Genomic DNA, 43,105 nt, shown 5'->3' with positions numbered 1-43,105 from the left:
GGTGGTTTCTGCCGTGTCAAACCGGTGTTTCCCGGTTTGTCGTGCATCACCCTTTTACCGGGCACCCCGATCCGACCGACTCCCGCCGGTCGTTCCGAGGAATTCGGCAGGCCGGCCGCCCGTGGTTTCCCACTGGCTCGTCCGCATCCCTGCCGGTCGACTACCTTACCCGGTCGGTTCCGCCTCGCCAAATCCGCCTCCCGGCGAATCCGGGGCACCACCCGGTTCTCAGGTCCTGCGCTCCGGCCTTCAGGTCTTTCGCCCTGTTTCGTCCGTTCCGCGCTGGCAGAGAGAAAGTTACGCGCCCAGCGGAGTAATCGTCAAATCCGCTGGGCGCGTCCCGCGTCACACAGTCGACAGGCGGCTATCCGCGCAGTTCGACGCCGGCGAACGAGCGCTTCCCCCGGCGCAGGACGAGGTACCGGCCGTGGAGCAGGTCGTCAACGGAAACGGTGGCGTCCACAGCGGAGATCCGGGTGTTGTTGACGTACGCTCCGCCCTCGGCGATCACCCGTCGGGCCTCCTTCATGCTCGGCACCAGGCCCGACTCCTTGAGCAGGCCGGCCACGTCCGGCAACTCGTCGAGGTGCACCAGGCCGGCCTCGGTCAGCGCGGCGCGCAGCGTCTCCGGGGACAGCTCGTCGAGCGAACCCCGCCCGAAGAGCGCCTGGCTCGCGGCGACCGCCTGCGCCATCTCCCGCTCGCCGTGCACGAGCGTGGTCAGCTCCTCGGCCAGCGCCCGCTGGGCCAGGCGCGCCTGCGGGCGCTCCGCTGTGGCCTTCTCCAGCTCCTCCAGCTCCTCGCGGGAGCGGAAGCTGAAGTACCGCAGGTAGCGGCTGACGTCCCGGTCGTCGGCGTTGACCCAGAACTGGTAGAACGCGTACGGGCTGGTCATCTGCGGGTCGAGCCAGACCGTGCCGGTCTCGCTCTTGCCGAACTTGGTGCCGTCGGCCTTGGTCACCAGCGGCGTCGTGAACGCCTCGACCGGCCCCGCGCCGCGCCGCCGGATGTAGTCCACCCCGGCGGTGATGTTGCCCCACTGGTCGGAGCCGCCGTACTGGAGCCGGCAGCCGTGCCGGCGGTGCAGCTCGAAGTAGTCGTTGGCCTGGAGCAGCTGGTAGCTGAACTCGGTGTAGCTGATGCCCGTCTCCAGCCGCGCCTTGACCACCTCGCGGGCGAGCATCTTGTTCACCGGGAAGTGCTTGCCGACGTCCCGGAGGAACTCGACCACCGACATCTCGCCGGTCCAGTCCAGGTTGTTGACCAGTTGCGCCGCGTTCTCCCCGGAGTACGTGACGAACGGCGAGAGCTGCTCGCGGATGCGCTCCACCCAGCCGGCGATCACCTCGGGCGGGTTCAGCGTCCGCTCCGCGCTCTCCTTCGGGTCGCCGATCTGCCCGGTGGCGCCACCGACCAGCAGCAGCGGCCGGTGCCCGGCCTGCTGGAGCCGGCGGGCCATGACGACCTGCATCAGGTTGCCGATGTGCAGGCTCGGCGCGGTGGGGTCGAAGCCCACGTAGAAGGTGGTGCTCCCGCCGTCGAGCAGCTCGCGCAGTTCGTCGAGGCCGGTCGAGTCCTGGATCAGGCCCCGCCACAGCAGGTCGTCGGTCAGGGAGTCCCGCCCCTGCGGGAGGTTGCTGTCGGTCACGGTCACCGATTCTCCCCCATTCCCACCCCCGGCCCGTACCGGGTTTGCCGACGTGGCGGCGACTAGGCTGGCGGCGCCGTCGAACGCGAGGAGGAACCGCGGTGGACATGCCGAACCTGACCGGTGGCTTCGTGGCCCTGCTGGGCCTGACGTTCGACGAGGTCAGCGGGGACCGGGTGGTGATCCGCTGGAAGGTGCGCCCGGAGCTGCACCAGCCGTACGGGATCCAGCACGGCGGCGTCTACTGCTCGGTGGTGGAGACGGCTGCGAGCATCGGCGGCGCGCTCTGGCTGGGCGACAAGGGCAACGTCGTCGGGGTGTCGAACCAGACCGACTTCCTGCGCGCGGTGCGTGACGGCGAGCTGACCGCTGTCGGCACGCCGGTGCACCGGGGCCGCAGCCAGCAGCTCTGGCTCGTGGAGATCACCGACGCCGACGGCCGGCTGGTGGCCCGAGGTCAGGTACGGCTGCAGAACCTCACCGCCGCCTGACGCATTCGCCCGAAACCGGGCACTGACGCCGATATCGTCGCCTCGGTGAGGACGTCCGCTCCCGGCCCGACGTGAGGAAGCTGTTCGCCGCCACGCTCGGCGTGCTGTCGGCGGTCGGCGGCTTCGTCGACATCGGCGACCTGGTGGCGGCCAGTCAGGCCGGCGCGCTGTTCGGCATGGCCCACACCTGGGTGCTGCTGGTCGGGGTGGTCGGCATCTGCGCGTACGCGGAGATGGCCGGCCGGATCGCGGCGGTGAGCGGACGGGCGGTGTTCGACCTGGTCCGGGAGCGGCTCGGGCCGCGGGTGGCGCTGCTCAACCTGGCCGCGTCGTGGCTGGTCACGGTGGTCACGCTCGCCGCGGAGCTGGGCGGGGTGGCGCTGGCGCTGCAACTGGCGACCCGGCTGAGCCACCTGTTCTGGGTGCCGCTCGCGGCGCTGGCCGTCTGGCTGGTGCTGTGGCGGCTGCGGTTCGAACTGATGGAGCGGATCTTCGGCCTGGCCGGGCTGGCGCTGCTGGTGTTCGCGGTCGCGCTGGTGGCGCTGCCGACCGACTGGCCGGCACTCGGGCAGGGCATGTGGCAGGTCGGCGCGTCCGGGCACGGCTGGCCGCTGTACTGGTTCGTGGCGGTGGCGCTGTTCGCCTCGACCGTCAGCCCGTACGAGGTGTTCTTCTTCTCCTCCGGCGGCGTGGAGGAACGGTGGAGCGCGGCGGACCTGGCGCGGGCCCGTTCGAACGTGCTGATCGGTTTTCCGGTGGGCGGGTTCCTGGCGTTGTCGCTGATCGCCGTGGCGACGGTGGCCTACCACCCGTCCGGGGCGTCGCTGAGCACGCTGGACGAGGTGGCGCGGCCGGTGGCGAATGCGCTCGGTGGCGCCGGCCTGGCCGCCGCGGTGCTGGCGTTCTTCGCGGTGACGTTCGGCGCGGCGCTGGAGACCGGGCTGTCGGCGGCGTACGCGGCGGCGCAGTACTTCGGGTGGCAGTGGGGCAAACGGGTCCGCCCCCGGGAGGCGGCCCGGTTCCACAGCGTGCTGCTCGTCGGCCTGCTGCTCGGTGTGGTGATGCTGATGACGACTGTGGACCCGGTGCGGCTGACCGAGTACATGCTGGTGCTGAGCGCGGTGGTGCTGCCGCTGACGTACCTGCCGATCCTGGTGGTCGCCAACGACCGCGGGTATCTCGGCGACCGGGTCAACGGGCGGTGGATGAACCTGCTCGGCGCGGTGTTCCTGGTGCTCATCGTCGCGGCCTCGGTGGCGGCGATCCCACTGGCGGTCATGACGGGGATGGGGCGATGAGGGTTCAGCTCGCCAAGCGGCTGCTCGACCGGCAGATCGTCGACGTGGACGGGCTGCTCGTCGGGCGCGTCGACGACATCGCGTTCGCTGTCGACGACGAGGGTTTCCCGTACGTGGACTGCCTGCTCACCGGGCAGGGCGCGCTCGGGGAGCGGATCGGCGGGCGGGTCGGGCGGCTGCTGGTGGCGGTGGCGGACCGGTTCACCGACGACCCTCCGGTGCCGCCGTTGCGCGTACCGCTGTCCCAGGTCGCCCGGGTGGACAGCGCGGTACGGCTGCGCTGCCCGGCGGCGGACCTGCCGCCGTCGCCGGTGGAGGCGTGGCTGCGCCGGCACCTGATCGAGCGGATCCCGGGGTCCGGCCGTGCGAGCGGGTGAGCTGCTCGGCCGCACCGCGTACGACCTGCGCGGGCGGCGGCTGGGCCGGGTGGTGGACGTGGTGGTGCGCGGCGGGTGGCCGCCGGACCGGCTGCGGATCACCGACGTGATCGTCGCCGGGCACTGGTGGACCCGGGTGATCAGTCGGCTGATCGGTCCCGAGCTGCATCCCTCCGGGCCGTGGCTGCTGCGGGTGATCGCCCGGCTGGTCGGGCGGAGCACCCGCCAGCTGCCCGCCGACGCGGTGCAACTGCTCCCGCCGGTGCCCGGTTTCCCGTTCGGCCCGCCGGCCGGGCGCCGCTGAGCCGGGCGGCGGCGCACCAGCCAGTCCCGGCCACCCGGTGAAGCGAGCGCCCGGCGCCGGTCAGCGGCGTGCCTCGTCGAGTTCGGGGGCGTCGGCCGGGTCGGCGGCGTCGTCGGTGGTGTCGCCCTGCGGGGAGCCGTCGTGGCGGCCTCGACGGCGGACGTGCACCTCGGTGATGGCCCGCTGGTCGACGCCGGCCACCGACAGCTCCCAGCCGTCCACCGTCACCTGCTCCCCCGCCACCGTCGGGATGTGCCCGAGGCAGATCAGCACCAGCCCGGCGACAGTGGTGTAGTCGCCCGCCGGCCGGTTCGGCAGCTCCACGCCGAGGTCGGTCAGGTCGTGCACCGGGAACGTGCCGGGCAGCACCAGCGTGCCGTCGGCCTCGGTGCGCACGGCGCGCAGGTCCCGGTCGGTCTCGTCGTAGATCTCGCCGACGATCTCCTCCAGGATGTCCTCCAGCGTCACGATCCCGTCGACCGCGCCGCGCTCGTCGACCACGAGCGCGATGTGCTGGCGTTCGGCTTTGAACTGGCGCAGCGCGTCGACCACCGGCAGCGAGTCCGGCAGCAGCATCGGCGGGCGGGCGATCTCGTCGACCGGCCGGTCGTCGGAGACACCGACCAGGTCCCGCAGGTGGATGACGCCCACCGCCTCGTCCAGGCCGCCGTGGCGGACCACCGGCGCACGGGAGTGGCCGGTCGCCGCCAGGACGAGCCGCGCGGCCTCCGCGGTGGTGCCGCTGTCGAGCGTGAAGACCTGCAACCGGGGTACGAGCACCGCGCGCAACTGCCGGTCGGCGATCTCCACCGCACCGGCGATGATCGTGCGCTGTTCCTTGGTGAAGCCGTGGTTGCCGGCCACGATGTCGCGCAGCTCGTCCGGGCCGATCTCGTCCGGTTCGGCCTTCGGGTCCAGGCCGAACAGGCGTACCACCAGGTCGGTGGTGGCGCCCAGCAGCCAGACGGCGGGCCGGGTGATGCTGGAGAGCACGTCCAGCGGGCGGGCCACCAGCAGCGCCCACCGCTCGGCCGACTGCATGGCGATCCGCTTCGGGGCCAGCTCGCCGAAGACGAGCGTGACGAACGTGAGCACCAGGGTGACCGCGACGATGGCGACGGTCTCGGCGGCGTTGCCGAAGACGCTCAGCAGCGGGACGAGCGGCTTGGCCAGGGACACCGCGGCGGCGGCGGAGGCGAGGAACCCGGCGAGCGTGATGCCGATCTGGATCGTGGCCAGGAACCGGTTCGGATCCTTCGCGAGACGGGCGAGTGTCCGTCCGCCCCGGCTGCTGCGCTCCAGCCGCTGCACCTGACTGTCACGCAGGGACACCAGGGCCATCTCGCTGCCGGCGAACGCCGCGTTGAGGATCACCAGCACACCGACCAGGGCAAGCTGGCTCCAGTAGCTCTGCACGACCGGTTATCTCCCTCGGCCCGATCCGGGTCGGCCGACAGCCGACTCGCCGGCCGGCAGATCCGGTCGGCGTGGCCCTCTGTTGCCCCGCCGGTCCGCGCCTGAATCCTGTGCGATCGCTGAGCGGCGCTCGCCGGGCGCCCGGTTCACCCGCTCGTGGTGGGGACCGGCAGGTCGAGCACGTACGCGCCGCCCTCGGGGCGGAACCCGAGCCGGTGGTAGTAGGGGGCGATCATGCCGGGCGGGCTGACCACCCGGCGGAAGCCCCGGTCGGTGAACAGCCGGCTGCGCCGGTAGACGAACTCCCCCGGGGTGAAGTCACGGAACGGCGGGGTCACGTAGTCCAGGTCGACCTGGGCCACCCCGCCCGGTTCGGCGTGCGAGAGCATCACGCCGACCACCTCGTCGGCGCGTACCACGAGGAACGCCGAGCGGTCGGCGGCGGCCGGATCCCAGTGGAAGCCCGGGTTGAACCGGGCGATGTCGGCGGCGTGCACCCGCAGCGTGTGCGCCAGGAACGCGTCGCCGGTGCCCACCTCGACCACCTGGTAGGTCTGTTCGTCGTGCCGGGTCGCCAGCAGCTTGCGCAGGTACCACACGTTGATCACGGCGAGGACCACGTTCAGCCCGACCATCGGCCAGACCTGCACGGCGGTGTTGTAGCCGATCAGGATGAGGCAGCCGACCAGGTTGAGCGCGCGCAACCGCAGGATCCGGGTCTGCAGCAGGGACCAGACCAGCAGCGCGGAGCCGGCCCAGCCGGCGATTTCCAGCCAGTTCACCCGGGGAGACTAGCGGTCTGCCTGGTCAGGCCCCTCGGCGGGCAGCTCCAGCAGGTACTCCTCGACCTCGGTGCCGCGTGCCGGAGCGTACCCGGAGTCCTCGCCGACCACGACGAAGCCGCACTTGCGCAGCACCGCGAGCGAGGCGGCGTTGTCCTTGGCGGCGCGGGCGCGCAGCGGCCGGTGCGGCACCTCGCGCAGCAGCGCGCGCAGCGCCGCGGTGGCGTGGCCGCGCCCCCAGTGCGCCGCGTCGATCCAGTAGCTGACCTCGGTGTGCTCGCCGACCGGGAACGCGGCGACCCGGCCGACCAGCTCGCCGTCGACGGTGACGGCCCGGTTGACGATGCGCGCGTCGGCGCGGATGCGCGCCCAGTGCGCGTCGAACGCGGCCCGGTCGGACGGGTCCGTCGGGCCGAACGCGGCCATCCAGTTCGCCTGCGGATCCTGCTCGTGGGCGAAGAAGGCGGGCAGGTCGTCGTCGCGCACCGGGCGGAGCAGCACCTCGTTGGTCACGGCCGGAACCATACGTGGCCCCACCGACACGCTCGGGACCTCCGGCCCGGTGTGTGTCCCGTCCGGCCCTGCCGCGCGGCCGGCCGGCCCGGTTACCAAGGAGGTGGAACGACGCAGTCGAGGAGGCCGGACCATGCCGAAGTACGTCTACGACTTCATCGAGGGTGACCGCAGCCGGGCCGGCCTGCTCGGCGGCAAGGGCGCGAACCTCGCCGAGATGACCCGGCTCGGGTTGCCGGTGCCGCCCGGGTTCACCGTCACCACCGACGCCTGCCGGGCGTACCTGGCCACCGGCGCGCCGCCGGACGGCCTGTACGAGGAGATAGGCGCGCATCTGCGGGAGGTGGAGGCGCGGCTGGACCGGTGGCTGGGCGACCCGGGTGACCCGCTGCTGCTGGCGGTGCGTTCCGGCGGGCGGTACTCGATGCCGGGGATGATGGAGACGATCCTCGACATCGGGCTCAACGACACCACGGTGGCCGGGCTGGCCGAGCGCACCGGTGACGAACGGTTCGCCTGGGACTCGTACCGGCGGCTGATCCAGATGTTCGGCCGGACCGTGCACGGCATCCCGGCCGAGGAGTTCGAGCACGAGCTGGCCGCGCTGCGGGCCACCGCCGGGCCGGACGGGCCGGACGCCGGGCAGTTGCGCGACCTGGTCGAGACGTACAAGAAGATCTTCGTCCGGCACGTCGGGCACGACTTCCCGCAGGCCCCGCACGAGCAGCTGTTCCTGGCCGTGCGCGCGGTGTTCGAGTCCTGGCACTCGGAGCGGGCCCGGATCTACCGGCGGCAGGAGCGCATCCCGGACGACCTGGGCACCGCCGTCAACGTGATGGCGATGGTGTTCGGCAATCTCGGCCCGGACTCCGGCACCGGGGTGGCGTTCACCCGCGACCCGGCCACCGGCGCCCCCGGCGTGTACGGCGACTACCTGACCGACGCGCAGGGCGAGGACGTGGTGGCGGGCATCCGCAACACGGTGCCGCTGACCGAGCTGGAGCGGTTGGACCCGGCGAGCTTCCACCGGCTGCGGGAGATCATGGCGACGCTGGAGCGGCACTACCGCGACCTGTGCGACGTCGAGTTCACCATCGAGCGCGGCCGGCTGTGGATGCTCCAGACGCGGGTCGGCAAGCGCACCGCGGCGGCGGCGTTCGTGATCGCCGCGCAGCTGGCCGAGGAGGGCGTGATCACGGCCGACGAGGCGCTGACCCGGGTCAGCGGGGAGCAGCTCGCCCAGCTGATGTTCCCGGCCTTCGACGCCGCCGACGCGCCCGAGCCGCTCGCGGTCGGCGTCGGCGCCTCGCCCGGCGCCGCGGTCGGGCGGGTGGTGTTCGACTCGGCCGCCGCGGCGGCGGCCGACGGACCGGTGATCCTGGTCCGGCCGGAGACCAACCCGGACGACCTGCCCGGCATGATCGCCGCGGCCGGGGTGCTCACCTCGCGCGGCGGGAAGACCTCGCACGCCGCCGTGGTGGCCCGGGGCATGGGCCGGACCTGCGTGTGCGGCGCCGAGGCGCTGGTCATCGACGTCGAGCGCGGCGAGTTCACGGTGGGCGAGCAGGTGGTGCGCGCCGGCGAGGTGATCTCGATCGACGGCACCAACGGGCGGATCTGGCTCGGCGAGGTGCCGGTGCAGCCGTCGCCGGTGGCCCGGTACCTGACCGGTGAGCTGCGGCCGGAGGCCGACCCGCTGGTCGCCGCCGTGCACCGGCTGCTCGGCCACGCCGACGCGGTGCGCACGCTCGGCGTCCGCGCCAACGCGGACACGCCGGACGACGCCCGCCGGGCCCGCGAGCTCGGCGCCGCCGGGATCGGGCTGTGCCGCACCGAGCACATGTTCCTCGGCGAGCGCCGGGAACTGGTCGAGCGGCTGATCCTGGCCGACGGCCCGGCCGAGGTCGGCGCGGCGCTGGACGAGCTGCTGCCGTTGCAGCGGGCCGACTTCCTCGGGCTGCTCACCGCGATGGACGGGCTGCCCGTCACCGTCCGGCTGCTCGACCCGCCGCTGCACGAGTTCCTGCCTCCGCTGGCCGAGCTGACCGCGCGGGTGGCGGGCGCGCAGGCGCGCGGCGAGGAACCGGGCCACGACGGCGTGCTGCTGGCGGCGGTGCGCCGGATGCACGAGACGAACCCGATGCTGGGGCTGCGGGGCGTACGGCTCGGACTGGTGGTGCCGGGCCTGTTCGCGATGCAGGTGCGGGCGCTGGCCGAGGCCGCCGCGCAGCGGATCCGGGCCGGCGGTGACCCGTGCCCGGAGATCATGGTGCCGCTGGTCGGGGACGTCCGGGAACTCGCCGCGGTGGCGGACGAGGCACGGCGGGTGCTGGCCGAGGTGCCTGACGCACCGGACATCCCGGTCGGCACCATGATCGAGACGCCCCGGGCGGCGCTGACCGCCGGCGATATCGCCGCCGAGGCGCACTTCTTCTCCTTCGGCACCAACGACCTGACGCAGATGACCTGGGCGTTCTCCCGGGACGACGTGGAGGGGGCGTTCTTCTCCGCGTACCTGGCCCGGGGGATCTTCCCGGTGTCGCCGTTCGAGAGCATCGACGCCACCGGCGTGGGCCGGCTGGTCCGCCTCGCCGTCGCCGAGGGACGGGCGGCCCGGCCGGACCTGACCGTCGGGGTCTGCGGTGAGCACGGCGGCGACCCGGACTCGATCGGGTTCTTCGCCGCCGCCGGGCTCGACTACGTCTCCTGCTCGCCGTACCGGGTGCCGGTGGCGCGGCTGGCCGCCGGCCGGGCCGCTGTCGAGGCCCGCACCGAGAAGTCCGACTCCCGCTAGGAGGGCAGCGCCATGACCGCCGTCTTCAACCCGACCGGACCGGCTGTCACGCCGGTCCCCCGGCCCGCGCCGCCGCCCGCGACGCCCGTCCCCACCCCGGCCGGGCCGGTCGGCCCGGTGCTGGAGCTGCCGGGGGACGCCGCGCTGGTGCCGGTGACCCGCGACGGCCGCCCGGTCGGCGTGTTCGTCGCGGCCGGCGGCCGGGTCCGCTACCGGCGCGTGGTCGAACCCGACCAGCTCGTCGCCGCCGCCACCGGCGCGTTCGCGGTGGCCGCGCTCACCGCCGCCGTGGCGGTGTGGTCGCGGCGCCGCCCGCCGTCGGTCGGCACCGTCACCATGGGGCCCGGCGGATGGGTCAGCCTGCGCGGCGTGCCGGCGCCGCGGCTGCGCCCGGACGACCGGCCCTGGTGGGCGCGCCTGCTGCGGGCTCGCCGCCTGGTCGTCGACCGCTGACCACCCAGGGGGTACGGCCGCCGGTACGTCACCGGCGGCCGTACCGCCGTTCCCCCACCCGCCCCGGAGGGGGCCGTTGGTCCCGGGTCACCGCGGTCCTGCGCCCCTGCCCGGCAGCGCCCGGGAGGACGAGGCTGACAGTGAGAACGAGACCGAGGGAGGCCCCCGATGCGCGCCAGTGTCGTCACCGCGTTCGACCGTCCGATGGAGATCGCCGAGCGTCCCGTGCCGGAGGCCGGTCCCGGCGAGATCCTGGTCCGCATCGAAGCCAGCGGACTCTGCCACACCGACATCCACGCCGCCCGCGGCGAGTGGCCGGTGAAGCCCACACCGCCGTTCGTGCCCGGCCACGAGGGTGTCGGCCTGGTCGAGAAGGTCGGCCCCGGTGTCACCGAGCACGCCGTCGGCGACCGGGTCGCGCTGCCCTGGCTCGGCTGGGCCTGCGGCACCTGCGCGTACTGCGTGACCGGCTGGGAGACGCTGTGCGAGTCGCAGCGCAACACCGGCTACGGCATCGACGGCGCGCACGCCGAGTACGCGGTGGCCGCCGCCCGCTACGCGGTCCGCGTCCCCGACGGCGTGGACCCGTTCGAGGCCGCGCCGCTGACCTGTGCGGGCGTCACCACGTACAAGGCCGTCAAGGTCGCCGGGGTGCGGCCGGGCGAGCGGGTCGCGATCTTCGGCATCGGCGGGCTGGGCCACCTCGCCCAGCAGTACGCGCAGATCTTCGGCGCCGAGACGGTGGCGGTGGACGTGACCGCCGAGAAGCTGGAGCTGGCCACGTCGCTGGGCGCCGCCCACACGGTCGACGCCGCCACCACCGACCCGGTCGAGCGGATCACCGCCCTGGGCGGCGTGGACGTGGCGATCGTGCTCGCCGCGAGCCCCCGGGTGATCGAGCAGGCGCACCGCTCGTTGCGCCGCGGCGGCCGGCTGGTGCTGGTGTCGCTGCCCGCCGACAACGCGATCACCCTGCCCGTCTTCGAGACGGTGCTCAAGGGCATCACGGTGCTCGGCTCGATCGTCGGCACCCGCGCCGACCTGGCCGAGGTCTTCGCGCTGCACGCCGCCGGCCGCACCCAGGTCGTCTACGAGACCCGCAAGCTGGACGACATCAACGACGCGGTGGACGACGTCCTCGCCGGCCGGGTCGCCGCCCGGCTCGTGCTCCAGCCCTGACCCCCGCCCCCGGTCCCCGCACCCCGCGTGGACCGGGGCCCGCCGACGTCCGGAGAGGGACCGACATGACCGCCACCGAACCCCTGGCCCCCTGGCGCGGATTCCACGCCGGAGCGTGGCAGGAGACAGTCGACGTGGCCGACTTCGTCCGCCACAACCACGAGCCGTACACCGGGGACGCGTCGTTCCTCGCCGGGCCGACGCCGCGCACGCTCGCCGTGTGGGACCGGCTGCGGGAGATGTTCGGCGAGGAGCGGCGGCGCGGCGTGTACGACGTCGACGCGGCCACCCCGTCGGCGATCACCTCGCACGCACCCGGCTACATCGACCGGGAGCGGGAGCTGATCGTCGGGTTGCAGACCGACGCGCCGCTGCGGCGGGCGATCATGCCGGCCGGCGGGCTGCGGATGGTGGAGACGGCGTTGCGCGCGTACGGGCGTGAGCCGGACCCGCGTGTGCACGAGATCTTCACCCGGTATCGCCGCACCCACAACGACGCGGTGTTCGACGCGTACCCGGAGAGCGTGCTCGCGGCACGGCGGTCGCACGTCATCACCGGTCTGCCCGACGCGTACGGGCGCGGGCGGATCATCGGCGACTACCGCCGGGTGGCGCTGTACGGCGTGGACCGGCTGGTCGAGGAGCGCCGGACGCTCAAGGCCGCGCTCGACGACCGGCGCAGCACCGACGACGTGATCCGCGACCGGGAGGAACTGGCCGAGCAGATCCGCGCGCTCGGTGAGCTGAAGGAGATGGCAGCCTCGTACGGCTTCGACATCTCCCGCCCGGCCGCGACCGGCGCGCAGGCGATCCAGTGGCTCTACTTCGCCTACCTGGCCGCCACCAAGGAGCAGAACGGCGCCGCGATGTCGCTGGGCCGCACCGCCGGGTTCGTCGACGCCTACCTGCGGCGGGACGTCGCCGAGGGGCGGCTGGACGAGAGCGGCGCGCAGGAGCTGATCGACGACTTCGTGATCAAGCTGCGGATCATCCGCTTCCTGCGCACCCCCGAGTACGACCAGCTGTTCTCCGGCGACCCGACCTGGGTCACCGAGTCGCTCGGCGGGATGGGCGCGGACGGCCGCCCGCTGGTCACCCGCACCACGTTCCGCTACCTCCAGACGCTCTACAACCTCGGCCCGGCGCCGGAGCCGAACCTCACAGTGCTCTGGTCGCCCCGCCTGCCGGAGGGGTTCAAGCGGTTCTGCGCCCAGGTGTCGCTGGACACCAGCGCCATCCAGTACGAGAACGACGAGCTGATCCGTCCGGCGTACGACGACGACACCGCGATCGCCTGCTGCGTGTCGGCCATGCGGGTCGGCCGGGACATGCAGTTCTTCGGTGCCCGGGTGAACCTCGCGAAGGCGCTGCTGTATGCGATCAACGGCGGCCGGGACGAGCTGACCGGCGCGCAGGTGGCCCCGCCGGCCGCGCCGGTCGGCGGCGAGACGCTCGACTACGACGAGGTGCTGTCCGCGTACGACCGGACGCTGGACTGGCTGGCGCAGACGTACGTGGACGCGCTGAACGTGATCCACCACCAGCACGACAGGTACGCGTACGAGCGGCTGGAGATGGCGCTGCACGACCACCCGGTGCGCCGGTTCATGGCCACCGGCGTCGCCGGGCTGTCGGTCGCCGTGGACAGCCTGTCCGCCATCCGGTACGGCCGGGTGAAGGTGCTGCGCGACGAGTCCGGACTGGCGGTCGACTACGCGGCCGAGGGCGACTTCCCGACATACGGCAACGACGACGACCGGGCCGACGAGATCGCGGTGTGGCTGGTCGAGACGTTCGCGGAGAAGCTGCGCCGGCAGCGCACGTACCGCGACGCGGAGCTGACCATGTCGGTGCTCACCATCACCTCGAACGTGGTGTACGGCAGGCACACCGGCAACACGCCGGACGGGCGGCGCGCCGGTGAGCCGTTCGCGCCGGGGGCGAACCCGATGAACGGGCGGGACACGCACGGCCTGGTCGCGTCGGCGCTGTCGGTGGCGAAGCTGCCGTACGACGCGGCCCGCGACGGCATCTCGCTGACCGGCACCGTCACGCCGGACGGGCTCGGCCACACCCGCGACGAGCGGATCGCCAACCTGGCCGGGGTGCTCGACGGCTACGCCGACGCCGGTGGGTTCCACCTCAACGTCAACGTGCTGGACCGGGCCACGCTGCTGGACGCGATGGCGCACCCGGAGCGGTACCCGCAGCTCACCGTCCGGGTCTCCGGATACGCGGTGAACTTCGTCCGGCTCACGCCGGAGCAGCAGCGCGACGTGGTGTCGCGGACCTTCCACGGGTCGCTGTGACCGGCCGCCCGCCCGCGCCGCCGCAGGTCACTGCCGCGGCGCCGGGGTGCGTCACCGGGGCGGTGCACTCCTGGGACACGTCGGTCGGGGTGGACGGGCCGGGCACCCGGTTCGTGGTCTTCCTGGCCGGCTGCCCGCTGCGCTGCCGCTACTGCCACAGCCCGGACACCTGGTACGGCCGCAGCGGCCGCCGCCGCACGGTGGACGAGATGGTCGCGCTCGCCACCCGGTACCGCCGGTTCATCCAGGTGGCGGGCGGCGGCGTCACCGTCAGCGGCGGGGAGCCGCTGCTGCAACCGGCGTTCACCGGCGAACTGCTGCGCCGCTGCCACGACCTCGGCCTGCACACCGCGCTGGACACCTCCGGTCTCCTCGGCGTCCGCGCCGACGACGCGCTGCTGGACGCCACCGACCTGGTGCTGCTCGACGTCAAGGCGGGTAACCCGCAGACGTACCGCCGGGTCACCGGCACCGGGCGGCTCGCCCCGACGCTGCGCTTCGCGCAACGGCTGGCCGACCGGGGTACGCCGATCTGGATCCGGTACGTGCTGGTGCCCGGCCTGACCGACGCGGCCGACGAGGTGGAGCGGGTGGCCGACGTGGCGGCCGGGCTGGCCACGGTGCAGCGCGTCGAGGTGCTGCCGTTCCACCGGCTCGGCGCGCACAAGTACGCCGAGCTGGGCCTGACCTTCCCGCTGGCTGACACCGAGCCGCCCGATGCCGCGCTGCTGACCCGGGTACGCGGCCAGTTCGCCGCCCGCGGTCTCACCGTCACCTGATCGGTCCGCCGCCGCGTCGTCCGCGAGCGTCGAGCCCTAGCTCGCCGCCGCGGTCGGATAGCCGTACAGGTCGAGCAGCCGGACCCGGGACGCCTGGAGGCGGTCCACCACCACGCTCATGAAGCGGGCGGTGAGCTGACGGCCGAGCGTGTCATCGGACTCCATCAGCCGGCGTACCCCGTCGGCGTCGAGCTCGACAGCGGTGCTGCGCTGGGTGGCGACCGCGCCGAACTGCCAGCGGTACGGCGGGAACAGCCAGGACCAGCCGAGCACGCCGCCCGGCCCGATCGTCTCGATGCCCACGTCTCCGCGCCCCGGCACCGGGAAGTCCAGCGCCACCTGGCCGCCGCGCACCAGCCAGAACCGGTCGGCCGGCGCGCCTGCGCGGAACAGCCGGTGCCCGGGGTGCCAGACCACCGGCCGGGCGTACCCGGTGAGCCGGGGCAGCCACTCGTCGGGCAGCCCGGCCAGGAACGGGTGGACGCGGAGCATCTCCAGCGGGGTCATCACGCCTCCAGGGTCGACAGGAGGGGAGCACTGGTCCCATTCCACCTCGCCACCGCCCCGGCCGGTAGGGGCCGATGGTCCCGGCCGGGCCGGGCGGATCGACTCTGCCCAGGTGCGGGCCGTCGGCGCAGGCTGAGGGGGAACCGAAGGAGGACGCGATGACCGACAGAACCGGTGCCCCCGTCGTGGTGGGCGTGGACGGCTCTCCGTCCGCGCTGGACGCGGTACGGCTGGCCGCACGCGAGGCGGTGCTGCGGCACCGGCCGCTGCGGGTGGTGAACGCGTTCCTGTGGCCGCTGGTCGGCACGCCGCTGGGCATGGTCGCCCCGGTGCTGCCCGACATCGAGCTGCGGCAGGAGGCCGAGAAGCTGGTCGAGGAGGCGGTGGACGAGGCCCGCAAGGTCGACGCGGACCTGGCGGTGACCGGCGCGGTGGTCGACGGCGGGCCGGTCGCGGTGCTGCTGCGGGAGAGCCGCGACGCCGCGCTGCTCGTGCTCGGTCACCGGGGACTGGGCGGCTTCGCCGAGCTCCTGGTCGGCTCCGCCGCGGTGCAGCTCTCCGCCCGCGCGGACTGCCCGGTGCTCGTCGTCCGGGGCGAGGCCCGCGCCGACGGCCCGGTGGTGGTCGGCGTGGACGGTTCGGCGCTGTCCGCCGAGGCGGTCGGGTTCGCGTTCGCCGAGGCCGCGGCGCGCGGCGCCGAACTCGTCGTGGTGCACACGTGGCTCTACCCGCAGCCGGTGACCTACCGGGAGGCGTTCGGCGACGTCGTACCGCTGGCGTACGACCCACGGGAGCTGCGCGCCGACGAGCAGCGGGTGCTGGCCGAGGCGGTCGCCGGCTGGGCCGAGCGCTACCCGGAGGTCACGGTACGGCCGAAGCTGGTCGGCGCCGCCACCCCGTCCCGGGTACTGGTCGAGGAGTCCGTCGGGGCGCAGCTGACGGTGGTCGGCGCGCACGGGCGCGGTAGCCTCGGTGCGCTGCTGCTCGGCTCGGTCAGCCACGCCGTGCTGCACCACTGCCACAGCCCGCTCGCCGTCGTCCGGCACCGGGGCGACCGGACCCGCTGAGCTGTTTCCCCGGCCCGGGCGGGGCCGGTGCCGCCACAATGGCCTGAGCCGACCGGAGGGAAAGCACCAGATGAACCGACCCGTCGTGGCGGGAGTGGACGGATCCCCGTCCAGCCTGGCCGCCGCCGACCTGGCCGCCGCGACCGCCGTCGCCCGTTCCCGGCCACTGCTGCTGGTGCACGGATACCTGCACCCGCTGGGCTACGGCGTGCCGCTCAATCCGTACGACCTGGGGGTGCCGGCGCCCACCGGGGAGGCGGAGAAGATGCTGGAGTCGGTCGCCGCCGACCTGACCGAGCGGCACCCGGGCCTGCGGGTGCAGGTACGCCAGGTCGCCGGCGGGCCGGGCGCCGCGATGGTCGAGGAGTCCCGCCGCGCCGAGCTGGTCGTGGTGGGCAGCCGGGGCGTGGGCGGCTTCGCCGGCCTGCTGCTCGGCTCGGTCAGCGGGCAGCTCGCGCAGCACGGGCACTGCCCGGTGCTCATCGTCCGCCCGGAGGAGCAGCTGATCCCGGTGGACGGCCCGGTCCTGGTGGGCGTGGACGGCTCCGACTCGGCCGCGTACACGATCGAGCTGGCAGCGGACGAGGCCGAGCGGCGCGACGCGGAGCTGGTGCTCGCGCACGTCCGGTCGCCGGAGCACGGCGCGGTCGCGCCGCAGGTCGCGGCGGAGGCGGCCACCGCCGGGCAGGCCGAGGCCGCGGGGTTGCTGGCCGAGGCGGCCGACCGGGTCCGGGCGGCACACCCCGGCCTGCGGGTGACGGAGCGGCCGCTGACCGCCGCGTCCCCGGAGACCGCGCTCGTGGAGGCGAGCGGCGAGGCGTCGCTCGTGGTGGTCGGTTCCCGGGGCCGGGGTGGCTTCGCCGGGCTGCTGCTCGGCTCGGTCAGCCAGGCGCTGGTGCAGCACTCCCACTGCCCGGTGCTCGTCGCCCACCGGCCCGAACCGGCCGACGACTGACGCGCCGCGCGGCTGGCCGGTCCGGTCCGGTCCGGTCCGGTCCGGTGAGCCGCCCGGCCAGACGGATGTCTTGCAAGCGTCATGACTGAGAGGCATAAATATGCCTCTCAGTCATAACGAGTTCTCCGGCGTGGTTCGCCGGCGACGGCCACGCCCGGTAGCGGTGTCGCCTCCGCACCGCACCGCCCGGCGTCAGGACGGGTCGCGGCCGGCGAGCAGGTCGGCGAAGTCGGTGGTGAGCGCGAACGGGTCGGCCGGGCCGGTCGCGGGCGGGCGGCGGTCCACCTGCTCGGCCAGTTCGGCCGCGGCCCGGCGGATCCGGGACCGCAGCGCACTGTCGCCGTCGTCGCCGGCCCAGTCCTCGGGCGCGGCGAAGACCGCAGTGGGCAGCGTCGCCGCCCGCAGGTACGTGAACATCGGCCGGACCGCGTGCTCCAGCGCCAGCGAGTGCCGGGCGGTGCCGCCGGTCGCCCCGATCAGCACCGGCTTGCCGGCGAGCGCGTCGCGGTCGACCACGTCGAAGAACGACTTGAACAGCCCGTTGTAGGACGCGTTGAAGATCGGCGTCACCGCGATCATCCCGTCGGCGGCCGCCACCTCGTCGAGCATCAGCCGCAGCCCGGCCGGTGCGAAGCCGGTGAGCAGATGGTTGACCACGTCGTGGGCGTGCTCGCGCAGCTCCACCACGCGCAGTTCCACAGTGGCGCCGCGGCCGGCCAGCTCGCCGCGGGCGGCCGCGGCGAGCTGGTCGGCGAGCAGGCGGGTCGACGACGGCTGGCCGAGACCGGCCGAGACCACCGCCAGGGTACGGCTGGTCATCGCTGCTCCCCGGCGGCCGGTGCGGCGTCCCGGGCGGCCAGCAGGCTCGCGTGGGTGGGCGCGGCGGGCACGTGCGCCGGACGCATCGAGTCGAACTCCTTGCGCAGCACCGGCACCACCTCCTCGCCCAGCAGGTCGAGCTGCTCCAGCACCGTCTTCAGCGGCAGTCCGGCGTGGTCGATCAGGAACAGCTGCCGCTGGTAGTCGCCGACGTACTCGCGGAAGCCCAGCGTGCGGTCGATGACCTGCTGCGGGCTGCCCACGGTCAGCGGCGTCTCGCGGGTGAACTCCTCCAGCGACGGGCCGTGCCCGTAGACCGGGGCGTTGTCGAAGTAGGGACGGAACTCGCGTACCGCGTCCTGCGAGTTGCGGCGCATGAACACCTGCCCGCCGAGGCCGACGATGGCCTGGTCCGGCGAGCCGTGGCCGTAGTGCGCGTACCGCTCCCGGTAGAGGCCCACCATCCGCTGGGTGTGCTCCCTGGGCCAGAAGATGTGGTTGGCGAAGAAACCGTCGCCGTAGTACGCGGCCTGCTCGGCGATCTCCGGGCTGCGGATCGAGCCGTGCCAGACGAACGGCGGGACGCCGTCGAGCGGGCGCGGGGTCGAGGTGAACGCCTGCAGCGGCGTTCGGAACCGGCCCTTCCAGTCGACCACGTCCTCGCGCCACAGCCGGTGCAGCAGGTCGTAGTTCTCGATGGCCAGCGGGATGCCGTTGCGGATGTCCTGCCCGAACCAGGGGTAGACCGGGCCGGTGTTGCCGCGGCCCATCATCAGGTCCACCCGGCCGTCGGCCAGGTGCTGGAGCATCGCGTAGTCCTCGGCGATCTTCACCGGGTCGTTGGTGGTGATCAGCGTGGTCGCTGTCGACAGCAGCAGCCGTTCGGTGCGCGCGGCGATCCAGCCGAGCATGGTGGTCGGCGACGACGGCACGAAGGGCGGGTTGTGGTGCTCGCCGGTGGCGAAGACGTCGAGGCCGACCTCCTCGGCCTTGAGCGCGATGGCGGTCATGGCCTTGATCCGCTCACGCTCGGACGGCAGCCGCCCGTTCGTGGGGTCGACGGTGACGTCACCGACGGTGAAGACTCCGAACTGCATGACCAGCTCCTCGCGTGGGGTCCGGACCGGTCGCCCGGGATCGCTCCTCACAACATATTTGACGAGTCAACTATTCCGGTGGCCGCCCGCCCCGGCGTGGCCCGGATCACGCGCCGCCCACCGACTACCCTTGCCGCGGTGACGTACCCCTGGCTCGACGCACCCGCCGCGCAGGTCGCCGACACCGCGCGGACGCTGCTGGGCTGGACCGTGTCGGCCGGCGGCGTCACCGTCCGGCTCACCGAGGTCGAGGCGTACGCGGGCACCGGCGAGGACCCGGCGTCGCACGCCCACCGCGGGCCGACGCCACGCAACCGGGTCATGTTCGGGCCGGCCGGGCACGTCTACGTGTACTTCGTGTTCGGCATGCACTGGTGCGCGAACATCGTCTGCGGTCGCGACGGCGAGGCGGCGGCGGTGCTGCTGCGCGCGGGCGAGGTGATCGACGGCGTCGAGACCGCCCGCGAGCGCCGGCCCCGCGCCGCCGACCGGGAGCTGGCCCGCGGGCCGGCCCGGCTGGTCACCGCGCTCGGCCTCGGGCGGGAGGCGAACGGCACCTCGGCGATCGACGGCAGTGGCCCCCTGCTGCTGACGCCACCGGCGAGCCCGGCCGACCCGGCGCGGATCGTCGCCGGGCCGCGCGTCGGGGTCGCCGCCGCGCACGACCTGCCCTGGCGCTTCTGGCTGGCGGACGAGCCGAGCGTCAGTGTGTACCGGCGGCACACGCCACGCCGCCGTACCGCTCCCGCCGCCTCGGTGCGGAACTCACCGGCCTGAATCGGCCGTTCCGGGCAACCCGGAGCACCCTGCGTCGCGTCTGTGGTGCATGACGCGCCGTCTTCTCATCACACCTTGAGGTATGGCGTTGCCTACGAATGACTTTCAACAGGGTGTTGACAACAGGCCATTCTTGGGTGTGGGATGGACGGCATGGTCACCGTGGACAACGACCCGTTCACCGCTCCGGATGCTGCTCAGGCCCGGACCCACCGCAACTACGCGGCGCTGCTGCGGATCGCCGAGCGGCACGCGGGTACGAGCTCCCGCCGCCGGCGCTACGCCCACCCCGACGTGCCCGACGCCTACGAGGCGGCCACGCTGGTGATGGCGCTCGCCGGGGGCGCCGAGCTGGAGGAGGGTGAGGAGCCCGTCGACCAGGCCGACCTGATGGCCGCGCTGACGCTGATCCCGCATGTGCGGGCCGAGGTCGACGTGCTGGAGGCCGGCCTGTTGCAGGTGGCCCGCGGGCGGGGCATGACCTGGCAGGCGATCGCCTTCGGGCTGGGGCTGGGCAGCGCGCAGGCGGCCCGGCAGCGCTACGAGCGGCTCACCGTCCGCACCGGCACCGGCGACTGACCGGGCGGCGCGGGCTGTCACAGCGGCGGGCGAGACTGTGCCGGACGACGGCACGGGAGGACGCGATGACGCGCGAGGAGATGCTGGCCTACTGCCTGGCCAAGCCGGGAGCCTGGCTCGACCGGCCCTGGGAGGGCGACGAGGTGGTGAAGGTGGGCAGCCGCATCTTCGCGTTCCTCGGCTCCCCCGACGGGGAGGCCCGGCTCGGGGTGAAGTGCGGGGCGTCCCGGGAGGCGGCCGACGAGTGGCTGCACCGGTTCCCGGCCGACGCGCGCCCCTCCCCCTACATCGGGAGGTCGGGCTGGAACACGCTGCGCCTCGACGGCGGCATCCCGGACGACGAGCTGATCGAGGCGGTCGACGGGTCGTACGACGCCGTCGTCGCCAAGCTGCCGAAACGCGAGCGGCCCGCAGGCTGACCGGGGAACGCGGACGGAGCACCGACCGCCTGGGCCAGCCGAACGGACTCGCGCAGACCGACCAGCGCCGCTGATGACGCGGCAGATCCGGGCAAGAGCGGGAGCCGCCCCGAACGGCGGAGTCGGAAGCCCGAGCCCTTCAGCCCGACGTCCGGCAAGCGGGATCCGCATTCCACGAAGCAGGACTCTTGGAGATCTTGGAAGCTTGACGCCCCTATGGGGGCCGTTTCGTACCAAGATCGCGGGGCGCGGGGCGCGGGGCGCGGGTGCAGGTGCCGGGGCAGCGGATGGGCGCCGGGCCGGCCCCGGGGCAGGCGTCCGCCTGCCCCGGATCAGCGGCGGGTCAGCGGGGGACGACCCGCTCGGCGGCCCACTCCCGCCAGCCGGTCAGCTTGTCCGCCGCGGCGGCGAGCTGGTCGGCGACCGGGCCGGGGCCGGTGGAGCCGGGCGTGATGCGGGCGGCCAGCGCCGAGCGCACCGAGAGCACGTCGCGCACCGACGGGTCCAGGTGCTCGCTCACCGCGGCCAGGTCGGCGTCGGACACCTCGTCCAGCGCGCAGTCGCGGGCCGCGCAGAGCGCCACCAGCTTGCCGGTGATCTCGTGCGCGTCGCGGAACGGCACGTTGCGCCGGACCAGCCAGTCGGCGACCTCGGTGGCGAGCGAGAAGCCCGACGGCGCGGTGGCCACCAGCCGGTCCACCCGGACCGTCATGGTGGAGATCATCCCGGCCAGCGCGGGCAGCAGCAGCTCCAGCGTGTCGACCGCGTCGAACGCCGGCTCCTTGTCCTCCTGCATGTCCCGGTCGTACGTCATGGGCAGGCCCTTGAGCATGGTGAGCACGCTCATCAGGCCGCCGACCAGGCGGCCGGACTTGCCCCGGGCCAGCTCGGCGATGTCCGCGTTCTTCTTCTGCGGCATGATCGACGATCCGGTGGCGAAGGCGTCGTCCAGCTCGACCCAGCCGAACTCCTGCGACGTCCAGAGCACCACCTCCTCGCCGAGGCGGGACAGATGCACACCGATCATGGCGGTGACGAACAGGAACTCGGCCACGAAGTCGCGGTCCGCGACCGCGTCCATCGAGTTGGCGAACGAGGTGCGGAAACCCAGCTCCTTGGCGACCGCCACCGGGTCCAGCGGCAGCCCCGAGCCGGCCAGCGCGCCCGCGCCGAGCGGGCTGATCGCGGTCCGCCCGTCCCAGTCGCGCATCCGTTCCAGGTCGCGCAGCAGCGGCTGCACGTGGGCCAGCAGCCAGTGGCCGAACGTCACCGGCTGGGCGTGCTGCAGGTGCGTCATGCCCGGCGCTGCGGTGTCCACGTGCCGCTCCGCCTGCTCCACGAGGGCCTCGGCCAGCTCGACCAGCCGGGCCGCCACGCCGCGGGCGTGGTCACGCAGGTAGAGCCGCAGGTCGGTGGCGACCTGGTCGTTGCGGGACCGGCCGGCGCGCAGCTTGCCGCCGAGGCTGCCGAGCCGTTCCAGCAGGCCACGCTCCAGCGCGGTGTGCACGTCCTCGTCGTCGACCGTCGGGCGGAACGCGCCGGAGGCACACGCCGCCTCCAGGTCGTCCAGCGCCGCCAGCATCCGGCCCAGCTCATCCGGGTCGAGCAGGCCGGCGCCGGCGAGGACCCGGGCGTGCGCCCGGGAACCGGCGATGTCGTACGGGGCGAGGCGCCAGTCGAACTGGACGCTCACCGACAGCCGCGCGAGCGCCTCGGCGGGGCCGCCGGCGAACCGGCCGCCCCAGAGGCTCGTCCGGTTGGCGGCGGCGCTGTTCTCGGTCAGGCTCTTGTCGTCCACCCCACCCATTGTGGTGCCCCCCATCAGGCCCCTCCCATCCGGGCGTCCCGTCGCGCGGCCATCGTGCTGGGCAGTCCCCACAGTTGTACGAATCCCTTCGCCAGTGACTGGTCGAACGTGTCGCCGGTGTCGTAGGTGGCCAGGCCGACGTCGTAGAGGCTCGCCTCGGAGCGCCGGCCGGTCACCACCGCCCGGCCGCCGTGCAGGCGCAGCCGTACCTCGCCTGTGACGTGCCGCTGGGCGTCGTCGATGAACGCGTCCAGCGACCGCTTCAGCGGCGAGAACCAGAGCCCGTCGTAGACCAGCTCGCCCCAGCGCTGGTCGACGCCGCGCTTGAACCGGGCCAGGTCGCGTTCGACGGTGACCGCCTCCAGCTCCTGGTGGGCGGTGATCAGGGCGAGCGCGCCGGGCGCCTCGTACACCTCGCGGCTCTTGATGCCGACCAGCCGGTCCTCGACCATGTCGAGCCGGCCCACGCCGTGCGCCCCGGCCCGCCGGTTCAGCTCCCGGATCGCCTCGTAGGGCGTGACCGTCTCGCCGTCGATCGCGACCGGGACGCCGCCGTCGAACATGATCACCACGTCGTCCGGGTCGCGTTCCGACGCCGGGTCCCCGGTGTACGCGTAGAGGTCCTCGACCGGAGCGTTCCAGATGTCCTCCAGGAAGCCGGTCTCCACGGCCCGGCCCCACAGGTTCTGGTCGATCGAGTACGGCGACGCCGCCGACACGTCGATCGGCAGGCCCTTCTCCTGCGCGTACGCGATCGCCTTGTCCCGGGTCCAGGCGAAGTCCCGGGCCGGCGCGACGACCGTCAGGTCGGGCGCGAGCGCGGCCAGGCCGACCTCGAACCGGACCTGGTCGTTGCCCTTGCCGGTGCAGCCGTGCGACACGATCGTGCCGCCGTGGGCGCGCGCCGCCGCGACCAGGTGCCTGACGATCAGCGGCCGGGACAGCGCCGACACCAGCGGGTAGCGGTCCATGTAGAGGGCGTTGGCCCGGATCGCCGGCAGGCAGTAGTCGGCGGCGAACTCGTCGCGGGCGTCGACCACCTCGGACTCGACGGCGCCGCAGTCGAGCGCGCGCCGCCGGATCACGTCCATGTCCTCGCCGCCCTGACCGACGTCGACGGCGACCGCGATCACCTCCGCGCCGGTCCGCTCGGCCAGGTACGGGATGGCGACCGAGGTGTCCAGGCCCCCGGAGTACGCCAGCACGACCCGCTCGGTCACGAGGTGCCCCCTTCGGCGGTGTCGTCGCGGCGGGCCCAGGCGGCGAGCCGCTCACCCAGTGCCGCGCCGCCGCCGGCCTCGCGGGCCACGACGAGGATGGTGTCGTCGCCGGCGATGGTGCCGACGATCTCGGACAGGCCGGCCCGGTCCAGCGCGCTGGCGAGGTACTGGGCCGCGCCCGGCGGGGTACGCAGCACCGCGATGTTGCCGCTGGAATCGACGCCGTTGAGCAGCTCACGCAGCAGCCGGACCAGCCGGGCCGGTGCGCCCTCGGCGTCGCGCAGCGGCCGGTGCCCGTCCTCCGGAATCAGGTAGACCCCCCGCCCGTCGCCGCCGCGCGCGGTCACCGCTCCCAGTTCCTTCAGGTCCCGCGACAGCGTGGCCTGGGTGACCTGGATGCCGTCCCCGGCGAGCAGGTCAGCCAGCTCGGTCTGCGAGTGGATGGCAGTGTCGCGGATCAGCTCGACGATGCGGGCGTGCCGCGCGGCGCGGGTCAGCGGAGCGGTCATGCGGATTCCTCCAGGAGAAAGGTCAGCAGCGCCTTCTGGGCGTGCAGACGATTCTCCGCCTGGTCGAACACCGCGCTGTGCGGGCCGTCGAGTGCCTCGTCGGTGATCTCCTCGCCCCGGTGCGCGGGCAGGCAGTGCAGCACGATCACATCGGCGTCGGCGTGGCCGAGCATCTCGGCGTTGACCTGGTACGGCAGGAACGGGGTGATCCGGTCCAGCCCGTCTGCCTCCTGCCCCATCGACGTCCAGGTGTCGGTGGCGACGACGTGCGCGCCGCGTACCGCCTCGGCCGGGTCGGTGAGCACCCGCACCGATCCGCCGGTGGTGGTGGCGATCTTCTCCGCGCGGGCCACGACCTCCGGGTCCGGCTGGAACCCGGCCGGGCCCGCGATCCGCACGTGCATCCCGGCGGTCGCGCCGGCCAGCAGGTACGAGTGGGCCATGTTGTTCGCCGCGTCGCCCAGGTACGTGAGGATCCGACCGGCGGTGCCGCCGAAGCGCTCCCGCACGGTGAGCAGGTCGGCCAGGAGCTGGCACGGGTGGTACGTGTCGGTGAGCGCGTTGACCACCGGCACCGTGGCGTGCGCGGCGACCTCGGCGATCCGGTCGTCGCCGTGGGTGCGCAGCACGATCGCGGCGACGTAGCGGGACAGCACCCGGCCCGCGTCGGCGAGCGTCTCGCCCCGACCGAAGTGGGTGACCTGGGTGTCCACCACGAGCGGGTGCCCGCCCAGCTCGGCGATGCCCACGTCGAACGAGATCCGGGTGCGCAGGCTCTGCTTGTCGAACAGCACCGCCACCGACCTCGGCCCGGTCAGGGGCTGGTGCGCGTACCGGTCGGCCTTCATCCGGGCGGCGAGGTCGAGCACGGCGGCCTGCTCGGCGGGCGTGAGATCGTCGTCGCGCAGGAAGTGGCGGATCATGCGGGAGCCTCCGTCGGGGTCGGGGCGCCGGGCGCGGCGGCATCGGCGGGAGCGGTGGTGTCGGCGGGTGCCGCGATGCCGGCGGGCGCTACGGCGCCGGTGGAAGGGGCCGGCGCGGCGGCGGACAGCGCGGCCGGCAGGGCGGCGACGAACGCGTCGGCCTGCGCCCCGGTGAGGATCAGCGGCGGGGCGAGGCGGACCACGTCCGGCTGCACCGGGTTGACCAGGAAACCCGCCTCGCGCAGCGCGGCCGTGGCCGCACCGGAGACCGGCTGGTCGAGCACGATGCCGAGCAGCAGCCCGGCACCGCGCACCTCGCGGACCAGCGGATGCCCGAGCGCCTCGACGCCACGCCGCAGCCGCTCGCCGACGCGCTTGACGTGGTCGAGCAGGCCCTCCTGCGCGATCGTGGACACGACCGCGAGCGCGGCGGCGCAACTGACCGGGTTGCCGCCGAACGTGGTGCCGTGCGAGCCCGGGGTGAGCAGGTCGGCGGCCCGGCCGAAGGCCAGGCAGGCGCCCAGCGGCAGCCCGCCGCCGAGGCCCTTGGCGAGCGTGACGACGTCCGGCTCGACGCCCTCGGCCTGGTGGGCGAACCAGTGGCCGGTCCGGCCGACGCCGGTCTGCACCTCGTCGAGCACCAGCAGCGCGCCGCGCGCGGCGGTGATCCGCCGGGCCGCGGCCAGGTAGCCGGGCGGCGGGACGACCACGCCGTTCTCGCCCTGGATCGGCTCGATGATCAGCATGGCGGTGTCGTCGGTGACCGCCTCGGCCAGCGCGTCGGCGTCGCCGAACGGCACGTGCGTCACGTCGCCGGGCAGCGGGCGGAACGGGTCGGCCTTGGCCGGCTGCCCGGTCAGCGCCAGTGCGCCCATGGTCCGGCCGTGGAAGCCGCCGTGGGTGGCGACCACGTGCCGGCGGCCGGTGAGCCGGGACAGCTTGAACGCGGCCTCGTTGGCCTCCGCGCCGGAGTTGGCGAAGAACACCCGGCCCGGGCGGCCGGCCAGCGCGAGCAGCAGCTCGGCCAGCGCCACCGGCGGCTCGGCGACGAACAGGTTGGACACGTGCCCGAGCGTCGCCACCTGCTTGCTGACGGCGGCCACCACCGCCGGGTGGGCGTGGCCGAGCGCGTTGACGGCGATTCCGCCGAGCAGGTCGACGTACTCCCGGCCGGTCTCGTCGACCACGACGGCGCCGGAGCCGGAGACGAGCGCCAGCGGCGGCGTGCCGTAGTTGTCCATCATGGTGGCGTTCCACCGCTGCACCAGCGTGCTCATGACTCGATCACCATGGTTCCGAAGCCCTCCGACGTGAACACTTCCAGCAGCGTGGAGTGGGCGACCCGGCCGTCGACGACGTGCGCGGCGGGCACTCCCCCGCGCACCGCCCGCAGGCAGGCCTCCATCTTCGGGACCATGCCCGACTCCAGGGACGGCAGCAGCTTCGCCAGGTCGTCCGCGGTGATCTCGCTGATCAGGCTGGACGTGTCCGGCCAGTCGGCGTACAGGCCCGGCACGTCGGTCAGCACGACCAGCTTGCGGGCGTCCAGCGCCACCGCGAGCGCGGCGGCGGCGGTGTCCGCGTTGAGGTTGTGCAGCACCCCGTCGGCGTCCGGCGCGACAGTCGAGATGACCGGGATCCGGCCCGCCTCGATCAGGTCCGTGACCGCCGAGACGTTCACCGACTCCACGTCGCCGACCTGGCCCACGTCGACCGCTTCCCCGTCCACGTACGCGGGACGGCGCACCGCGGTGAACAGCCCGGCGTCCTCACCGGAGAGGCCGACCGCGTACGGGCCGTGCGCGTTGATCAGCCCGACCAGTTCCCGGCCGACCTGACCGACGAGGACCATCCGGACCACGTCCATCGCCTCCGCGGTGGTGACCCGCAGGCCGCCGCGGAACTCGCTGGCGATACCCAGGCGGCCGAGCATGGCGGAGATCTGCGGGCCGCCGCCGTGCACCACGACCGGCTTCAGCCCGGCGTAGCGCAGGAACACCATGTCGGCGGCGAACGCCCGCTGGAGTTCGGGGTCGACCATGGCGTTGCCGCCGTACTTGACCACGACCGTGGCGCCGGAGAAACGGGCCAGCCAGGGCAGCGCCTCGATCAGCGTGGCGGCCTTGGCCTGGGCCCGGGTGAGGTCAGCGGAGAGGTTCATGTGGAGTATGCCGAGTTCTCGTGGACGTACGCGTGGGACAGGTCGTTGGTCCAGATGGTGGCGGCGTCGGCACCGGCGTGCAGGTCGATCCGGACCGTGACGCCGCGGCCGGTGAGGTCCACCTTGGCGCGGTCCTCGGCGGCGGCCCCGCCCCGGCACACCCAGACGCCGTTCACCGCGACGTCCACGCCGTCCGGCTCGAACACGGCGGCGGTGGTGCCGACCGCGGCGAGGATCCGGCCCCAGTTCGGGTCGTTGCCGAACAGCGCGGTCTTCACCAGGTTGTTGCGGGCCACCGTGCGGCCCACCTCCACCGCGTCGTCCTCGCTCGCCGCGCCGACCACCTCGATCGCGACCTCCTTGGTCGCGCCCTCCGCGTCGGCCAGGAGCTGCTGGGCCAGGTCGTGGCAGGCGGCGGCGACGGCGGCGGTCAGCTCCTCGGCGGTCGGCTCGATGCCGGAGGCACCGCTGGCCAGCAGCAGCACCGTGTCGTTCGTGGACATGCACCCGTCGGAGTCGATCCGGTCGAACGTGATCCGGGTGGCGGCGCGCAGCGCGGCGTCCAGGGCGTCCGGCCCGGCCACCGCGTCGGTGGTGAGCACGCAGAGCATGGTGGCCATGGCCGGGGCGAGCATGCCCGCGCCCTTGGCCATGCCGCCGACGGTCCAGCCCGTACCCTGCGCCACTGTCGTCTTGGGCCGGGTGTCGGTGGTCATGATCGCCTCGGCGGCGGCCGGGCCGCCGTCGCGGGACAGGCCGCGCACCGCCTCGCGTACGCCGGGAAGCAGCTTGTCCATCGGCAGCCGCTCGCCGATCAGGCCGGTCGAGCAGACCGCGACCTCGCCGGCGCCGACGATGAGCCGGGCGTTCGCCGCGGTGATCGCGGCGGCGGTGTGCTCGGCGGTGGCGTGGGTGTCCTGGAAGCCGGCCGGGCCGGTGCAGGCATTCGCGCCGCCGGAGTTGAGCACCACGGCGCGCACGACGCCGCCGTGCACGACCTGCTGGCTCCACAGCACCGGCGCGGCCTTGACCCGGTTGGCGGTGAAGACACCGGCGACGCCGGCGTCCGGGCCGTCGTTGATCACGAGGGCGACGTCGGCGGCGCCGGAGGACTTCAGTCCGGCCGCGACACCTGCGGCGCGGAACCCACGGGGGACGGTGACGCTCACGGGGCCACTCCAAACACGGACAGACCGGTGGTCTCGGGGAGACCCACCATCAGGTTGGCGTTCTGCACGGCCTGACCGGCCGCGCCCTTGCCGAGGTTGTCGATCGCGCTGACCACGATCACCCGGCCCGAGTCGGCGTCCACAGTTGCCTGGAGGTGACAGGAGTTCGAGCCGGCGGTGGCGGCGGTGTGCGGCCACGCCCCCTCGGGCAGCACGTGCACGAACGGCGCGTCGGCGTACGCGGCGGCCAGCACCGCGCGCGGGTCGGCGCCGCCGGTGGGCACCGCGGTGACGGTGGCCAGGATCCCCCGGGGCATCGGCGCGAGCACCGGGGTGAAGGAGAGGCCGGTCGCGCCGGTGGCCTGCTTGATCTCCGGTACGTGCTGGTGCGCGCCCACCTTGTAGGGGGTCAGGTCGCCCATCACCTCGCTGCCGAGCAGGTGGGCCTTGGCGGCCCGGCCCGCGCCGGAGGTGCCCGAGGCGGCGACCACCACCACGTCGTCGGGGCGTACCGCGCCGGCCGCGATCAGCGGGGCCAGCGCCAGCGTGGTCGCCACCGCGTAGCAGCCGGTGCTGGCGACCCGCGACGCGGCGGCGATCTCGGCCCGCAGGCCGGGCAGCTCGGGCAGCCCGTACGTCCAGGCACCGGCGTGCTCCCCGCCGTAGTAGCGGGACCAGGCACCGGCGTCGCGCAGGCGGTGGTCCGCGCCGAGGTCGACCACCTTGACCGCGTCGGGCAGCGCCGCGGCGAGCGCCGCGGACTGCCCGTGCGGCAGGGCCAGGAAAACCAGGTCCGCGTCGGCCAGGGTCGCCGGTTCGGTCGCGGCGAAGACCAGGTCCAGGCCGGCGAGGTGCGGGTGTACGGCGGTGAGGGGCTGACCGGCCTGGCTGTGCGCGGTGGCGGCGATCAGCTCGAACTCGGGGTGACCGGCGAGCAGGCGCAGCAGTTCGCCCCCGGCGTATCCACTCGCCCCGGCCACAGCAGCCCGAATGCCCATACCCACCTCCGCATGACTATGCAGAGAAGGTTACCCGCCGCAGCCGTGTCATCGCAAGGTCATACGGCGCGTTGCATAGGCATGAGACGGCGTTCACCCGCCGCCCGCGCGCGCCGGCGTGTTAAAAGGGGCCCCCTCCTCTACCGGAGGCGTTAAGAGGGGGCCCCTCCTTTCAGGTGCCGCGCAGGGTGGCGCCGAAGCGCTCGGCGGCCACCGCCACCGCGGCGTCGCGCGCCGCCACCGCCTCCTCGCCCGCGAGGGTCCGGTCCGGGGCGCGGAACGTCAGCTTGTACGCCAGCGACTTACGTCCCTCGCCGAGCTGCTCTGAGGTGTAGACGTCGAACAGTCGCACGTCCTCCAGCAGCGCGCCCGCGCCCTCGACCAGCGCGGCCCGCACCTCGGCCGCCGGCACCGAGTCGTCCACCACCAGCGCCACGTCGATCAGTGCCGGCGGGAACGTGGAGATGGTCGGACCGGCCGCCAGCGGGGCGGCCGGCAGCGCGTCCAGGTCCAGTTCCATGGCGCTGGTACGCCGGGGCAGCTCCAGCGCGGCCAGCACGGCCGGGTGCAGCTCACCGGCGTGGCCGACGACCACGCCGTCCACCACCAGCTCGGCGCAGCGGCCCGGGTGCCAGGGCGCCCGCTCCCCGGCCCGTACCGTCACCCGGTCGGCGGGAATCCCGGCGGCGTCCAGCACCGCCCGGCCCGCCTCGACCGCGTCCGCCCAGCCGGCCGTGCGGCCCGCCCCCCACCAGCCGGCCGGCTCGATCTCGCCCGTGAGCGCCACCGCGACGTGCCGGGGCTGGGCGGGCACCACCGCGTCGGCGGCGGCGAACTCCTCGTCGGTCGGCCGCCGGTCCACGCCCATCGCGGGCGGGGCGCCGGCGCCGGGACGCGGGTGGAAGACCGTGCCGATCTCGTAGATCGCCACGTCCCGCTGCCCCCGGCCGACGTTGCGCTTGACGATGCCGAGCAGCGGGCCGAGCAGCGTGGTGCGCAGCAGCGGCTCCTCCTCCGACAGCGGGTTCGCCAGCCGTACCGCGGGGCGGCGCGGGTCGTCGGCGGGCAGGCCGAGCTGGTCGACCAGCTCCGGCGCGACGAACGGCTGCGCCAGCACCTCGACGTACCCGCGCTCGGCGAGGGAGCGGGCGACCGCCCGGCGGCGCTGCTGCTGCCAGGTCAGGCCCCGGCCGGGCGGCGCGGTGGGCAGCACCGACGGCACGCGGTCGTAGCCGTCGAGGCGTACCACCTCCTCCACCAGGTCGGCCGGGTCGGTCAGGTCGGGCCGCCAGCTCGGCGGCGTCACGGTCAGCACCCCACCGCCACCGGCGGCCGTGCCCACCGTGCCCGGGTCCTCGGCGAGCCGGTCGGCGCCACGCGTCACGGTGCAGCCGACCTGCTCCAGCAGCTCCGCCACCCGGTCCGGCGAGTAGGTCACGCCGACCCGGCGCGACGGCAGGTCCACCGGCAGCGTGACAGGCGTACGCGGCGCGACGTGGTCGATGTCGAGCACCTCCTCGCCGACGCTGCCGCCGGCGAGGTCGGTGAGCAGCCGGACCGCCTTCTCCAGCGCGACGAGCGGCAGCGCCGGGTCCACGCCCCGCTCCCACCGCTTCGCGGCCTCGCTGAACAGCTTGTGCCGCCGCGCGGTACGGCCGACGGTGGCCGGATCCCAGTGCGCCGCCTCGAACAGCACGTTCGTGGTGGAGGCGAGCACCTCGCTGGTCTCGCCACCCATCACCGCTGCGAGCGAGATCGGACCGGTCTCGTCGCAGATGACCAGATCCTCGGCGGACAGCGTGCGGCTCATCCCGTCCAGCGTGGTCAGCTTCTCCCCCGCCTCGGCGCGGCGCACCACGAGCGCCCCGGCGATCCGGTCCACGTCGAAGGCGTGCATCGGCTGGCCGAGTTCGAGCATCAGGTAGTTGGTGATGTCGACGGCGAGCGAGATGCTGCGCACCCCGGCCACCGTGAGGCGCTGCCGCATCCAGCCGGGCGTCTGCACGGTCGGGTCGACGCCGCGCACCATCCGCGCCGCGAACCGGTCGCAGCCGACCGGGTCGCGGACCTCCACCGGGTACGCCGGCTCGGCGGTCGCGCCGCGCGCGGGCGCGTCGGCCGGGTCGCGGAACGGCACACCGAGCGCGTGCGACAGCTCCCGGGCGATACCGCGCACGCTCAGCGCGTACCCCCGGTCTGGGGTGATCTCCATCTCGACCACGACGTCGTCCAGGCCGACGACGGGCCGGGCGTCGTCGCCGGGCTGGGCCTTGACGTCCTCGGGCAGCACGACGATGCCCGAGTGGTCGTCGCCCAGCCCCAGCTCCAGCGCCGAGCAGATCATGCCGTGGGAGTTGCGCCCGTACGTCTTGCGCGCGCCGATGGCGAACCCGCCGGGCAGCACGCCGCCGGGGAGGATCACCACGACCTTGTCGCCCACGGCGAAGTTGCGCGCCCCGCAGACGATCTCCTGCGGCTCGCCGGTGCCGTTCGCGGCGCCGACGTCCACCCGGCAGAAGCGGATCGGCTTCTTGAAGCCGGTCAGCTCCTCGATCTCCAGAACCTCGCCGACGACCAGCGGGCCGGTGACCGACTCGCGCAGGTCCACCACGGACTCGACCTCGATGCCGAGGTCGACCAGCGCCTGCTCCAGGTCGCCGGTGGGCAGGTCGGCCGGCAGGTCCACGTACTCCCGCAGCCAACTGACAGAGACTCGCATGACTGTTAGACCACCGTTCCCGTAGCTCAGGCGCCGAACGCGCGGGTGAACCGCACGTCGCCCTCGGCCATGTCCCGCATGTCACTGACGCCGTGCCGGACCATCACGGTCCGGTCGATGCCCATGCCGAACGCGAATCCGGAGTAGACCTCCGGGTCGATGCCGCAGGCGCGCAGCACCCGCGGGTTGACCATGCCGCAGCCGCCCCACTCGACCCACTGCGGACCGTCCCGGTGCTCCGGGAACCAGACGTCGAACTCCGCCGACGGCTCGGTGAACGGGAAGTAGTGCGGCCGCCAGCGCGTCTTCGCGCCCTCGCCGAACATGGCCCGGGCGAAGTGGTCGAGCGTGCCGCGCAGGTGCGCCATGGTGATGCCCTTGTCCACCACCAGGCCCTCGACCTGGTGGAACACCGGCGCGTGGGTGGCGTCCAGCTCGTCGGTGCGGTAGACCCGGCCGGGCACCACCACGTAGATCGGCGGCTTGCGGCTGAGCATGGTGCGCGCCTGCACCGGCGACGTGTGCGTACGCAAGACGAGCCCACTACCCTCGGGTGCGATGTGGAACGTGTCCATCAGACCGCGCGCCGGGTGGTCGGCCGGGATGTTCAGCGCATCGAAGTTGGTCCACTCCAGCTCGACCTCGGGGCCTTCGGCCACCTCGTAACCCATGCCGATGAACAGGTCGCTGATCTGCTCCATCAGCACGCTCAGCGGGTGGCGGGCGCCGCGCGGCCGGCGGTCGTACGGCAGGGTCACGTCGACCCGCTCCTCGACCAGCACCCGCGCGGCCCGTTCCCGGTCCAGGATCTCCTGCCGGGCGGCGTACGCGGACTCGATCGCCCGGCGGGCCTCGTTGACCCGCTTGCCGGCGTCGGCCTTCGCGGCCGGCGGCAGCGCGCCGATCTCCCGGCGGGCCAGCGACACCGGGGACCGGTCACCGAGGTGCGCGGGGCGCAGCGCGACGAGCGCGTCCGGGTCGGCGGCTCCGGCGAACGCCTTCTCGGCGTCGGCCACGGCTCCGGCCAGGGCGTCCGGGTCGAGCAGGGCGACCTGCTTCGGGTCGTACGGATCGTTGCGGTAGCTCATGGTGAACGGGCACTCCCTCACGGCGGCACCGACCCTCGCGGGCGGCTAGGCGAGTCTACGGACGCGCGGCTTCGCCGCAGCCCGCCGGTGGGGAGTCGTGCAGGGGGAAGGGTCAGGCCCGCCGCCCGCCGACACCGGCGGGCTGGCTAAACGAACGCCGTGGCGCGTTCATGACGAGGCGGACTCCCCTGCTGTCTCTCGCGTGCCCCGGGGGACACGCAGTGCTCTGGCGGAAGAATACAGGCAGACGGCCGCCGCCGCAGCCAGGTTCAGGCTCTCCGCGCGCCCGTGCAGCGGCACCCGGACCCGGGCGTCGGCGGCACCGGTCAGCTCGTCGGGCAGGCCGTGCGCCTCCGAGCCGAACAGCCACGCGGTGGGGGCGGCCAGCCTTCCTGCGTCGGCGAGGTCGTCCAGGTCGCTGTCGCCGTACCCGGTGGTCGCGAAGATCTCCAGGCCCGCGGCCCGCAGCGCCTCGACGGCGGCGAGCGGGTCGGCGGCGCGCACCACGTCGACGTGGAAGAGGCTCCCGGCGGAGGCCCGCACGCACTTGCCGTTGTAGGGGTCGACCGCCTCCCCGGCGAACACCACCGCGCCCGCGCCCGCCGCGTCGGCGGTGCGCAGCACGGTGCCGGCGTTACCCGGGTCGCGGATTCCGGCAAGCACCGCGACCAGTCGCGGCGCGCGCGCCACGGCCTGCTCCAGGGGTACGTCGAGGTGCCGGCACACCGCCACCAGCCCCTGGGGGGCGACGGTCTCGGTGAGCGCGGCGAGCGCGTCGTCGGTCACCTCGGAGACCGGCACGTCGGCCCGGGCGGCCGCGGCGGCGAGGTCGGCGTACCGGTCGAGTGCCGCCGGGGTGCCGAACAGCTCGACCACCGTGCCGGCGCGGGCGAGCGCCTCCCGGACCGCCTGCGGCCCCTCGGCCAGGAACCGGCCGGTCTGGTCGCGGTCGCGCCGGCGCTGCAGCCGGCGGGCCGCCACGACCCTCGGGGTACGCGGGGTGAACGGTCCGGGAACGGCGTCGAGGCGCCTCCCCTGCGACTGTGAGTGCATGGGAGACGCCTCGATCTGCCGTACCGGGTGGGTCAGGCGGCCTGAGCCGCGGCGCCACCGGTGCCCTCGGCCGCCACGGCGGCGCGGGCCAGCTCGACGATCGCCGCGAACGCGGCGGCGTCGTTGACGGCCATGTCGGCCAGGATCTTCCGGTCGACCTCGATACCGGCCAGGCGCAGGCCCTGGATCAGCCGGTTGTAGGTCAGGCCGTTGGCCCGGGCACCGGCGTTGATCCGCTGGATCCAGAGCTGCCGGAAGTCGCCCTTGCGGTCGCGACGGTCCCGGTAGGAGTACTGCATCGAGTGCAGCACCTGCTCCTTGGCCTTGCGGTACAGCCGGGAGCGCTGACCGCGGTAACCGCTCGCGGTCTCCAGCAGGGTACGACGCTTCTTCTGGGCGTTCACAGCCCGCTTGACGCGTGCCATCTCAACTCCTTCTTCGGTTCAGGTGGCGCGCGTCAGCGGCCGAGCAGCTTCTTGATGCGCTTGACGTCGGCCTTGGCCAGCTCGACGGTGCCGGTCAGCCGACGGGTCTGGGTGCTGGGCTTCTTCTCCAGGTTGTGGCGAAGGCCGGCCTGCTGGGCAACGATCTTGCCCTTGCCGGTCACCTTGACCCGCTTACCCATACCCGTGTGGCTCTTCATCTTCGGCATTGGAACGTCTTCTCCCCTGTTACTGGCCGCTGGTCTCAGCGGTCGTGCCGGTCTCACCGGCTGCTGCGGTCTCGCCGGCCGCCGGGGTCTCACCGGCCGCCGGGGCGGCCGGTTCCTCCGCAGCACGGTCGCGCGGTCCACCGCGGGACGCCGTGGCGGCGACCGCGGAGGCCTTGACGGCCCGGTGCGGAGCGAGAACCATGATCATGTTTCGGCCGTCCTGCTTCGGCGCGGCCTCGACGTATCCCAGGTCCGTGATCTCGGACTCGAGCCGGCGCAGGAGCCGGTAGCCCAGCTCCGGGCGGCTCTGCTCCCGACCGCGGAACATGATCGTCACCTTGACCTTGTCGCCGGCCTTGAGGAACCGCACCACGTGACCCTTCTTGGTCTCGTAGTCGTGCGGGTCGATCTTCGGCCGGAGCTTCATCTCCTTAATGACGGTCTGCTGCTGGTTACGCCGCGCTTCGCGCGCCTTCAGTGCGCTCTCGTACTTGAACTTGCCGAAGTCCATGAGCTTGCACACCGGCGGGCGCGCCATCGGCGCAACCTCGACCAGGTCCAGGTCGACGTCCGCGGCCAGCTGCAGGGCGCGCTCAAGCGGGACGATGCCCACCTGCTCACCCTCAGGACCGACCAGTCGGACCTCACGTGCCCGGATCTGCTCGTTCACGCGTGGTTCGACGCTGATGGGGCCTCCTCGAGTCGAGTCTCCTACGGTGCCGACTCCGTGGGCTCCCGGGTGGGAGCCGACCCGGAAAGCAGAAGGCCCCGGCGTATGCCAGGGCCCACTCGACCGGTCGGCACGATCACAGGATCGCGCATCCGGCGCCGGGACGTGCCCGAAACCGGGGACCGGACCCGGCCACCGTGGCGGCGACTCGGGTGGGAGCGGGCGCTCCGCTTCTCGACCGCCCGCGCGTCAGGGACGGGGGCAGTCTGGTCGACTCCGCAACACTACACCCTCGGCCCAGGCCCGCCCAAACCGGGCTCGCTGGTCAGCGGGGTGCCGACTGGCCGGCGGACAGCGCCGCCAGGTGCGCCTGGTGCAGGCGGCGCAGCGCGCGTACCGCCTCGACCGCGCTCTCCTTGTCGGCGGCCTGCAACGCGACCATCGGCAGCAGGTCGTCGTCGTGCAGCTCCAGGCTGGCCCACGGGGCGCCCCGGTCGAACCGGACACCGCGGACGACCTCCCACGGCAGCTCGTACGAGCTGAACACGTTGCGCACCCGGACGCCCCGGGCGTCGGCGACCACGCGGGGGCGGGTGAACAGCAGGAAGCCGAGCGCGCCGAAGACGCCCAGGCCGATCATGGCGAACTGGTCGCCACGCTGGAACGTGCCGTAGCCGTTGCCGGTGGCGCCGGTCAGCGACGTCGCGACGAGGCTGAACACCACGATCAGCGTGACGGCCGAGGCCCAGCAGACGACCCGGACACGGCGGGGCCGCACGGTCACCACGGAATCGCTCACCCGACCAGTCTGCCATCCGGTTCGCGTACGCCTCCGGCCGCCACACGGTCCGGACCGCGCCGGCCCAGCCCGGTGACCACCACGGCGAGCAGCGTGAGCAGGGCGCCGGCCAGCACCGGCAGCCGGACACCGGGGCCGCCGGGCAGCACCAGGTCCAGCAGCAGCGCGCCGCCGAGCTGCCCGGCCACCAGCGCCAGGCCGGTCCGCAGCACCCCTGCCGCGCGTACCCCGACCAGCAGGGCGAGCACGATGCCGACGCCGAGCAGGCCGCCGAGGTAGAGCCACCACTGGGCGGGCCAGCGGGGCTGGCTCACGAGCGCGCCGGTCAGTGCCGCGACCGCGCCGATCACCACAGTGCTGACCGCGAAGTTGACGGCGAGCCCGGCGGCCGGGCCGACCGAGGCGGCGACCCGGCCGTTGAGCGCGGACTGCCCGGCCACCGCGAGCCCGCCCAGCACGCAGAGCAGCACCAGCCCGGCCGCCAGGTCACCGACCGGGCGGCCGAGCTGCGCCAGCGCGACGGCGCCGACGCCGAGCACCGCCCCGCCGACGCGGGGCACTGTGAGCGGCATCCGGCCGGTCGCGGCCAGCCCGGCCCGGTCCACCGCCAGGCCGCCGAGGCTGCCGCCGGCCACCTGGGCGATCGTGAACACCGCCACCCCGAGCACCGGCACCACCACCGGCGCGACCAGCACGATCACCGCGCCGCCCACCCCGCCGAGGTACGCCCACCACGGCAGCCCGCAGCGGCGCAGCCCGGCCAGCCCGGCGCGCATCGAGGGCAGCGCCACGATCCCGGCCAGCACCAGCAGGCAGCCGCCGAGGTTGTTGACCACCGCGCCGATGACCGGGTCACCGGTCCGCTCGCCCATCTCGGCGTTGACCGCGCCCTGGGCGGCCGAGGCCACGCCGCCCAGGACGACCACGGTCAGCGCGGCCGGGAGCGGCAGCGGCCTCACAGCCGGCAGGCGTGGATGTTGGTGACCAGGATCGCGCGGGCGCCCAGCTCGTACAGCTCGTCCATGATCCGGTGCACGTCGTCGCGGAGCACCATCGCCTGCACCGCGACCCAGCCCTCCCGGTGCAGCGGCGAGACCGTGGGCGACTCGATGCCGGGCGTCAGCGAGCTGGCCCGGTCGAGCAGGCCGGCCGGCACGTCGTAGGCGAGCATCACGTACCGGCGGGCGACCAGGACGCCGTGCAGCCGGCGCTGCAGCTGCTCCTGCTGCGCGCCGCCGGTCGCGCCGGCGCGGCGGACCAGGACCGCCGAGGAGCGCAGCAGCGGCTCGCCGAAGACCACCAGGCCGGCCTGGCGCAGCGTCGCGCCGGTCTCCACCACGTCGGCGACCACGTCGGCGACGCCGAGGCGGATGGCGTTCTCCACCGCGCCGTCCAGGCGGATCACGTCGGCCTTGACGCCCAGCTCGGCCAGGTGCCGCTCGACCAGGCCGGGGTACGCGGTGGCGATGCGGTGCCCGCCGATCTGCTGGACGTCGTCCACGTCCTGCGGGCGGGCGGCGAACCGGAAGGTGGCCCGCCCGAAGTTGAGGTCGACCACCTCCTCGGCCGGCGCGCCGGAGTCGATCAGCAGGTCACGGCCGGTGATGCCGACGTCCAGGTCGCCGGAGCCGACGTAGGTGGCGATGTCCTTGGGGCGCAGGTAGAAGAACTCGATGTCGTTGGGTTCGTCCCGGCAGACCAGGTCCTTCGGGTCGGTGCGCTGGCGGTAGCCCGCCTCGCGCAGCATCTGGGCCGCCTTCTCGGCCAGGGCGCCCTTGTTGGGTACTGCGACACGCAGCATGGGAGTGCTCCTTCGTTCGATCGGATGATCAGCGGGGAGGGCACTCACAGATGTCGGTAGACGTCCTTCAGTTCCAGACCGGTGGCGAGCATCAGCACCTGCGCCTGGTAGAGCAGCTGGGAGATCTCCTCGGCGGCCCGCTCCGGGCCCTCGTGCTCGGCGGCCATCCACGACTCGGCCGCCTCCTCGACGACCTTCTTGCCGATGAAGTGCACGCCCTTGGCGAGCGCCTCGACCGTGCCCGAGCCCGGGGTGCCGGCGGCGGCCTTGGCCTGCAGCTCGGCGAACAACTCCTCGAACGTCTTCACGGAAGGCGATTCTTCCAGCCGCCCCGGGTGAGCGCGCCCACCGGGTCCACCCGCGTCGTCCGGCTCACCCGGAGAGCGCGGCGAGGAAGTCCCGGACCGCGGCGGCGAACTCGGCGGGGCGGGCGGCCGGCACCGCGTGCCCGCCTTCGACGACGACCAGGCGGGCGGCGGGGATCCGGGCCGCCATCCGCGCCAGCTCGTGCTGCGGGAGGTGGCTGGCGGAACCACCGGCCACCACCACGAGCAGCCGCGCGTCGATCATGAAGTTGGCGGCAACCGCCGTCCTTTTTGTCCCCGTCAATTTCATGATCGACGCAGTGGTGGGGAGGGATGCGCCTCCCGGGTGATCGGTGGGTCAGGCGAAGCCGACGCGGTGGGCGGACTGGGCGTCCAGGGCGCGGACGGCCAGGGCCGCGTCCAGCGCCGCCACCGTCGCCGACCAGCCCTTGTCCTCGGCCGAGCCGGGCAGCCCGGCCCGGTCCCGGGCCTGCTCGATGGTGTCCACGGTGAGCACCCCGTGCGCCACCGGCTTGCCCTCGTCCAGCGCCACCCGGGTCAGCCCCTCGGTGACCGACTGGCAGACGTAGTCGAAGTGCGCCGTCGCGCCGCGTACCACCACACCGAGCGCGACGACCACGTCGAAGCGGCGGGCCATCGCCTGGGCCACCACCGGCAGCTCCACCGAGCCGGCCACCCGGGCCACCACGGCCCGCGCCCCGCACGCCTGCGCGGCGGCCACCGCACGCTCGGTCATGTGGTCGGTCAGGTCGCCGTGCCAGCGGGCGGCCACCACGCCGACAGTCATCCCGGCCGCGTCCACAGCGGTCACGCCCGGCTCGCCGAAACCCGCCATCGCCCTACGCTCCGATCTCGTCACCGGCGACCGGGCGGCCCATCGGCGCCTCGGTCACCTCGTCCAGCCCGTCCAGCAGGTGGCCCATCCGGTCCCGCTTGGTGCGCAGGTAGCGCACGTTCTCCGGGTTGGACCGCACCGGCAGCCCTTCCCGGCCGGTCACGGTGAGGCCGTACCCCTCCAGCCCGGCCCGCTTGGCCGGGTTGTTGGTCAGCAGCCGCATCGACCGGACCCCCAGGTCGTAGAGGATCTGCGCGCCGGTGCCGTAGTCGCGGGCGTCGGCCGGCAGGCCCAGGTCGAGGTTCGCGTCCACCGTGTCGCGGCCCTGGTCCTGGAGCTGGTACGCCTGGAGCTTGTGCAGCAGGCCGATGCCCCGGCCCTCGTGCCCGCGCACGTAGAGGACCACACCGCGTCCCTCCGCGGCGACCCGGGCGAGCGCGGCCTGCAACTGCGGCCCGCAGTCGCAGCGCAGCGAGCCGAACACGTCGCCGGTGAGGCACTCGGAGTGCACCCGGACCAGCACGTCCCGCCCGTCGCCGAGGTCGCCCATCACCAGCGCGACGTGCTCGGCCGGGTCGTGCTCGGCGCGGTAGCCCAGCGCCCGGAACACCCCGTACGGGGTGGGCATCCGCGCCTCGGCGGCCAGCTCGACCTGCTTCTCCGTGCGCCGCCGGTAGGCGATCAGGTCCGCGATGGTGACCAGCGTCAGCCCGTGCTCGGCGCAGAACTTCTCCAGGTCCGGCAGGCGCATCATGGTGCCGTCGTCGTTCACCAGCTCGCAGAGCACCCCGGCCGGGCGCAGACCGGCCAGGCGGGTCAGGTCCACCGCCGCCTCGGTGTGCCCGGGACGGCGCAGCACCCCGCCGGCGCGGGCGCGCAGCGGCACCACGTGACCGGGCCGGGCCAGGTCGGTCGGGCCGGTCGCGGCGTCGGCGAGCAGCCGGATGGTGTGCGACCGGTCGGCGGCCGAGATGCCGGTGCTGACGCCCTCCCGGGCGTCCACCGTCACCGTGTACGCGGTGCCGCGCCGGTCCTGGTTCGTGTGGTGCATCGGCGGCAGGTCCAGCCGGTCGCACTCGTCCTCGGTCAGCGGCACGCAGATGTAGCCGGAGGTGTAGCGGACCATGAACGCGACCAGCTCCGGGGTGGCCAGCTCAGCCGCGAAGATCAGGTCGCCCTCGTTCTCGCGGTCCTCGTCGTCGACCACGACCACCGGGCGCCCGGCGGCGATGTCCGCCACCGCCTGCTCGATCGAACCGAACGTGCTCATGCCACGGCCTCCGTGTACGTCGCCGGGATCGGGGCGGGCGCGGTCGCGACGGCCCGGGAGGTACGCCACCAGCTGTACAGGCCGGCGGCGCAGAACGCGCCGTAGACCAGGTACATGGCGGCGGACGGGTAGAAGCCGCCGCGCAGCAGCAGTGGTACGCCGACCGCGTCGACGGCGATCCAGATCAGCCAGAACTCCACCCAGCCGCGGGCCATGCCGTACGTGGCGAGCAGGCTGCCGACCAGGATCCACGCGTCCGGCAGCGGTCCCCACGACCCCAGCGCGGCGAGCACCGGGTACGCGGCGGCGGTGCCGGCGGCGGCGGCCACGAGCAGGCCGAGCCGCTCGGGCCAGGTGGCCCAGCGCGGCACCACGGCCGGCTGGTCCCCGCCACCGGCGCGCCGGTTGCGTGACCAGCGCCACCAGCCGTAGACGCTGACGGCGAAGAAGAAGACCTGCCGGCCGGCCTGGCCGTAGAGGTCGTGCGCCTGCGGGGTGACGAAGACGCCGCCGAGGAACACGGTGAGCAGCAGCGCGTTGCCGATCATGCCGACCGGCCAGGCCCAGACCACCCGGCGCAGCCCGAGCAGCGCCGAGGCGAGCCCGAACACGTTGCCGACGATCTCCCGGACCAGCACCGGCGAGCCGGCCACGTCCACCTGGGCGTCGAGCAGCCAGCCGAGCGGGCCCATCACCGCGCACCCCCCGCGCTCCGGTGGCCGAGCAGCCGCTCCACGTACTTGGCCAGCACGTCCACCTCCAGGTTGACCGGGTCGCCGACCTGCTTCGTGCCGAGCACGGTGAGCTTCAGCGTGGTCGGGATCAGCCCGACCGAGAACCAGTCGTCGCCCGCCTCGGCGACTGTGAGCGACACGCCGTCGACGGTGATCGAGCCCTTCTCCACCACGTACCGGGCCAGCCCGGCGGGCAGCCGGAACCGCACGGTTTCCCACTGCGCGGCGGGCGCCCGGGCGACGATCTCGCCGACGCCGTCGACGTGACCCTGCACCAGGTGCCCGCCGAGGCGGCCGTTGAGCGCGGCGGCCCGTTCCAGGTTGACCGGGTCGCCCGGGCGCAGCGCGCCGAGCGCGGTGCGGCGCAGCGTCTCGCCCATCACGTCGGCGGTGAACACGCCGCCGTCGACGTCGACCACGGTGAGGCAGACGCCGTTGACGGCGATCGAGTCGCCGTGCCGGGCGTCCGAGGTGACGAGCGGGCCGCGGATGGCGACCAGCGCGGAGTCGTCGCCGGTCTCGGTGCTCCGGACGATCTCGCCCAGTTCCTCGACGATGCCGGTGAACATGTCAGCCCTCCCTCTTCCGGGGCAGCGCGGTGATCCGCAGGTCGGGACCGACCCGCGTAACGTCGGTGATCTCCAGATCGATGGCGTCGGCGATGGTGCTCACGCCGGCGTCGAGCAGTGCGGTCGGGCCGGCGCCGAGCAGCTTCGGCGCGACGTACCCGACGATCCGGTCGACCAGGCCGGCGGCGAGGAACGCGCCGGCCAGCGTCGGCCCGCCCTCCAGCAGCGCGGCCCGCACGCCGCGGTGGTGCAGCTCCGCGAGCAGCGCCGCCAGGTCGACCCGGCCGTCCGGCCCGGCGCCGACCTCCGCGGCGGTGGCGATCCACGTGCGGGCGGCGCCGTCGCGGACCCGGGCGTCGGCCGGGGTACGCCCCGAGCTGTCCACCACCACCCGCAGCGGCTGCCGGATGGCGAGCGTGCCGTCGCGCAGGTTGCGGGCGGTCAGCCGGGGGTCGTCGGTGAGCACGGTGCCCACCCCGGCGAGCACCGCGTCGACGGTGCCGCGCAGCGCGTGCACGTCGATCCGGGCCGCCTCGGAGGTGATCCACATGCTGGTGCCGTCGGCCGCGGCGGACCGTCCGTCGAGCGTGGCCGCGTACTTCCAGATCACGTACGGCCAGCCGCGGCGCATCGAGGTGAGCCAGGCCACGTTGCCGGCCTCGGCCTCCTGCGTCCGTACCCCCAGGGCGACCTGGACCCCGGCGGCGCGCAGCGTGGCCGCGCCGCCGGAGGCGACCGGGTTGGGGTCGGGCACCGCGATCACCACCCGGGACACCCCGGCGGCGATGAGCGCGTGGCTGCACGGGCCGGTGCGGCCGGTGTGGTCGCAGGGTTCCAGGGTGACCACCGCGGTGCCGCCGCGGGCGCGCGTGCCGGCCTGGGCCAGCGCGACGATCTCCGCGTGCGGGCCGCCGGCGTACGCGTGGAAGCCCTCGCCGACGACCTCGCCGCCGGCGTCGAGCAGCACGCAGCCGACCACCGGGTTGGGGCTGGTGGCGCCGAGGCCGCGCGCGGCCAGTTCGATGGCACGACGCATCGCCTCGTCGACGGAGACGCTCGCCATGGCCGCCTGTCCTCCCGCTCGCCGGTCGCGCGCGGGCGGTTCGGGAGCAGCGGCTGGAAAGCCGCGGACACGCGGCGGCGGGAACCCGGGGACGGCAGTGCCGACCCCGAGGAGCCCACGCGGCGGCTGAGGGTGCTCAGCGGCCGGCAGGGGCCTCCCCCGTTCCGCGCGCTGTC

Annotated in this window: 45 protein-coding genes and 1 riboswitch (1 of these 46 running past the window's edge); of the genes, 14 read left to right on the top strand and 31 right to left on the bottom strand. The window is 73.9% G+C overall.

The features are described from left to right. Positions 1–364: 364 nt before the first annotated feature. Positions 365–1,648 carry a tyrosine--tRNA ligase gene (tyrS, locus tag KSK32_RS23540; protein WP_216936313.1) on the bottom strand — a complete coding sequence of 428 codons (1,284 nt, stop codon included), beginning with the start codon at positions 1,646–1,648 and terminating at the stop codon, positions 365–367. Positions 1,649–1,755: 107 nt separating this feature from the next. Here tyrS and KSK32_RS23535 point away from each other — a divergent pair, with 107 nt between their 5' ends. The 4 genes from KSK32_RS23535 to KSK32_RS23520 all read left to right on the top strand — a co-directional run bounded on the left by KSK32_RS23535 (position 1,756) and on the right by KSK32_RS23520 (position 4,118). Continuing rightward, the gene (locus tag KSK32_RS23535) at positions 1,756–2,139 is read left to right on the top strand and encodes a PaaI family thioesterase (protein WP_175438812.1); all 384 of its coding nucleotides are present in this window, start codon (positions 1,756–1,758) and stop codon (positions 2,137–2,139) included. Between the two features lie 71 nt (positions 2,140–2,210). After that, positions 2,211–3,437, top strand: coding sequence for an NRAMP family divalent metal transporter (locus tag KSK32_RS23530; protein ID WP_216933156.1), 1,227 nt, complete (start codon positions 2,211–2,213; stop codon positions 3,435–3,437). Then, positions 3,434–3,814: a hypothetical protein gene (locus tag KSK32_RS23525; RefSeq protein ID WP_216933155.1), complete on the top strand. Its 381-nt coding sequence runs from the start codon at positions 3,434–3,436 to the stop codon at positions 3,812–3,814. Before KSK32_RS23530 ends, KSK32_RS23525 begins: the two co-directional genes overlap by 4 nt. Beyond that, entirely contained in the window at positions 3,801–4,118 is a 318-nt protein-coding gene (locus KSK32_RS23520) for a PRC-barrel domain containing protein (RefSeq protein WP_216933154.1), read from the top strand. Before KSK32_RS23525 ends, KSK32_RS23520 begins: the two co-directional genes overlap by 14 nt. 60 nt (positions 4,119–4,178) lie before the next feature. Here KSK32_RS23520 and KSK32_RS23515 read toward each other — a convergent pair whose 3' ends face one another. From KSK32_RS23515 to KSK32_RS23505, 3 genes are all read right to left on the bottom strand, one after another. Continuing rightward, complete coding sequence (locus KSK32_RS23515; RefSeq protein ID WP_216933153.1) at positions 4,179–5,534, bottom strand: hemolysin family protein; 1,356 nt, start codon at positions 5,532–5,534, stop codon at positions 4,179–4,181. Positions 5,535–5,680: 146 nt separating this feature from the next. Beyond that, positions 5,681–6,316: a YgjV family protein gene (locus tag KSK32_RS23510; protein ID WP_216933152.1), complete on the bottom strand. Its 636-nt coding sequence runs from the start codon at positions 6,314–6,316 to the stop codon at positions 5,681–5,683. Positions 6,317–6,325: 9 nt separating this feature from the next. Continuing rightward, a complete protein-coding gene (locus KSK32_RS23505; RefSeq protein ID WP_254187159.1) occupies positions 6,326–6,841 on the bottom strand; it encodes a GNAT family N-acetyltransferase in 516 nt (171 codons plus the stop codon). Positions 6,842–6,962: 121 nt separating this feature from the next. Between KSK32_RS23505 and ppdK the strand changes: the two genes are divergently transcribed. The 5 genes from ppdK (at position 6,963) to pflA (ending at position 14,343) form a co-directional block, all read left to right on the top strand. After that, a complete protein-coding gene (ppdK, locus tag KSK32_RS23500) occupies positions 6,963–9,623 on the top strand; it encodes a pyruvate, phosphate dikinase (protein WP_216933150.1) in 2,661 nt (886 codons plus the stop codon). 12 nt (positions 9,624–9,635) lie between these two features. Beyond that, positions 9,636–10,076: a hypothetical protein gene (locus KSK32_RS23495; protein WP_216933149.1), complete on the top strand. Its 441-nt coding sequence runs from the start codon at positions 9,636–9,638 to the stop codon at positions 10,074–10,076. A gap of 168 nt (positions 10,077–10,244) precedes the next feature. Then, the gene (locus KSK32_RS23490) at positions 10,245–11,255 is read left to right on the top strand and encodes a zinc-dependent alcohol dehydrogenase (protein ID WP_216933148.1); all 1,011 of its coding nucleotides are present in this window, start codon (positions 10,245–10,247) and stop codon (positions 11,253–11,255) included. A 65-nt stretch (positions 11,256–11,320) separates the two neighbouring features. Then, positions 11,321–13,564, top strand: coding sequence for a formate C-acetyltransferase (gene pflB, locus KSK32_RS23485; RefSeq protein WP_216933147.1), 2,244 nt, complete (start codon positions 11,321–11,323; stop codon positions 13,562–13,564). Beyond that, a complete protein-coding gene (pflA, locus tag KSK32_RS23480) occupies positions 13,561–14,343 on the top strand; it encodes a pyruvate formate-lyase-activating protein (protein ID WP_216933146.1) in 783 nt (260 codons plus the stop codon). Before pflB ends, pflA begins: the two co-directional genes overlap by 4 nt. Positions 14,344–14,379: 36 nt before the next feature. Here pflA and KSK32_RS23475 read toward each other — a convergent pair whose 3' ends face one another. Further along, complete coding sequence (locus KSK32_RS23475; protein WP_216933145.1) at positions 14,380–14,850, bottom strand: cyclic nucleotide-binding domain-containing protein; 471 nt, start codon at positions 14,848–14,850, stop codon at positions 14,380–14,382. 158 nt (positions 14,851–15,008) lie between these two features. On the opposite strand from KSK32_RS23475, the gene KSK32_RS23470 reads away from it, so the two are divergent. Continuing rightward, entirely contained in the window at positions 15,009–15,917 is a 909-nt protein-coding gene (locus KSK32_RS23470; RefSeq protein ID WP_216933144.1) for a universal stress protein, read from the top strand. A gap of 70 nt (positions 15,918–15,987) precedes the next feature. Next, the gene (locus tag KSK32_RS23465) at positions 15,988–16,872 is read left to right on the top strand and encodes a universal stress protein (RefSeq protein WP_216933143.1); all 885 of its coding nucleotides are present in this window, start codon (positions 15,988–15,990) and stop codon (positions 16,870–16,872) included. A gap of 192 nt (positions 16,873–17,064) precedes the next feature. Here KSK32_RS23465 and KSK32_RS23460 read toward each other — a convergent pair whose 3' ends face one another. Then, the gene (locus tag KSK32_RS23460; RefSeq protein ID WP_216933142.1) at positions 17,065–17,691 is read right to left on the bottom strand and encodes an FMN reductase; all 627 of its coding nucleotides are present in this window, start codon (positions 17,689–17,691) and stop codon (positions 17,065–17,067) included. Next, positions 17,688–18,788: an LLM class flavin-dependent oxidoreductase gene (locus tag KSK32_RS23455; RefSeq protein WP_216933141.1), complete on the bottom strand. Its 1,101-nt coding sequence runs from the start codon at positions 18,786–18,788 to the stop codon at positions 17,688–17,690. Before KSK32_RS23455 ends, KSK32_RS23460 begins: the two co-directional genes overlap by 4 nt. A 138-nt stretch (positions 18,789–18,926) precedes the next feature. Between KSK32_RS23455 and KSK32_RS23450 the strand changes: the two genes are divergently transcribed. The 3 genes from KSK32_RS23450 (at position 18,927) to KSK32_RS23440 (ending at position 20,563) form a co-directional block, all read left to right on the top strand. Further along, on the top strand, positions 18,927–19,565 hold the full coding sequence (locus KSK32_RS23450; protein ID WP_216933140.1) for a DNA-3-methyladenine glycosylase: 639 nt from the start codon (positions 18,927–18,929) through the stop codon (positions 19,563–19,565). 153 nt (positions 19,566–19,718) lie between these two features. Next, positions 19,719–20,144 (top strand): DNA-binding protein, encoded by a 426-nt coding sequence (locus KSK32_RS23445; RefSeq protein ID WP_216933139.1) that lies wholly within the window; start codon positions 19,719–19,721, stop codon positions 20,142–20,144. 65 nt (positions 20,145–20,209) lie between these two features. After that, entirely contained in the window at positions 20,210–20,563 is a 354-nt protein-coding gene (locus tag KSK32_RS23440; RefSeq protein ID WP_216933138.1) for an MmcQ/YjbR family DNA-binding protein, read from the top strand. Between the two features lie 343 nt (positions 20,564–20,906). Here the strand turns inward: KSK32_RS23440 and argH are convergent, their stop codons facing one another. From argH to ribD, 24 genes are all read right to left on the bottom strand, one after another. Next, the gene (gene argH / locus KSK32_RS23435) at positions 20,907–22,370 is read right to left on the bottom strand and encodes an argininosuccinate lyase (RefSeq protein WP_216927966.1); all 1,464 of its coding nucleotides are present in this window, start codon (positions 22,368–22,370) and stop codon (positions 20,907–20,909) included. A gap of 14 nt (positions 22,371–22,384) precedes the next feature. Then, the gene (locus tag KSK32_RS23430) at positions 22,385–23,590 is read right to left on the bottom strand and encodes an argininosuccinate synthase (protein WP_216927963.1); all 1,206 of its coding nucleotides are present in this window, start codon (positions 23,588–23,590) and stop codon (positions 22,385–22,387) included. Beyond that, on the bottom strand, positions 23,587–24,099 hold the full coding sequence (locus KSK32_RS23425; RefSeq protein WP_216927964.1) for an arginine repressor: 513 nt from the start codon (positions 24,097–24,099) through the stop codon (positions 23,587–23,589). The genes KSK32_RS23430 and KSK32_RS23425 overlap by 4 nt, the downstream gene beginning before the upstream one ends. Then, positions 24,096–25,022: an ornithine carbamoyltransferase gene (gene argF, locus KSK32_RS23420; RefSeq protein ID WP_216927965.1), complete on the bottom strand. Its 927-nt coding sequence runs from the start codon at positions 25,020–25,022 to the stop codon at positions 24,096–24,098. The genes KSK32_RS23425 and argF overlap by 4 nt, the downstream gene beginning before the upstream one ends. Then, positions 25,019–26,299, bottom strand: a complete 1,281-nt coding sequence (locus tag KSK32_RS23415; protein WP_216933137.1) for an acetylornithine transaminase — start codon at positions 26,297–26,299, stop codon at positions 25,019–25,021. The genes argF and KSK32_RS23415 overlap by 4 nt, the downstream gene beginning before the upstream one ends. Continuing rightward, the gene (gene argB / locus KSK32_RS23410) at positions 26,296–27,183 is read right to left on the bottom strand and encodes an acetylglutamate kinase (RefSeq protein ID WP_216933136.1); all 888 of its coding nucleotides are present in this window, start codon (positions 27,181–27,183) and stop codon (positions 26,296–26,298) included. The genes KSK32_RS23415 and argB overlap by 4 nt, the downstream gene beginning before the upstream one ends. Beyond that, positions 27,180–28,352 (bottom strand): bifunctional glutamate N-acetyltransferase/amino-acid acetyltransferase ArgJ, encoded by a 1,173-nt coding sequence (argJ, locus tag KSK32_RS23405; protein WP_216933135.1) that lies wholly within the window; start codon positions 28,350–28,352, stop codon positions 27,180–27,182. The genes argB and argJ overlap by 4 nt, the downstream gene beginning before the upstream one ends. Beyond that, positions 28,349–29,350: an N-acetyl-gamma-glutamyl-phosphate reductase gene (gene argC, locus KSK32_RS23400; RefSeq protein ID WP_216933134.1), complete on the bottom strand. Its 1,002-nt coding sequence runs from the start codon at positions 29,348–29,350 to the stop codon at positions 28,349–28,351. Before argC ends, argJ begins: the two co-directional genes overlap by 4 nt. 172 nt (positions 29,351–29,522) lie before the next feature. Further along, the gene (gene pheT, locus KSK32_RS23395; protein WP_216933133.1) at positions 29,523–32,069 is read right to left on the bottom strand and encodes a phenylalanine--tRNA ligase subunit beta; all 2,547 of its coding nucleotides are present in this window, start codon (positions 32,067–32,069) and stop codon (positions 29,523–29,525) included. Between the two features lie 26 nt (positions 32,070–32,095). Continuing rightward, positions 32,096–33,157 carry a phenylalanine--tRNA ligase subunit alpha gene (gene pheS, locus KSK32_RS23390; RefSeq protein WP_216933132.1) on the bottom strand — a complete coding sequence of 354 codons (1,062 nt, stop codon included), beginning with the start codon at positions 33,155–33,157 and terminating at the stop codon, positions 32,096–32,098. A gap of 168 nt (positions 33,158–33,325) precedes the next feature. Continuing rightward, the gene (locus KSK32_RS23385; protein WP_216933131.1) at positions 33,326–34,210 is read right to left on the bottom strand and encodes an RNA methyltransferase; all 885 of its coding nucleotides are present in this window, start codon (positions 34,208–34,210) and stop codon (positions 33,326–33,328) included. Between the two features lie 32 nt (positions 34,211–34,242). After that, positions 34,243–34,635 (bottom strand): 50S ribosomal protein L20, encoded by a 393-nt coding sequence (gene rplT / locus KSK32_RS23380; protein ID WP_013285541.1) that lies wholly within the window; start codon positions 34,633–34,635, stop codon positions 34,243–34,245. A 32-nt stretch (positions 34,636–34,667) separates the two neighbouring features. Then, a complete protein-coding gene (gene rpmI, locus KSK32_RS23375) occupies positions 34,668–34,862 on the bottom strand; it encodes a 50S ribosomal protein L35 (RefSeq protein WP_026267805.1) in 195 nt (64 codons plus the stop codon). Positions 34,863–34,881: 19 nt separating this feature from the next. Next, positions 34,882–35,532 carry a translation initiation factor IF-3 gene (gene infC, locus KSK32_RS23370; protein WP_216933130.1) on the bottom strand — a complete coding sequence of 217 codons (651 nt, stop codon included), beginning with the start codon at positions 35,530–35,532 and terminating at the stop codon, positions 34,882–34,884. Between the two features lie 325 nt (positions 35,533–35,857). After that, positions 35,858–36,331, bottom strand: a complete 474-nt coding sequence (locus KSK32_RS23365; RefSeq protein WP_199733268.1) for a PH domain-containing protein — start codon at positions 36,329–36,331, stop codon at positions 35,858–35,860. Then, entirely contained in the window at positions 36,328–37,290 is a 963-nt protein-coding gene (locus tag KSK32_RS23360) for a DMT family transporter (RefSeq protein WP_216933129.1), read from the bottom strand. Before KSK32_RS23360 ends, KSK32_RS23365 begins: the two co-directional genes overlap by 4 nt. Next, entirely contained in the window at positions 37,287–38,132 is an 846-nt protein-coding gene (gene hisG / locus KSK32_RS23355) for an ATP phosphoribosyltransferase (protein WP_216933128.1), read from the bottom strand. Before hisG ends, KSK32_RS23360 begins: the two co-directional genes overlap by 4 nt. 44 nt (positions 38,133–38,176) lie before the next feature. Next, positions 38,177–38,458: a phosphoribosyl-ATP diphosphatase gene (locus tag KSK32_RS23350; RefSeq protein WP_198039659.1), complete on the bottom strand. Its 282-nt coding sequence runs from the start codon at positions 38,456–38,458 to the stop codon at positions 38,177–38,179. Positions 38,459–38,504: 46 nt separating this feature from the next. Further along, positions 38,505–38,702 carry a hypothetical protein gene (locus KSK32_RS23345; protein ID WP_216936523.1) on the bottom strand — a complete coding sequence of 66 codons (198 nt, stop codon included), beginning with the start codon at positions 38,700–38,702 and terminating at the stop codon, positions 38,505–38,507. Positions 38,703–38,795: 93 nt separating this feature from the next. Further along, on the bottom strand, positions 38,796–39,293 hold the full coding sequence (gene ribH / locus KSK32_RS23340; protein WP_091424378.1) for a 6,7-dimethyl-8-ribityllumazine synthase: 498 nt from the start codon (positions 39,291–39,293) through the stop codon (positions 38,796–38,798). 4 nt (positions 39,294–39,297) lie between these two features. Beyond that, a complete protein-coding gene (locus KSK32_RS23335; RefSeq protein ID WP_216933127.1) occupies positions 39,298–40,563 on the bottom strand; it encodes a bifunctional 3,4-dihydroxy-2-butanone-4-phosphate synthase/GTP cyclohydrolase II in 1,266 nt (421 codons plus the stop codon). Continuing rightward, the gene (gene pnuC / locus KSK32_RS23330; RefSeq protein WP_216933126.1) at positions 40,560–41,255 is read right to left on the bottom strand and encodes a nicotinamide riboside transporter PnuC; all 696 of its coding nucleotides are present in this window, start codon (positions 41,253–41,255) and stop codon (positions 40,560–40,562) included. The genes KSK32_RS23335 and pnuC overlap by 4 nt, the downstream gene beginning before the upstream one ends. Beyond that, positions 41,255–41,866, bottom strand: coding sequence for a riboflavin synthase (locus KSK32_RS23325; protein WP_216933125.1), 612 nt, complete (start codon positions 41,864–41,866; stop codon positions 41,255–41,257). Before KSK32_RS23325 ends, pnuC begins: the two co-directional genes overlap by 1 nt. A 1-nt stretch (position 41,867) precedes the next feature. After that, on the bottom strand, positions 41,868–42,929 hold the full coding sequence (gene ribD, locus KSK32_RS23320) for a bifunctional diaminohydroxyphosphoribosylaminopyrimidine deaminase/5-amino-6-(5-phosphoribosylamino)uracil reductase RibD (RefSeq protein WP_216933124.1): 1,062 nt from the start codon (positions 42,927–42,929) through the stop codon (positions 41,868–41,870). A gap of 166 nt (positions 42,930–43,095) precedes the next feature. After that, a riboswitch (FMN riboswitch) is annotated at positions 43,096–43,105 on the bottom strand (it continues 163 nt past the right edge of the window).

The sequence above is a fragment of the Micromonospora sp. WMMB482 genome (assembly GCF_019038635.1).
Classification (GTDB): Bacteria; Actinomycetota; Actinomycetes; order Mycobacteriales; family Micromonosporaceae; genus Micromonospora; species Micromonospora marina.
This window is presented reverse-complemented; position numbering and strand designations above follow the sequence as displayed.

Coding starts and splice junctions, on each gene's coding strand:
- KSK32_RS23505 (WP_254187159.1), bottom strand. CDS start 6,841: ATGGTTCCGGCCGTGACCAACGAGGTGCTGCTCCGCCCGGTGCGCGAC.
- argH (WP_216927966.1), bottom strand. CDS start 22,370: ATGGGTGGGGTGGACGACAAGAGCCTGACCGAGAACAGCGCCGCCGCC.
- rpmI (WP_026267805.1), bottom strand. CDS start 34,862: ATGCCGAAGATGAAGAGCCACACGGGTATGGGTAAGCGGGTCAAGGTG.
- argF (WP_216927965.1), bottom strand. CDS start 25,022: ATGATCCGCCACTTCCTGCGCGACGACGATCTCACGCCCGCCGAGCAG.
- ppdK (WP_216933150.1), top strand. CDS start 6,963: ATGCCGAAGTACGTCTACGACTTCATCGAGGGTGACCGCAGCCGGGCC.
- rplT (WP_013285541.1), bottom strand. CDS start 34,635: ATGGCACGCGTCAAGCGGGCTGTGAACGCCCAGAAGAAGCGTCGTACC.
- KSK32_RS23325 (WP_216933125.1), bottom strand. CDS start 41,866: ATGTTCACCGGCATCGTCGAGGAACTGGGCGAGATCGTCCGGAGCACC.
- KSK32_RS23525 (WP_216933155.1), top strand. CDS start 3,434: ATGAGGGTTCAGCTCGCCAAGCGGCTGCTCGACCGGCAGATCGTCGAC.
- KSK32_RS23535 (WP_175438812.1), top strand. CDS start 1,756: ATGCCGAACCTGACCGGTGGCTTCGTGGCCCTGCTGGGCCTGACGTTC.
- KSK32_RS23470 (WP_216933144.1), top strand. CDS start 15,009: ATGACCGACAGAACCGGTGCCCCCGTCGTGGTGGGCGTGGACGGCTCT.
- pnuC (WP_216933126.1), bottom strand. CDS start 41,255: ATGGGCCCGCTCGGCTGGCTGCTCGACGCCCAGGTGGACGTGGCCGGC.
- KSK32_RS23335 (WP_216933127.1), bottom strand. CDS start 40,563: ATGAGCACGTTCGGTTCGATCGAGCAGGCGGTGGCGGACATCGCCGCC.
- ribH (WP_091424378.1), bottom strand. CDS start 39,293: ATGGCGGGTTTCGGCGAGCCGGGCGTGACCGCTGTGGACGCGGCCGGG.
- KSK32_RS23490 (WP_216933148.1), top strand. CDS start 10,245: ATGCGCGCCAGTGTCGTCACCGCGTTCGACCGTCCGATGGAGATCGCC.
- argC (WP_216933134.1), bottom strand. CDS start 29,350: ATGGGCATTCGGGCTGCTGTGGCCGGGGCGAGTGGATACGCCGGGGGC.
- KSK32_RS23345 (WP_216936523.1), bottom strand. CDS start 38,702: ATGATCGACGCGCGGCTGCTCGTGGTGGTGGCCGGTGGTTCCGCCAGC.
- pheS (WP_216933132.1), bottom strand. CDS start 33,157: ATGAGCTACCGCAACGATCCGTACGACCCGAAGCAGGTCGCCCTGCTC.
- KSK32_RS23440 (WP_216933138.1), top strand. CDS start 20,210: ATGACGCGCGAGGAGATGCTGGCCTACTGCCTGGCCAAGCCGGGAGCC.
- KSK32_RS23385 (WP_216933131.1), bottom strand. CDS start 34,210: ATGCACTCACAGTCGCAGGGGAGGCGCCTCGACGCCGTTCCCGGACCG.
- KSK32_RS23445 (WP_216933139.1), top strand. CDS start 19,719: ATGGTCACCGTGGACAACGACCCGTTCACCGCTCCGGATGCTGCTCAG.
- pflB (WP_216933147.1), top strand. CDS start 11,321: ATGACCGCCACCGAACCCCTGGCCCCCTGGCGCGGATTCCACGCCGGA.
- KSK32_RS23465 (WP_216933143.1), top strand. CDS start 15,988: ATGAACCGACCCGTCGTGGCGGGAGTGGACGGATCCCCGTCCAGCCTG.
- KSK32_RS23495 (WP_216933149.1), top strand. CDS start 9,636: ATGACCGCCGTCTTCAACCCGACCGGACCGGCTGTCACGCCGGTCCCC.
- hisG (WP_216933128.1), bottom strand. CDS start 38,132: ATGCTGCGTGTCGCAGTACCCAACAAGGGCGCCCTGGCCGAGAAGGCG.
- KSK32_RS23455 (WP_216933141.1), bottom strand. CDS start 18,788: ATGCAGTTCGGAGTCTTCACCGTCGGTGACGTCACCGTCGACCCCACG.
- KSK32_RS23425 (WP_216927964.1), bottom strand. CDS start 24,099: ATGACCGCTCCGCTGACCCGCGCCGCGCGGCACGCCCGCATCGTCGAG.
- KSK32_RS23460 (WP_216933142.1), bottom strand. CDS start 17,691: ATGACCAGCCGTACCCTGGCGGTGGTCTCGGCCGGTCTCGGCCAGCCG.
- argB (WP_216933136.1), bottom strand. CDS start 27,183: ATGAACCTCTCCGCTGACCTCACCCGGGCCCAGGCCAAGGCCGCCACG.
- KSK32_RS23475 (WP_216933145.1), bottom strand. CDS start 14,850: ATGACCCCGCTGGAGATGCTCCGCGTCCACCCGTTCCTGGCCGGGCTG.
- ribD (WP_216933124.1), bottom strand. CDS start 42,929: ATGGCGAGCGTCTCCGTCGACGAGGCGATGCGTCGTGCCATCGAACTG.
- pheT (WP_216933133.1), bottom strand. CDS start 32,069: ATGCGAGTCTCTGTCAGTTGGCTGCGGGAGTACGTGGACCTGCCGGCC.
- KSK32_RS23415 (WP_216933137.1), bottom strand. CDS start 26,299: ATGAGCACGCTGGTGCAGCGGTGGAACGCCACCATGATGGACAACTAC.